At 40.7% G+C, this 57,671-nt stretch carries 50 protein-coding genes and 1 pseudogene (2 of these 51 cut by a window edge); 24 read left to right on the forward strand and 27 right to left on the reverse strand.

The window, feature by feature from the left end; translation table 11 throughout:
- The 8 genes from ampG to ABLA85_RS04665 form a co-directional block, all read left to right on the forward strand.
- Positions 1-838 carry the 3' portion of a muropeptide MFS transporter AmpG gene (ampG, locus tag ABLA85_RS04630; protein ID WP_367961779.1) on the forward strand. 689 nt of this gene lie to the left of the window's left edge, so the window shows 838 of its 1,527 coding nt (coding positions 690-1,527); its start codon lies off the left edge, out of view; its stop codon occupies positions 836-838.
- A gap of 223 nt (positions 839-1,061) precedes the next feature.
- Positions 1,062-1,829 (forward strand): outer membrane protein OmpK, encoded by a 768-nt coding sequence (locus tag ABLA85_RS04635; protein ID WP_367961781.1) that lies wholly within the window; start codon positions 1,062-1,064, stop codon positions 1,827-1,829.
- 349 nt (positions 1,830-2,178) lie between these two features.
- Positions 2,179-3,144, forward strand: a complete 966-nt coding sequence (gene cyoA, locus ABLA85_RS04640; RefSeq protein ID WP_367961782.1) for a cytochrome o ubiquinol oxidase subunit II — start codon at positions 2,179-2,181, stop codon at positions 3,142-3,144.
- A 4-nt stretch (positions 3,145-3,148) separates the two neighbouring features.
- Complete coding sequence (gene cyoB / locus ABLA85_RS04645; protein WP_367961784.1) at positions 3,149-5,131, forward strand: cytochrome o ubiquinol oxidase subunit I; 1,983 nt, start codon at positions 3,149-3,151, stop codon at positions 5,129-5,131.
- Complete coding sequence (locus ABLA85_RS04650; protein ID WP_367961786.1) at positions 5,131-5,742, forward strand: cytochrome o ubiquinol oxidase subunit III; 612 nt, start codon at positions 5,131-5,133, stop codon at positions 5,740-5,742. The genes cyoB and ABLA85_RS04650 overlap by 1 nt, the downstream gene beginning before the upstream one ends.
- Positions 5,742-6,074, forward strand: coding sequence for a cytochrome o ubiquinol oxidase subunit IV (locus ABLA85_RS04655; RefSeq protein WP_038262173.1), 333 nt, complete (start codon positions 5,742-5,744; stop codon positions 6,072-6,074). Before ABLA85_RS04650 ends, ABLA85_RS04655 begins: the two co-directional genes overlap by 1 nt.
- A gap of 12 nt (positions 6,075-6,086) precedes the next feature.
- Positions 6,087-6,971: a heme o synthase gene (gene cyoE / locus ABLA85_RS04660; protein ID WP_340619718.1), complete on the forward strand. Its 885-nt coding sequence runs from the start codon at positions 6,087-6,089 to the stop codon at positions 6,969-6,971.
- A 208-nt stretch (positions 6,972-7,179) separates the two neighbouring features.
- Positions 7,180-8,550 (forward strand): MFS transporter, encoded by a 1,371-nt coding sequence (locus tag ABLA85_RS04665; protein ID WP_367961788.1) that lies wholly within the window; start codon positions 7,180-7,182, stop codon positions 8,548-8,550.
- Positions 8,551-8,696: 146 nt separating this feature from the next.
- Here the strand turns inward: ABLA85_RS04665 and ABLA85_RS04670 are convergent, their stop codons facing one another.
- On the reverse strand, positions 8,697-9,188 hold the full coding sequence (locus ABLA85_RS04670) for a YajQ family cyclic di-GMP-binding protein (RefSeq protein WP_047680544.1): 492 nt from the start codon (positions 9,186-9,188) through the stop codon (positions 8,697-8,699).
- A gap of 178 nt (positions 9,189-9,366) precedes the next feature.
- Between ABLA85_RS04670 and panE the strand changes: the two genes are divergently transcribed.
- Both panE and yajL read left to right on the forward strand, forming a co-directional pair.
- On the forward strand, positions 9,367-10,278 hold the full coding sequence (panE, locus tag ABLA85_RS04675) for a 2-dehydropantoate 2-reductase (RefSeq protein ID WP_367961790.1): 912 nt from the start codon (positions 9,367-9,369) through the stop codon (positions 10,276-10,278).
- Positions 10,241-10,834 carry a protein deglycase YajL gene (yajL, locus tag ABLA85_RS04680; RefSeq protein WP_367961792.1) on the forward strand — a complete coding sequence of 198 codons (594 nt, stop codon included), beginning with the start codon at positions 10,241-10,243 and terminating at the stop codon, positions 10,832-10,834. Before panE ends, yajL begins: the two co-directional genes overlap by 38 nt.
- An 85-nt stretch (positions 10,835-10,919) precedes the next feature.
- On the opposite strand, the gene thiI is transcribed toward yajL, so the two are convergent.
- Positions 10,920-12,368, reverse strand: coding sequence for a tRNA uracil 4-sulfurtransferase ThiI (thiI, locus tag ABLA85_RS04685; RefSeq protein WP_367961793.1), 1,449 nt, complete (start codon positions 12,366-12,368; stop codon positions 10,920-10,922).
- A 248-nt stretch (positions 12,369-12,616) separates the two neighbouring features.
- Here thiI and xseB point away from each other — a divergent pair, with 248 nt between their 5' ends.
- The 3 genes from xseB (at position 12,617) to dxs (ending at position 15,849) form a co-directional block, all read left to right on the forward strand.
- Positions 12,617-12,874, forward strand: coding sequence for an exodeoxyribonuclease VII small subunit (gene xseB, locus ABLA85_RS04690; protein WP_367961794.1), 258 nt, complete (start codon positions 12,617-12,619; stop codon positions 12,872-12,874).
- 4 nt (positions 12,875-12,878) lie between these two features.
- The gene (ispA, locus tag ABLA85_RS04695) at positions 12,879-13,796 is read left to right on the forward strand and encodes a (2E,6E)-farnesyl diphosphate synthase (protein ID WP_367961796.1); all 918 of its coding nucleotides are present in this window, start codon (positions 12,879-12,881) and stop codon (positions 13,794-13,796) included.
- 187 nt (positions 13,797-13,983) lie between these two features.
- Positions 13,984-15,849 (forward strand): 1-deoxy-D-xylulose-5-phosphate synthase, encoded by a 1,866-nt coding sequence (gene dxs / locus ABLA85_RS04700; RefSeq protein WP_367961798.1) that lies wholly within the window; start codon positions 13,984-13,986, stop codon positions 15,847-15,849.
- Positions 15,850-15,948: 99 nt separating this feature from the next.
- On the opposite strand, the gene hemB is transcribed toward dxs, so the two are convergent.
- From hemB to ABLA85_RS04770, 14 genes and pseudogenes are all read right to left on the reverse strand, one after another.
- The gene (hemB, locus tag ABLA85_RS04705; RefSeq protein WP_367961799.1) at positions 15,949-16,965 is read right to left on the reverse strand and encodes a porphobilinogen synthase; all 1,017 of its coding nucleotides are present in this window, start codon (positions 16,963-16,965) and stop codon (positions 15,949-15,951) included.
- A gap of 171 nt (positions 16,966-17,136) precedes the next feature.
- Complete coding sequence (gene tatC / locus ABLA85_RS04710; RefSeq protein ID WP_367961801.1) at positions 17,137-17,892, reverse strand: Sec-independent protein translocase subunit TatC; 756 nt, start codon at positions 17,890-17,892, stop codon at positions 17,137-17,139.
- 3 nt (positions 17,893-17,895) lie between these two features.
- Positions 17,896-18,384 carry a Sec-independent protein translocase protein TatB gene (gene tatB / locus ABLA85_RS04715; RefSeq protein WP_367961802.1) on the reverse strand — a complete coding sequence of 163 codons (489 nt, stop codon included), beginning with the start codon at positions 18,382-18,384 and terminating at the stop codon, positions 17,896-17,898.
- Between the two features lie 9 nt (positions 18,385-18,393).
- On the reverse strand, positions 18,394-18,651 hold the full coding sequence (gene tatA, locus ABLA85_RS04720; protein ID WP_367961804.1) for a Sec-independent protein translocase subunit TatA: 258 nt from the start codon (positions 18,649-18,651) through the stop codon (positions 18,394-18,396).
- A 198-nt stretch (positions 18,652-18,849) separates the two neighbouring features.
- The gene (ubiB, locus tag ABLA85_RS04725) at positions 18,850-20,478 is read right to left on the reverse strand and encodes a ubiquinone biosynthesis regulatory protein kinase UbiB (protein WP_367961805.1); all 1,629 of its coding nucleotides are present in this window, start codon (positions 20,476-20,478) and stop codon (positions 18,850-18,852) included.
- Entirely contained in the window at positions 20,465-21,118 is a 654-nt protein-coding gene (locus ABLA85_RS04730; protein ID WP_367961807.1) for an SCP2 domain-containing protein, read from the reverse strand. Before ABLA85_RS04730 ends, ubiB begins: the two co-directional genes overlap by 14 nt.
- A gap of 1 nt (position 21,119) precedes the next feature.
- Positions 21,120-21,875, reverse strand: a complete 756-nt coding sequence (ubiE, locus tag ABLA85_RS04735; protein ID WP_367961808.1) for a bifunctional demethylmenaquinone methyltransferase/2-methoxy-6-polyprenyl-1,4-benzoquinol methylase UbiE — start codon at positions 21,873-21,875, stop codon at positions 21,120-21,122.
- A gap of 73 nt (positions 21,876-21,948) precedes the next feature.
- On the reverse strand, positions 21,949-23,304 hold the full coding sequence (rmuC, locus tag ABLA85_RS04740; RefSeq protein WP_367961809.1) for a DNA recombination protein RmuC: 1,356 nt from the start codon (positions 23,302-23,304) through the stop codon (positions 21,949-21,951).
- A 117-nt stretch (positions 23,305-23,421) separates the two neighbouring features.
- Positions 23,422-23,952, reverse strand: a complete 531-nt coding sequence (locus tag ABLA85_RS04745; protein ID WP_367961811.1) for a DedA family protein — start codon at positions 23,950-23,952, stop codon at positions 23,422-23,424.
- 107 nt (positions 23,953-24,059) lie between these two features.
- Complete coding sequence (locus tag ABLA85_RS04750; protein ID WP_367961813.1) at positions 24,060-24,842, reverse strand: tyrosine-protein phosphatase; 783 nt, start codon at positions 24,840-24,842, stop codon at positions 24,060-24,062.
- Between the two features lie 185 nt (positions 24,843-25,027).
- Positions 25,028-25,783 (reverse strand): uridine phosphorylase, encoded by a 756-nt coding sequence (udp, locus tag ABLA85_RS04755; protein ID WP_367961815.1) that lies wholly within the window; start codon positions 25,781-25,783, stop codon positions 25,028-25,030.
- 242 nt (positions 25,784-26,025) lie between these two features.
- Positions 26,026-27,405, reverse strand: coding sequence for a GntP family permease (locus ABLA85_RS04760; RefSeq protein ID WP_367961817.1), 1,380 nt, complete (start codon positions 27,403-27,405; stop codon positions 26,026-26,028).
- A gap of 170 nt (positions 27,406-27,575) precedes the next feature.
- Positions 27,576-27,830, reverse strand: a pseudogene (locus ABLA85_RS04765) (GntP family permease); the annotation flags it as partial.
- Positions 27,831-28,159: 329 nt separating this feature from the next.
- Positions 28,160-29,770 carry a cyclic peptide export ABC transporter gene (locus ABLA85_RS04770; protein ID WP_367961818.1) on the reverse strand — a complete coding sequence of 537 codons (1,611 nt, stop codon included), beginning with the start codon at positions 29,768-29,770 and terminating at the stop codon, positions 28,160-28,162.
- An 844-nt stretch (positions 29,771-30,614) separates the two neighbouring features.
- Here ABLA85_RS04770 and ABLA85_RS04775 point away from each other — a divergent pair.
- Together ABLA85_RS04775 and ABLA85_RS04780 are read left to right on the forward strand one after the other, a co-directional pair.
- A complete protein-coding gene (locus tag ABLA85_RS04775) occupies positions 30,615-30,746 on the forward strand; it encodes a hypothetical protein (RefSeq protein WP_367961820.1) in 132 nt (43 codons plus the stop codon).
- Entirely contained in the window at positions 30,715-30,906 is a 192-nt protein-coding gene (locus tag ABLA85_RS04780) for a YidB family protein (protein ID WP_367961822.1), read from the forward strand. Before ABLA85_RS04775 ends, ABLA85_RS04780 begins: the two co-directional genes overlap by 32 nt.
- 29 nt (positions 30,907-30,935) lie before the next feature.
- Here the strand turns inward: ABLA85_RS04780 and metE are convergent, their stop codons facing one another.
- Positions 30,936-33,224: a 5-methyltetrahydropteroyltriglutamate--homocysteine S-methyltransferase gene (gene metE / locus ABLA85_RS04785; RefSeq protein ID WP_367961823.1), complete on the reverse strand. Its 2,289-nt coding sequence runs from the start codon at positions 33,222-33,224 to the stop codon at positions 30,936-30,938.
- 107 nt (positions 33,225-33,331) lie between these two features.
- Here metE and metR point away from each other — a divergent pair, with 107 nt between their 5' ends.
- Positions 33,332-34,288 (forward strand): HTH-type transcriptional regulator MetR, encoded by a 957-nt coding sequence (gene metR / locus ABLA85_RS04790; protein WP_367961825.1) that lies wholly within the window; start codon positions 33,332-33,334, stop codon positions 34,286-34,288.
- Here the strand turns inward: metR and ABLA85_RS04795 are convergent.
- The 3 genes from ABLA85_RS04795 to ABLA85_RS04805 all read right to left on the reverse strand — a co-directional run bounded on the left by ABLA85_RS04795 (position 34,173) and on the right by ABLA85_RS04805 (position 38,345).
- Entirely contained in the window at positions 34,173-35,072 is a 900-nt protein-coding gene (locus ABLA85_RS04795; RefSeq protein ID WP_367961827.1) for a carboxylate/amino acid/amine transporter, read from the reverse strand. The two genes, metR and ABLA85_RS04795, sit on opposite strands and share 116 nt — an antisense overlap.
- 3 nt (positions 35,073-35,075) lie before the next feature.
- Positions 35,076-36,725, reverse strand: coding sequence for a Na+/H+ antiporter (locus tag ABLA85_RS04800; RefSeq protein WP_367961828.1), 1,650 nt, complete (start codon positions 36,723-36,725; stop codon positions 35,076-35,078).
- 273 nt (positions 36,726-36,998) lie between these two features.
- On the reverse strand, positions 36,999-38,345 hold the full coding sequence (locus ABLA85_RS04805) for an NCS2 family permease (RefSeq protein ID WP_367961830.1): 1,347 nt from the start codon (positions 38,343-38,345) through the stop codon (positions 36,999-37,001).
- 434 nt (positions 38,346-38,779) lie between these two features.
- Here ABLA85_RS04805 and ABLA85_RS04810 point away from each other — a divergent pair, with 434 nt between their 5' ends.
- Complete coding sequence (locus tag ABLA85_RS04810) at positions 38,780-40,120, forward strand: MATE family efflux transporter (RefSeq protein ID WP_367961832.1); 1,341 nt, start codon at positions 38,780-38,782, stop codon at positions 40,118-40,120.
- Positions 40,121-40,210: 90 nt separating this feature from the next.
- Here the strand turns inward: ABLA85_RS04810 and ABLA85_RS04815 are convergent, their stop codons facing one another.
- The 3 genes from ABLA85_RS04815 to ABLA85_RS04825 are packed head-to-tail and all read right to left on the reverse strand — an operon-like array spanning position 40,211 to position 41,945.
- Complete coding sequence (locus ABLA85_RS04815; protein ID WP_367961899.1) at positions 40,211-40,879, reverse strand: DUF799 domain-containing protein; 669 nt, start codon at positions 40,877-40,879, stop codon at positions 40,211-40,213.
- Positions 40,879-41,235 carry a DUF4810 domain-containing protein gene (locus tag ABLA85_RS04820; RefSeq protein ID WP_367961834.1) on the reverse strand — a complete coding sequence of 119 codons (357 nt, stop codon included), beginning with the start codon at positions 41,233-41,235 and terminating at the stop codon, positions 40,879-40,881. The genes ABLA85_RS04815 and ABLA85_RS04820 overlap by 1 nt, the downstream gene beginning before the upstream one ends.
- Positions 41,236-41,273: 38 nt before the next feature.
- On the reverse strand, positions 41,274-41,945 hold the full coding sequence (locus ABLA85_RS04825) for a CsgG/HfaB family protein (protein ID WP_367961836.1): 672 nt from the start codon (positions 41,943-41,945) through the stop codon (positions 41,274-41,276).
- A gap of 1,166 nt (positions 41,946-43,111) precedes the next feature.
- On the opposite strand from ABLA85_RS04825, the gene ABLA85_RS04830 reads away from it, so the two are divergent.
- Both ABLA85_RS04830 and ABLA85_RS04835 read left to right on the forward strand, forming a co-directional pair.
- Positions 43,112-44,437 carry a hypothetical protein gene (locus tag ABLA85_RS04830; RefSeq protein WP_367961838.1) on the forward strand — a complete coding sequence of 442 codons (1,326 nt, stop codon included), beginning with the start codon at positions 43,112-43,114 and terminating at the stop codon, positions 44,435-44,437.
- Positions 44,438-45,309: 872 nt separating this feature from the next.
- A complete protein-coding gene (locus ABLA85_RS04835) occupies positions 45,310-45,873 on the forward strand; it encodes a tyrosine-type DNA invertase (protein WP_367961840.1) in 564 nt (187 codons plus the stop codon).
- Between the two features lie 458 nt (positions 45,874-46,331).
- Here the strand turns inward: ABLA85_RS04835 and yjiA are convergent, their stop codons facing one another.
- The gene (yjiA, locus tag ABLA85_RS04840) at positions 46,332-47,285 is read right to left on the reverse strand and encodes a GTPase (RefSeq protein WP_367961842.1); all 954 of its coding nucleotides are present in this window, start codon (positions 47,283-47,285) and stop codon (positions 46,332-46,334) included.
- Between the two features lie 650 nt (positions 47,286-47,935).
- On the opposite strand from yjiA, the gene ABLA85_RS04845 reads away from it, so the two are divergent.
- Together ABLA85_RS04845 and ABLA85_RS04850 are read left to right on the forward strand one after the other, a co-directional pair.
- On the forward strand, positions 47,936-49,687 hold the full coding sequence (locus tag ABLA85_RS04845) for a flavin monoamine oxidase family protein (protein ID WP_367961844.1): 1,752 nt from the start codon (positions 47,936-47,938) through the stop codon (positions 49,685-49,687).
- A gap of 205 nt (positions 49,688-49,892) precedes the next feature.
- Positions 49,893-51,194 (forward strand): FAD-dependent oxidoreductase, encoded by a 1,302-nt coding sequence (locus ABLA85_RS04850; RefSeq protein WP_367961846.1) that lies wholly within the window; start codon positions 49,893-49,895, stop codon positions 51,192-51,194.
- 120 nt (positions 51,195-51,314) lie between these two features.
- On the opposite strand, the gene ABLA85_RS04855 is transcribed toward ABLA85_RS04850, so the two are convergent.
- The 3 genes from ABLA85_RS04855 to map all read right to left on the reverse strand — a co-directional run bounded on the left by ABLA85_RS04855 (position 51,315) and on the right by map (position 55,264).
- Positions 51,315-51,518 (reverse strand): YbdD/YjiX family protein, encoded by a 204-nt coding sequence (locus ABLA85_RS04855; protein ID WP_038269137.1) that lies wholly within the window; start codon positions 51,516-51,518, stop codon positions 51,315-51,317.
- 158 nt (positions 51,519-51,676) lie between these two features.
- Positions 51,677-53,830: a carbon starvation CstA family protein gene (locus ABLA85_RS04860; RefSeq protein WP_367961848.1), complete on the reverse strand. Its 2,154-nt coding sequence runs from the start codon at positions 53,828-53,830 to the stop codon at positions 51,677-51,679.
- Between the two features lie 606 nt (positions 53,831-54,436).
- Entirely contained in the window at positions 54,437-55,264 is an 828-nt protein-coding gene (gene map / locus ABLA85_RS04865; RefSeq protein ID WP_367961850.1) for a type I methionyl aminopeptidase, read from the reverse strand.
- Between the two features lie 194 nt (positions 55,265-55,458).
- On the opposite strand from map, the gene ABLA85_RS04870 reads away from it, so the two are divergent.
- The 3 genes from ABLA85_RS04870 to mutS all read left to right on the forward strand — a co-directional run.
- Entirely contained in the window at positions 55,459-56,064 is a 606-nt protein-coding gene (locus ABLA85_RS04870) for a plasmid pRiA4b ORF-3 family protein (RefSeq protein WP_367961852.1), read from the forward strand.
- A gap of 135 nt (positions 56,065-56,199) precedes the next feature.
- Positions 56,200-56,562, forward strand: coding sequence for a GFA family protein (locus ABLA85_RS04875; RefSeq protein ID WP_367961855.1), 363 nt, complete (start codon positions 56,200-56,202; stop codon positions 56,560-56,562).
- A 419-nt stretch (positions 56,563-56,981) separates the two neighbouring features.
- On the forward strand, positions 56,982-57,671 hold the 5' end (the start) of the coding sequence (gene mutS, locus ABLA85_RS04880; protein ID WP_367961901.1) for a DNA mismatch repair protein MutS. 1,872 nt of this gene lie beyond the right edge of the window; 690 of the gene's 2,562 nt are visible here — the first part of the coding sequence; it begins with the start codon at positions 56,982-56,984; its stop codon lies off the right edge, out of view.

The following is a 57,671-nucleotide window of genomic DNA, read 5'->3' on the forward strand; positions in this document are numbered from 1 at the left end:
TGTGCTGTATAAGCTGGCTGATGCTTTTGCCCTTTCACTCAGCACCCCTTTTCTTATTCGCGGAGTAGGGTTTAATCCGGCCGAAGTCGGTATGATTAATAAAACCCTTGGCCTGGCTGCCACTATTATAGGGGCTCTGTATGGTGGTTATTTGATGCAGAAGTGGAGCCTGTTCCGTGCATTGATGATCTTTGGTCTCCTTCAAACCGTTTCAAATTTCGGTTATTGGATACTTGCCGTCACTCCCAAGGATATTTATGTCATGGGTGGCGCTATTTTTCTGGAAAATATCTGTGGCGGTATGGGCACAGCAGCATTTGTTGCCTTACTCATGACACTTTGTAATAAATCATTTTCAGCAACCCAATTTGCTCTTCTTTCTGCATTATCCGCTGTGGGACGAGTTTACGTCGGCCCAATTGCAGGCTGGTTTGCCGAGGCTCATGGTTGGTCAATATTTTATCTGTTTTCTGTTGTGATTGGATTACCGGGTCTTGCTCTCTTGTTGGTATGTCGTAATACGCTGGCCTATACTCAAAAGACCGATAGTTTCATTCCGCGGACGTTATTTAGTAGCTATTATCGCTTGGCCTTTATGACCATGACATTGGCCGCATTGATTTTTATTACCTGGTTAATTTTAAGCAGCCTATTGTTTATAATCACTCATTTCGTCACTTTGATACTTTTTATTTCCCCGGAATATATCCAACTTTTTAATGAAATAAGTGACTTTATATACCCCATGCTGTCATGGAGCGTTGTCATTGGCGTCATAGGATTGCTGCTGGGAGGTATCCTGGATTATGTCGCATTGAAAAAAAGTAAACTTGTTTAAAATTTTACCTGTTACAACACAAGGCTGATAAAGTTCAGTTTTGTGTTGTTCCATTTAGTGATAATTATCACAATAAAAAATAAAAACTGAAATTATGTGACCCAAGAAACATCTTTTTTTACGGGGAAATATTTATACTAATAAACATCACGTTCGCATTCATTTTGTTTCGGACTATCCAAAATATTTTTTGTATATCTAAAAAACCACATAAAGGGAATTTATGAAAAGACATATTTTGACACTCACCGCAGTTGCTACTGCCTTGGTTTCTGCTTCAGCCAGCGCGGAATATCAGTGGGGGTTTGCCAATGTCAGCATGAACTACCTTGACTGGAGCAAACATACTACACACAAAACAGGGCAAACTTCTCACAAAGATGACTTTGCTTATCTGGAACTAGAAGGTGGAGCGGGTTTCAGTTGGGGAGAGCTATATAGCTTCTTTGATTTAGAAAACCCATTTAACAGCAAAACTGCACAACCTGGTGATAACCGACGTTACGCTTTCAAAACAACAGGACGTTTTTATCTGGGAGAAACAGGTTTCAACCTTTATGGGCACGTTTATGGAACCTACTCACAACCAGGAAAAGCTAACGGTGGCAACTTCCATGAAGTAAATACACTCTATGGATTGGGCTATAACACAACCTTTGCAGGTCTGTGGTTCAAACCTTTTGTTGCCCTGCACTATGTTGACCAAACTTTCTACTCAGGAAATAACGGTTATGTCGTAGGCTGGGTTGCAGGATACGATTTCAATCTTTGGGAGCAAAAATTCAGTGTCACAAACTGGAATGAAATCGAACTGAATCGTAATAAACGTTACGGCAACGGTGGCCGTGATGGCGTTAACGGGGCACTGGGATTATGGTGGACTCCACACTCTTCTTTTACGACCGGTATCCAATATCGCTATGCCAATAATAAACTAGGCGAAGATTTCCTTCAGGATGGTATTGTTTACAGTGTAAAATATAACTTCTAATAATTAGTTTAACTGATGAGCAGTATCAAACTGCTCATCAATACCAAAAATGATCATTTCATTACAACAAGAAGTCAGTTCAAAAATACTAACCTGTGATTTTCATCAAAAAAATCGTTTTGAAAAATAGAGAGTTAGTTTAAAAATATTGCCTATTTTGATTTCTTAGATACAATAACGACCCGAAGTTAACTTTTTGTTAAATTTCATATTGCGTGTGATCCCTCTAGCATAAAAAGCCTACAAGCCATCCTGCTTCTATTACAATTGTTTACACTCCGGTAACCTTACCGTAGAATGCCCGCACTGATGAAACGACAATAAAGCTTTTGTTATCTGGGGTCGCTCAATGAGACTTATGAAATACAAAAAAACTATTGGGTTATCGTCATTACTCGCAGCCATTTTAATGCTAAGTGGTTGTGATATGGTATTGATGAATCCCAAAGGGGCGATCGGCGTTGAGCAAAAAACGCTGATACTGACAGCGTTTGGCCTGATGCTGATCGTTGTTATCCCGGCTATCGTAATGGCAATCGTTTTTGCTTTACGTTACCGGGAAGCCAATAAATCTGCTACCTATCGTCCAAACTGGGCACACTCAAATAAAATTGAGCTTGTCGTCTGGACTGTGCCTATCTTGATTATCATCACTTTGGCAACGATTACATGGAAAACGACTCATCAACTCGATCCATATAAGCCACTAGACAGTGATGTGAAACCGGTAACGATTGAAGTTATTTCCCTCGACTGGAAATGGCTATTCATCTACCCAGAACAGGGTATTGCAACTGTAAATGAAATTGTATTCCCTAAAGATGTGCCAATTAACTTCAAAATCACCTCAGACTCTGTGATGAATTCTTTCTTCATCCCTCAGTTAGGTGGTCAGATTTATGCAATGGCAGGTATGCAGACAAAACTGCATTTAATTGCTAACTCAGCAGGTAAATACGACGGATTCTCGGCCAGTTATAGTGGACATGGCTTCTCCGGCATGAAATTCACTGCAACAGCAACTGAGGATCGTGCAGGTTTTGAAGAGTGGGTGCAGAAAGTTAAAGCATCATCTAAAACCCTGGATACCGTACAAGCATTCAATGCGTTAGCTAAACCTAGCCAAAACAACCCAGTTGAATACTTCTCAAGCGTGAAACCAAATCTGTTCCAAGAAACGATCGCCAAATTTATGGGTGATATGGGCCATAGCGGTATGTTTGGTGTATCCGGTCACGAAAAAACAGAACATGGTAAAGCTGCAGGTCATAATATGAATATGAGTCAGCCGGCTCATGCAGGTGTTGAGGAATAAAGACATGTGGGGAAAATTAACACTTGATGCGATCCCATTACATGAACCCATTATTGTGGTGACATTGATTGGGATACTACTTGGGGGACTGGCAGTTGTTGGTGCCCTAACCTATTTCCGTAAATGGAAATGGCTCTGGACTGAATGGCTGACAAGCGTCGACCACAAAAAAATCGGGGTCATGTACATTGTTGTTGCTATGGTAATGATGTTGCGCGGTTTCGCTGATGCCATCATGATGCGTGGACAGCAAGCCCTGGCTTCCGCTGGTGAAGCAGGTTTCCTGCCCCCGCACCATTATGATCAGATTTTTACCGCTCACGGCGTTATCATGATCTTCTTCATGGCGATGCCTTTCGTTGTTGGTCTGATGAACATTGTGGTTCCTCTGCAAATCGGAGCACGTGACGTTGCATTCCCATTCCTGAACTCTCTGAGTTTCTGGTTATTTGTTGTAGGTGTCGCTCTAATCAACCTCTCTCTGGGTGTAGGTGAATTCGCTCAAACGGGTTGGCTGGCCTACCCGCCTCTGTCCGGCCTGGAATATAACCCTGGAGTTGGCGTTGATTACTGGATATGGAGCCTTCAGCTCTCCGGTGTAGGTACATTGCTGACTGGTGTAAACTTCTTCGTGACCATCCTGCGCATGCGTGCACCAGGCATGTCCATGATGAAATTGCCAGTTTTCACTTGGGCTTCACTGTGCACCAACGTACTTATCATTGCTGCGTTCCCTATTCTGACAGTCACTATTGCACTGTTAACCCTAGATCGTTATCTGGGCACCCATTTCTTCACCAACGATATGGGTGGTAACATGATGATGTACATCAACCTGATCTGGGCTTGGGGCCACCCTGAAGTTTACATTCTGGTTCTGCCTGTCTTTGGTATCTTCTCTGAAGTCACTGCAACCTTCTCGAAAAAACGCCTGTTCGGTTATACCTCGTTGGTGTGGGCGACAATCGTTATTACCATTCTGTCGTTCATTGTATGGCTGCACCACTTCTTTACCATGGGCTCCGGCGCGAATGTTAACGCCTTCTTTGGTATCGCCACAATGATTATCTCTATCCCAACCGGGGTTAAGATCTTCAACTGGCTGTTCACCATGTACCGTGGCCGTATCGAGTTCAAAACACCTATGCTGTGGACTGTCGGCTTTTTGGTCACTTTCTCCATTGGTGGTATGACCGGTGTTCTGCTGGCTGTACCTGGTGCGAACTTCGTACTGCATAATAGTTTGTTCCTGATTGCTCACTTCCATAACGTTATCATTGGTGGTGTTGTATTCGGCTGCTTCGCGGGTACAACTTACTGGTTCCCGAAAGCATTTGGTTTCACACTGAATGAAAAATGGGGTGTCCGCGCCTTCTGGTTCTGGATCACAGGTTTCTTTGTTGCCTTTATGCCTCTGTATGCTCTGGGCTTTATGGGAATGACTCGTCGTCTGAGCCAGGATATCAACCCAGAATTCCATTCTCTGCTGGTTGTTGCAGCAGGTGGTGTTGTCCTTATCGCAATTGGTATTCTGTGCCAGGTTATCCAGTTCTACGTGAGTATTCGTGACCGTGAACAAAACCGCGATCTGACTGGTGACCCATGGGGCGCTCGTACTCTGGAATGGTCAACTTCATCTCCACCGCCGTTCTATAACTTCGCAGAAGTTCCACACATCCAGACTCGTGATGCATGGTGGGACATGAAAGAAAAGGGCACTGGATATAAGCGCTCTGCTAAATATGAAGAAATTCATATGCCTAAAAACACAGGTGCTGGCGTGATCATTAGTGCATTCTGTCTGGTCTTAGGCTTTGCGTTGATATGGCATATCTGGTGGATGGCTATTGCAAGTTTCGCAGGCATTATCATCAGTTGCATCGTGAAAAGCTTTGACGAAGACGTTGATTACTACGTTCCAGTGGCTGAAGTCGAGAAAATTGAAAATCAGCGTTACGAAGAACTGAGAAAGGCAGGTGTAAAATAATGTCGACTCAAACCCTTAACAATACAGCCGCCCATGACGCTCATGGGCACCACGACACAGGAGCCAACAAAATCTTTGGTTTCTGGATCTACCTGATGAGCGACTTGATTCTGTTTGCAAGTCTGTTCGCTACCTATGCAGTATTAGTTAATGGCACTGCGGGTGGCCCAACAGGTAAACAGATTTTTGAACTGCCATTTGTCTTGGTAGAAACCTTCCTGCTGTTGTTCAGTAGTATCACTTATGGTTTCGCCATGCTGAGCATGAACAAAGGCAAAGTCGGCCAGGTTAATTTGTGGCTATTCGTTACGTTCCTGTTCGGCCTAGGTTTCGTCTCAATGGAAGTTTATGAATTCCATAAACTGATCATGGAAGGTTATGGCCCTGACCGCAGTGCATTCTTGTCGGCTTTCTTCGCACTGGTTGCGACTCACGGTCTGCACGTAACCTTTGGTCTGATTTGGATCGTCATTCTGATGATTCAGGTTTCACGCCGCGGTTTGACTGACGTGAACCATATGCGTCTGAACTGCCTGAGCCTGTTCTGGCACTTCCTTGACGTAGTATGGATCTGTGTATTTACTGTCGTTTATCTGATGGGAGCTATGTAATGAGTCATCCAAATACTTCTCATTCCGGCGCCAGCCACGGTAGTTTCAAAACCTATATGATTGGTTTTGTTCTGTCAGTTATCTTGACCGTGATCCCATTCTGGATGGTGATGGATGGCACTGCTTCGCACAGCACAATCCTGACAACAGTAGTTGTTATGGCTGTTATTCAGATCTTTGTTCATTTCATTTGCTTCCTGCACATGAATACATCGTCTGAAGAGCGTTGGAATCTCGTTGCCTTAATATTCACAATACTGGTCATCGCTATTGTTGTTGTTGGCTCTCTGTGGATTATGTACAACCTGAATATCAATATGATGGTTGATTAAGGGTTGATTTAAATGATTAAGCAATACCTGCAAGTGACCAAACCAGGAATTATTTTCGGAAATCTAATTTCTGCGATTGGTGGTTTTCTACTCGCTTCCAAGGGCGTAATAGATTACCCCTTGTTCTTTGCAACAATGGTCGGGGTATCGCTGGTGGTAGCATCAGGTTGTGTATTCAACAACTATATCGACCGCGATATCGACAGAATCATGGAAAGAACAAAAGAAAGGGTCCTTGTGAAAGGGCTTATCGATCCGAAAATCAGCCTGATTTACGCCTCAGTGTTAGGTATTGCTGGCATTGTGCTGCTCTATGTGGCAGCTAATGCCTTAGCAATGCAGTTAGCTCTCATCGGGTTTGTCGTTTATGTAGGGGTCTATAGCCTCTATATGAAAAGAAAGTCTATTTACGGCACGCTGGTTGGCAGCTTGTCAGGCGCTGCGCCCCCTGTCATTGGTTATTGTGCAGTAACCGGTCAATTTGACACAGGGGCACTTATTCTGTTGTTGATTTTCAGTTTATGGCAGATGCCTCACTCTTACGCCATTGCTATTTTTCGGTTCAAAGATTATCAGGCTGCCAATATTCCAGTATTGCCTGTAATTAAGGGTATCTCTGTGGCCAAAAACCATATTACCCTCTATATTCTGGCATTTATGGTTGCCACGCTGATGTTGGCAATCAGTGGCTATGCAGGTTACAAGTACCTGATTGTCGCTGCTGCAGTAAGTATTTGGTGGCTAGGTATGGCGTTATCCGGTTATAAAACCACTAATGACCATATCTGGGCTCGTAAGTTATTTGTATTTTCTATTGTTGCTATCATGTCATTAAGCGTCATGATGTCTGTAGATTCTTCAGCATCTCCAGAAATAATGCTGACTTACGTCCGATAATATCAAAATGGCAAGGGTTTGTTTCCCTTGTCATTTTTCCTTTCTTTATCTCTTACAAACATTAATAAATTACTTCGCTTAGGTCACTCTTGATAAACATGATTTAGTAACCAATTCGTTAGTAATCTGTATGAAATGAGCATCTTGTATCAATTCATTCCTTTCTAAGCTAAATGCTATATCGAATTTTTTGAGGTATCAGGTATCCATGAACGATAATCAAATGACTCCCCTTGAACTCCGGGCAACATGGGGCTTAGGTTCCGTTTTTTCTCTACGCATGTTAGGCATGTTCATGGTTTTACCTGTCCTGACGACCTACGGTTTAGCGTTACAGGATGCCACCGAAGCCCTGATAGGAATTGCGATCGGTATCTACGGCTTAACACAGGCAATATTTCAAATTCCATTCGGGTTACTTTCAGATAAATTTGGTCGAAAGCCTTTGATAATAGGTGGACTACTCATTTTTGTATTAGGTAGTATCATTGCCACCTTTAGCGACTCTATTTGGGGAATTATCGCCGGAAGAGCTTTGCAAGGTGCAGGGGCAATCTCTGCTGCAATCATGGCATTATTATCAGATCTTACCCGCGAACAAAATCGTACAAAAGCAATGGCATTTATTGGTATCAGTTTTGGCATCACATTTGCTTTTGCTATTGTTATCGGCCCTGTGATCACCCATCACATCGGATTAAATGGTTTATTTGGTACGATCACCATTCTTGCCAGTTGCGGTATCTTAATAACGCTATTTGCTGTCCCATCAACACATCATCATTTATTAAATCGTGAATCTGGCATTGTCCGGGGCAGTTTCCGGCGTGTACTTTCTGATCCTCAATTACTCAAACTCAATTTTGGTATTCTCTGTCTGCATACCTTATTGATGTCCAGCTTCGTTGTTCTGCCTCTGATCATGGAAAAAGCAGGTTTTCCTCCTCAACAACACTGGAAAGTGTATTTAATTACTACGCTTATTTCTTTTATTGCCGTCTTACCATTCATTATTTATGCGGAGAAAAAGCGCCGCATGAAGCAAGTTTTCTTGCTTTGTATCGGCATGTTGTTTATTGCTGAATTTGTTTTGTGGTCTTTAGGATCACATCTTTGGGGAATATTTGCAGGTATTCAGATTTTCTTTCTTGCTTTTAATATTATGGAAGCGATTTTGCCTTCATTGATCAGCAAAGAAGCCCCGGCAGGTTACAAAGGTACAGCAATGGGCGTTTACTCCACCAGCCAGTTCCTGGGTGTCGCTCTGGGAGGCAGTATCGGTGGAATGCTATATGAGCTGCAAGGCGCATCATTAGTATTTATGGGCAGTATTATTCTCACCATATTCTGGTTTCTTCTCAGCCTCACATTACGTCAACCACCTTATGTCAGCAGCATCAGGCTCATCTTGCCAGCTCAATTAAATGCGCCTGAAATTCTGGAAAAGAAAATATTGTCTCAAGCGGGTGTGAAAGATGTCATTATTGTACCGGACGAGCTGAGTGCCTATATCAAAGTCGATACTAAACAAACTAATCGTGAGCAACTAGAACAGCTTGTGTTTTCTCATACTCAATAAATTCTGAGATAATAGGGTCCTATAGATAATGAATTTATTAGGGAAGCACTTGTAATAATTAATTAAAATTACTCAGCTTCCCTTAAATATTTTGATCAGAGAAAAAAGTAAATCTGCTGATATCAGCAGTCAGTCACGGAAAATAGTTAGTCACGGAAGTTGGTGAATTGGAAAGGCTGTCCCAACTCTGCGCCACGAACTAATGCAATAACACCTTGCAGATCATCACGAGCTTTACCGGTAACTCGTACTTGCTCACCCTGAATTTGTGCCTGAACTTTCAGCTTGCTGTCTTTAATCAGCTTGACAATTTTCTTCGCTAATGGTGTATCAATACCTTGCAACAGGGTTGCCTCTACACTGTAGGTTTTACCGCTATGCACCATATTCTCAGGAATATTCAATACAGAGCCGTCAATTCCTCGCTTAGCAAATTTTTCACGCAGAATATCGACCAGTTGGTTAACCTGAAAATCAGACTCACTCGCAATCTTGACCGATTCGTTCTTTTCGTTTAGTTCAAAACTCGCATTGACATTGCGAAAATCCCAACGATTGGTTAATTCCCTCTGTGCATTCTCTACCGCATTACGCACTTCCTGCATATCAACTTCTGAAACAATATCAAATGATGGCATTATCAGTCACCTCCAGCTAATCAATAATCTGGCATGATAACCGCTTTCCATTATTGGCAAAAGATCTATACTCCCCGCACTAAGTGATCTTTTGGAATTTACATTATCTTAGCGCGCTTGGAATTCAGATCAGCATAATTTTGAGGTTCCCGATGAAAGCATTTCTCAAGGAAGAACAATGAAAATCACTGTTCTTGGCTGCGGTGCGATGGGTAAACTATGGCTTGCTGCCTTATCCCAACAGCATCACCAAATTCAGGCATGGTTAAAAGCACCCCAACCTTTTGTCAATGTTCATATTGATAACTTTCAAGGTAAGGTATTTGACCAGCAACTTCCAGCCAATGATGAAAAACATCTTTTCGAAAGCGAATTGTTACTTGTTTGCCTAAAAGCCTGGCAAGTTTCTGATGCTATCAATAACCTTGCCTCCAAACTTTCTCCTCATTGTCCGATCCTATTACTGCATAATGGAATGGGAACACAAGATGAACTTTTATCTCTGCCCAATCCCATCTTATCGGGAGTGACAACTCATGGAGCATATCAGGAAAATGGTATTGTTTATCACAAATCACAAGGTATAACCCATATTGGTTCTACGTTGTCTGATACTGATAAATTCAGTTTCTTAGCAAAAATTTTGCATGACGCCTTACCAGACGTAAAATGGCACAATGATATCTATACCATTAGCTGGCTAAAACTTGCCGTCAATTGCGTTATCAATCCACTTACCGTAATTTATGATTGTAAGAATGGCGAATTATCGCATCACATCACAAATATCCATTCATTATGTGATGAGATCTATCAGGTAATGCAAAAAGAGGGCCTTCAGATCACCAAATCTGCACTGATCAATTACGTGATGGATGTTATTGAGCGAACATCTGAAAACTCTTCATCTATGCGGCAAGATATTCGGGCACAACGGCCTACAGAAATAGACTATATTACCGGATTTTTACTATACCGGGCCCGTGTACATGGGCTGGTACTTACAGAAAACCTCCATATTTATCATCTTATCAAACGCAAGGAGGAGAAATATGAACGCTTCAGCTCTCATTTGCCTCGCACACGGTAGTGAAGAAATAGAAGCTGTCACAACTATTGATTTGTTGGTCAGAGCCGGGATCAATGTCACCATCGCCAGTGCAGCGACCGATGGAGCTTTGACATTAACCTGCTCACGTGGCGTTAAAATTGTTGCAGATGCACCCTTAGTCGATGTTGTTGATGAAGATTTTGATGCTGTTATTCTGCCGGGAGGGATAAAAGGGGCAGAATGTTTTCGCGATAGTCCATTGGTTGTAGAGAAAATCCGCACAGCTCAAAGTCAGGGTAAAATCATTGCGGCAATCTGCGCATCTCCAGCCGTTGTACTGGAATATCATCAGCTTTTCCCGATTGGAAATATGACAGGTTACCCAAGCATGAAAGATAAAATAGCCCCGGAAAAGTGGATCGATCGTCGGGTTTATTTTGATGAGAGGGTTAATTTGCTCACTAGCCAGGGACCTGCAACTGCTTTTGACTTCGCCCTGAAGCTGATTGAACTACTGAAAGGAAAAGACAAGGCAGCGGAAGTTGCAGCTCAATTAGTCTTACCACCCGGCATCAATAACTACCAAAACCTATAGTAGTGAAGCTGTTAATATAAGCTGCCAGCAGAATAGATTTTTTCCGTCAGCAGCTTATATTTTTTTTCAAATGTACTGGCTCAGATTAAGGGCGATAAACCTTCACATTCTGAAAACCTTGTTCACGTAAGTAAAGCGCTTGCAAACGGCTCATCACGCCACGTTCACAATAAAGCAGATAATTTTTCTCTTTTGATAGATCACCAAACTGGGTACTCAACTTATAGAAAGGTAATGACTGAATTTCGATACCTTCCATATTCAGTGGACAATCATCCTGTTCATCTGGTGAACGGATATCCAACAACACATCATTTGCAGAAAACTTAGTGACTGTTTCCACTTCCACAATCTGCTCACTGGCTTGTTCAGCAATCTGACGAATATCCAAATTCTGGGCTTCACTTATCACACGCTCCAGAATATCAAAATCGAACTTACCTTCTTCCTCTTCAATTTTGGCTTTAACAGCTTTGACGGTTGGACTCTTAGAGATCACACCACAAAATTCCGGCATAGTACGAGCAAAATCTTCCGTTCCAATTTCGCGTGCCAGCTTAATAATGTGCTCTTTATCGTGAGAAATTAGCGGACGAAGGATCAACGTATCCGAAGCGTTATCAATCAGCCTCAAGTTAGTCAATGTCTGACTGGAGACCTGCCCCAATGCTTCTCCTGTTACGATTGCTTGCACACCATAACGTTCTGCAATCCTGGAAGCAGCTCTGACCATCATTCTTTTCAGCACAACGCCCATTTGACCGTCATCCACTTTTTCCAGAATTTCAGCAACAACTGGTTCAAAATCGACGGCGACAAAGCGAACCTTATGGGAGCTGCCAAATCGGTTCCACAAATAGTGAGCTACCTGTTTCACCCCAATTTCGTGGGCAGAGCCACCGAGATTAAAGAAACAGTAATGTACACGACAGCCACGGCGCATCAGCATATAGCTGGAGACTCCAGAGTCAAACCCACCAGAGATAAGAGACAGAACATCTTCCTGCGTTCCAATAGGAAATCCACCGATCCCCGGATGACGTGCTTTAACCAGAATCAGTTTATCCTGATCAATTTCCAGATTGACTGTCACATCCGGGTGAGTCAGTTTCACTTTAGCAGATTCAATATGCTGATTCAGACCGCCACCGATATAACGTTCAGCCTCATTGGAGGTGAAACTGTGTTTACCACGACGCTTCACACGGACACAAAATGTTTTTCCATGCAGTAAATGCCCATATGCTTCGTAGGTTTGTTCAAAGATATGATGCAAGTCACGAAAATCTCTCTCTTCAACTTGCAGGATATGGTGAATACCCGGAATACGTGTCAGTGCATCACAAATTTCTGCACCAAGATTATCATTTTTAGTTCGAACTTCGATATTATCCCAATGGCGAACAACAGCAATCTCTTCTCCTAATGTTTTCAGCACATTACGGATATTGCTGGCAAGGATTTTAATAAAGCGTAAACGAACAGTTTGACTTTTGATCGTAATCTCTGGGAATAATTTAATGATAAACTTCATAGTAAGATATAGTAGTCATTCAATATTGAACTATCACAAATAGTATCAATGATTGTTCTTAAGTGGTCAGTTGGATAGGGCGTAGAGTATAACACTATCTCACTATATCTCCTGTAAAAAACAGAGCATCTGTAAAAAAAACAGGGGTAACGAATGATTTATTTCTTTCAGTGTAGTAGGGTATTCTGCAAGTCTGTAACGAAATTACCTCACTGTAACTCGTTAAATAATCATACTTTAAAATTATTATGTCTAAGGCAAATCGAACATCAGAAACCAAGCAAGTACCAGCATTTGAAACTTCCCTGAAAGAGCTGGAGGAAATTGTCATTCGCTTGGAATCAGGGGAACTCCCTTTAGAAGATGCATTAAATGAATTTGAACGTGGCATTCAACTTGCAAGACAAGGGCAAAAAACCCTCCAACAAGCGGAACAACGAGTGCAAATTTTATTGAATCATGATGCACATTCTCCACTTGATGAATTTTCGCCTGATGCTGAGTAACTTTATGTCTGAACAATATAAGGCTCCTTTTGAAGAGCAATTAAGCAATTGCCAGCAACATATCAATGACAAGTTGATGGCAACATTTTCTTCATTACCCTTTTTGGACAGCCCGTTAGCAACCGCTATGCAACACGGTGCTGTACTGGGTGGAAAACGGCTGCGCCCATTTTTAGTTTATTCTGTGGGTGAAATGTTTGGCCTTTCCAAAGAGAGCCTTGATGCGCCAGCCATCGCTGTAGAGTGTATCCATGCCTATTCGCTGATCCACGATGATTTGCCTGCAATGGACAACGATGATTTGCGCCGCGGCCAACCTACCTGCCATATTAAATTTGGCGAGGATCACGCAATCTTGGCTGGAGATGCGTTGCAATCATTGGCTTTTGAAATTCTGGCAAAGCAAGAGATGCCGAATGTGGCATTATCTGACCGTCTTGAAATGATTGCTGAATTAGCAACATCCAGTGGTATTGCAGGCATGTGTGGCGGGCAATCATTAGATTTAAAGGCCGAAGGGAAACAGATTGATCTCGCTGCACTGGAACAAATCCACCAACACAAGACCGGTGCATTAATTCGTTGTGCGGTCAGATTGGGTGCTTACAGTGCAGGTATACGTGGTCGTGAAGCATTACCTTGGCTGGATCAATATGCACAGGCAATCGGTCTCGCATTTCAGGTGCATGATGATATTTTGGATGTCATTGGTGATACAAAAATTATCGGCAAGCGTCAGGGGAATGATCAGCAACTTGGGAAAAGCACCTACCCTGCATTATTGGGCCTGGAACAAGCTCAGAAAAAAGCCAAAGATCTTTATGAAGATGCGATTGCTGCACTCACAGAACTGGAAAATCAATCTTATAATACTGTGATTCTAAAACAACTGGCGGGTTTCATCATTGAAAGAAACAGCTAAAAAACTGGTCATGACCATGACAATCACCGTTTTGTAAGTTATCGGTTACATACATCCAAAAACAATACAATGGAACATGGCCTTATAGGGAGAGCCCAGTAATTACATACTGATAATTCCAGGGTTCTTAATCTTCAATTTAAACGTGCATAGCGTTTTAACCGGCATAAATTTCAACAGGCATAGCATGAGCATTGATATAGCGAAATATCCAACATTGGCACTGGCGGAAACCCCTGAAGAACTACGCCTGCTACCTAAAGACACCTTGCCAAAGTTATGCGATGAACTGCGCCAATTTTTGCTAAACAGTGTCAGTCGCTCCAGTGGGCACTTTGCTTCCGGTCTCGGAACTGTCGAATTAACGGTCGCACTTCATTACGTTTATAAAACACCTTTTGACAATTTAGTCTGGGATGTCGGTCATCAGGCCTATCCACATAAGATTCTGACCGGACGCCGTGACCGTATTGACACTATTCGCCAAAAAAATGGTCTCCACCCTTTCCCGTGGCGAGATGAAAGCAAATATGACACGCTATGTGTCGGTCATTCATCGACCTCAATCAGTGCCGGATTGGGTATGGCAATTGCAGCAGAACATGAGGGTAAGGGTCGTAAGACAGTCTGTGTGATTGGTGATGGCGCCATTACCGCAGGTATGGCTTTTGAAGCTATGAACCATGCAGGTGATATTGATCCTGATATGCTTGTCATCCTCAATGACAACGAAATGTCTATTTCCGAGAACGTTGGAGCATTGAACAACCATTTGGCACAATTGCTTTCAGGAAAATTGTACACAACTCTGCGTGAGGGTGGTAAGAAAGTCTTCTCCGGCCTGCCACCTATCAAAGAATTATTGAAAAAGACCGAGGAACATCTCAAAGGTATGGTTGTTCCCGGAACACTGTTCGAAGAGCTTGGATTTAACTACATTGGTCCGGTTGATGGTCATGACGTATTAGCACTGACGCAAACATTGAAAAATATGCGTGAACTCAAAGGGCCTCAATTTTTGCATATCATGACCAAAAAAGGCCGTGGTTATGCTCCTGCGGAAAAAGATCCTATCAGTTGGCATGCTGTACCTAAATTTGATCCATCGACTGGCTCTCTGCCCAAAAGTACGGATACCCGCCCGACATTTTCCAAAATCTTCGGTGAATGGTTGTGTGAAGAAGCAGCCACAGATAAAAAACTCATGGCGATCACTCCAGCTATGAGAGAAGGCTCTGGCATGGTACGTTTCTCTCGTGAGTACCCTGAACAATACTTTGACGTTGCCATTGCCGAGCAACATGCTGTGACATTTGCAGCAGGGCTGGCAATCGGGGGATATAAACCGATTGTCGCGATTTATTCTACTTTCCTGCAACGTGCTTATGATCAGGTCATTCATGATGTTGCTATCCAGAACTTACCTGTTTTGTTTGCTATCGACCGTGGCGGTATCGTCGGCGCTGATGGACAAACTCATCAGGGGGCATTCGACCTTTCATTTCTGCGCTGTATTCCCAACATGGTGATCATGGCACCGAGTGATGAAAATGAGTGCCGCCAAATGCTACACACGGGTTATCACTATCAAGATGGCCCTGCTGCTGTTCGTTATCCACGAGGTACAGGCGTAGGAGCAGAACTCCAGCCACTGGAAAAATTGCCAATTGGCAAAGGTGTTGTTCGTCGTCAAGGAGAACGCATTGCTATCCTGAGCTTCGGTACATTACTGCCAAACGCACTACAGGCTGCAGAGTCCTTAAATGCAACTGTTGTTGATATGCGCTTTATCAAACCACTGGATAAAGAATTGGTACTAGAAATGGCTTCTCAACATGATTTACTGGTGACGTTAGAAGAGAATGCCATCATGGGAGGAGCCGGTAGTGGCGTCAATGAATTACTGATGCAGGCAAGTCAGCCAATTCCGGTATTAAATCTTGGTTTACCTGACTACTTTATACCGCAAGGCACACAATCAGAGATTCACGCTGACTTAGGGCTGGATACAATGGGTATTTTGGGCGCTATCGAAAGCTATCTGAATAAATAACCTGTCATAACGGATGAATATCCTTTTTATTTATTCATCCGTTATTGTTTTTTACCTAATATCTCAAGCTACGATATTTCTTAAGGTAAAAAAGATTCATTAATATTTCTGTTCATGCAGCCATTGCGCTACACGCTTGGCAAAGTAAGTCAGAACCCCATCTGCTCCTGCACGTTTGAAACAGAGTAAGGATTCCATAATCGCGGGTTGTTCTTTCAACCAACCATTCTGAATGGCTGCCATATGCATCGCATATTCACCAGACACCTGATAAGCAAATGTCGGCACACCGAAGGTATCTTTTACCCTATGGATCACATCCAGATAAGGCATACCAGGTTTTACCATCACGCTATCTGCGCCTTCCTGTAAATCCTGCGCGATCTCTTGTAATGCTTCATCACTGTTTGCCGGATCCATCTGATAAGTCATCTTGTTACCACTTTTCAGATTATTACTGGAGCCAATAGCATCTCTGAATGGCCCATAGTAACAAGAAGCATATTTGGCCGAATACGCCATGATCTGCGTGCTTACATGGCCATCATTCTCAAGCTGCTCACGAATAGCACCGATACGGCCGTCCATCATATCGCTAGGGGCTACAATTTCAGCTCCTGCTTCTGCATGAGATAGCGCCTGCTTCACCAAAATCTCTTTGGTGATATCGTTGATAACATAGCTATCCTGATCAATAACACCATCTTGCCCATGAGTAGTAAATGGGTCCAATGCAACATCAGTTAACAAGCCTAACTCTGGAACTGCATCTTTCAAGGCACGAATAGAGCGTTGGATCAAACCATCAGGGTTATAAGCTTCTTTAGCGTCCAGTGATTTCTTGTCTGCTTCAATCACCGGAAACAGAGACAAAACAGGAATACCCAGTCGGGCAATCTCTTCGGCTTCTTTCCGCAGAAGATCGATTGTCAGACGATACACTCCCGGCATGGAAGGCACTTCTTGACGTTGATTAGCCCCTTCCATCACGAACACCGGATAGATCAAATCATTAACGCTCAGTTGATTTTCAGCGAATAGGCGGCGGGAAAAATCATGGCGGCGCACACGGCGCATACGACGGCCAGGAAACGTACCTGGAAATACATAGCTCATACTGCTCTCCTAATGTAAAACCCAGCGGTAATACACTGGGTTAATTCTGCCATCACTTTTATTACTTGTAATACTGCTGATCTTAGCACTATCAGACAGTTGGCGATAATTATAACTAGCTGGTGACTGATTACTTTCCTTAATTGTCACCTGCCTGAGTTGTTATCCACATCAATATTCCGATTCATCATCCGTTTTAGATGGCTTATGTTTTCCCACATAAAATTGAGAAAACAGAACTCCCAGTTCAAATAGCAAGTACATGGGGACAGCCAACAAAGTTTGTGAAAAGACATCAGGGGGAGTAAGTAGCATCCCTACTACAAACGCCCCGACCAGAATATAAGGGCGTTTTCTTTTCAGTGATTCAGGTGTGACTACTCCACTCCAACACAGCAGAATAATGGCGATTGGCACTTCAAACGAGACACCAAATGCCATAAAAAGCGCCATAACAAAACTCAGATAATTACTGATATCTGTCGCAATCAACACGCCAGAGGGGACTGTTTTGGTAAAAAAACCGAATACGAAGGGAAATACGACGAAGTAAGCAAAAATCATTCCCAGGTAGAATAAGACACTACTGGACAACAGCAGCGGCACGATCAAACGCCGTTCATGTTTATACAGAGCCGGTGCAATAAATGCCCATACCTGATACAAGATCATGGGTGCCGAAACAAAAATTGATACCATAATGGTAAGTTTGATCGGTGTGAAGAAAGGTGATGCCACATCCGTTGCGATCATATTCGCACCTTTAGGCAATTGTTCCATTAAAGGCGCAGCAATAAGTCGATATATATCGTTAGAAAAATAAACCAATGCCAGAAAAACCACCAGCACAGTAATCAAACTATTCAAAATTCTCTTACGCAGTTCAATCAGGTGACTGATAAGAGGTTGAGTATCATCCACAGACATGCTTTAGTGTTCACTATTGGATTTTTCAGGGGATTGTTTTGTATTCTGTTTAGTACTTTCTTTTGAGATTTCTTCTGGCTTTTTTTCTGTTACTTGCTCTCTATATTGGTTTAGTTTCTGCTCTGGTACTGGATCAGACTCAAGGGAGTGAAAATGCGTTTCGTCTTCTTCCAACGCTTTAGCTTCTTCGGGAGTAAGCTGATATGACTTCTTCAACGATTCAGCCGTTTCCCTTAATTCATCCATTGAAGCTTTTAATTCTGGAGAGAGAGACTGTAAGTCTGCTTTTTCTTCCATTTTTTTCAAGCTATCCTGAAGCTCTTGCAACTTTAATTCTTTTGCAAGTTCATTCTGGACATTGACTGCCAGTGATCGTAATACCCTTATCCAGCCTGCTATAGTTTTGACAGCAACAGGCAGACGCTCAGGTCCCAGGACAATCAGGCCGATGACGAGCACCAACAGCAGTTCACTAAAACCAATGTCAAACACGGTTTATACCTATTCTTTTTTGTCTTTGATCTCTGATTTTTCAGACTGAGCAACGGTGGGCTTTTCAGTAAGATTTTTAGTCTCAAAGTCAGCATCATGGTTACTTTTCTCAGCCTGATCTGATTTTTCATCATCACTCATCGCTTTTTTGAAGCCTTTTATCGACTCTCCCAAATCAGAACCTAATGTACGCAGTTTATTAGTCCCGAACAACAAGACAACAATGACGGCAATAATGAGTAATTGCCAAATACTTATACCACCCATACTGATCTACCTCATGTTCGTGGGGAATATACCCTACATCTTTCAGATTGCAGTTTTGTCGGCTACATCTTGAAATCTATCTCAGGTACATATCATTAATAATTTCATTATAAACTACGAACTTTATGTTCGAAAATACCGCAACCATGCCAAAAGCTACAGCAACTTCTTTTGACTTATTTTCTTTCCTGCAAATGGCTACTTAAGTTTAAACCAGCCCAATATCCACGATATTATTCCCGCGCCCATCAATCCCCATGATAAATGAGTCAGGTTAGTAATAAAAAATAAACCACCACAGATAAACAATGTTGCACCAATCCCCAGTAAGTAAAGAGATTTTCGATGATTATTCTGTTGCTGTTTTAACTGTTGTGATATTTGGTCAATACTCGTTTGCAACCGCTTATGTTGTTGCAATGTGCCATAAATCAGTTCAGGAAGTTCTGGTAATTTTTCCGCCCAATAGGGTGCTTTTTCTTTAAACGCACGCATAATAGCCGGAAAACCAACTTGATCATGTAACCAATCTTCCAGAAACGGCTTTGCTGTTTTCCATAAATCAAGCTGAGGATAGAGCTGGCGCCCTAACCCTTCGACATACAACAGTGTTTTTTGTAGCAGGACTAACTGAGGTTGCACTGTCATATTAAAACGACGGGCTGTATTGAAGAGGTTCAACAACACATGACCAAATGAGATATCTGCAAGTGGTTTTTCAAAAATAGGCTCACATACCGTTCTGATAGCAAACTCAAAATCTTCCACATTGGTATCTGCCGGAACCCAGCCTGAATCCACATGGAGTTCTGCTACCTTTCGGTAATCTCGGTTAAAGAAAGCAATAAAATTTTCTGCCAGATAACGTTTATCGTCTTTGTTCAGAGAACCAACAATACCGTAATCAATACCTATATAAGTGGGATCCTCTGGTCGTTCATAGCTAACAAAGATGTTGCCCGGATGCATATCTGCATGAAAAAAACTGTCACGAAATACCTGAGTAAAAAATATCTGAACACCGCGCTCAGCAAGTAACTTCATATCGGTATTTTGCGCTTCCAAAGCCGCGACATCAGACACAGGAATACCATAAATACGCTCCATGACCAGGACATTCTCCCGACAATAATCAGGATAAACCTCCGGTACATAAAGCATAGGGCTATCTTCAAAATTACGCCGCAGTTGAATAGCATTTGCAGCTTCACGCAATAGATTCAACTCATCAAGCAGCGTTTTTTCATACTCACGAACCACTTCAAGTGGACGAAGACGACGACCATCAGGCAACAAAGGAACTAAATTTGCCAAACGATACATTAACCGTACATCCGCCTTTATCACGGGCAAAATATCAGGGCGTATCACTTTAATGACGATCTCTTTTCCATTCTCTTTAAGCCGTGCAGTATGCACCTGAGCAATGGAAGCAGAAGCCAGAGGATGCAGATCAAAATCTTCAAACCACGTTTCCAGGCTTCCCCCCAATGCCATCTCAATAGATTTGCGGGCAATGGTTCCATCAAAAGAAATGACACGATCTTGTAGTAAAGAAAGCTGATCGGCGATAGCGGAAGGAAACAGATCCCGTCGGGTAGAAAGCATTTGACCAAGCTTAATCCATACCGGGCCAAGCTCTTGCAGTGCTAAGCGTAAACGCTCACCGAGCAGTTTATCCTTATGTCGATTAGGCAGCCAAAACAGGAAATAACGCCCAAAACGCAACGGCCATGTCAACCGGATTTTCGGGATTAATTCATCCAATCCATAAGTAAGAAAAACTTTAATGATAAAATAGAGGCGTTTTATTTCACTGGGAGTCATATTTCTCCTCCATTGCTGCCAGACGCTTTTCCATGTCAGACAGTTTATTGGCAACAGCATTAACTTCTTCACTGAAATAAGCCAATTCTAAAGCACCGGGTGCCATTCTCCACTCTTCCGTCAATGATTCTGTCAGGTAAGTTTTTTGCTTTGTGATGGTATTGTGGACAAAACTGATGCTGTTTTTCATTACCCGATTGATACCTTCTGCCACAATATCACCGACATAAGGTGAAAGGTAATGGGCAAGATCCCATTCCAGCATATCCAGCAAAGCCGACCACTGTTGAATAACCTGCATATCCCCTTCAATGACAATTTCACCACTATTAATCAGAGATGAAAGATATTGACGATCCCGCAACTTAAGCAATGCCGGTAATGTCGTTTTCATCGAACAGTCCACAGTTCCTGACCATTGGCTTAAAACATCTAACTGTCTTTCATGAAAAACCAATACCAATGGCGTCTCAATTTCTTTCAGTTCGATAGAAAGAATTTTGCCCGCTAGTCGCATACGAGCTGATTTCAATATGGTTTCGCGGTACAACAGATGATTCAGCGTTGTTTCCAGAAAAGCAGTCAACACCGGAAACAACACCGTAGAATTCACACTGTGACTTAATGAGGGAGTTTCCATTTCAGAACTTAAACCCTTTATGCAATGCAACAATTCCCCCCGTCATATTGTTATAAGAAACTTGATCAAAGCCTGCCGCTTCCATCATCGCTTTTAATGTTTCCTGATCAGGATGCATACGAATGGATTCTGTCAGATAACGGTAACTATCCGCATCCTTAACAACCGCCTGACCAATACGTGGCAGAATGTGGAATGAATAGATATCATAAACTTTACTCAACGGTGCCAGCACGGGTTTGGAAAATTCCAGTACTAATAAACGTCCGCCAGGTTTCAGGACACGGTACATAGAACGCAGGGCTTTGTCTTTATCCGTGACATTACGCAGGCCAAATGAAATAGTAATGCAGTCAAAATAGTTATCCGCAAATGGTAACTCTTCAGCATTAGCCTGAACATAGTTGACATTACCAACTATGCCGTTATCGCGCAGTTTTTCCCGCCCGACTTTCAGCATAGAATCGTTGATGTCTGCCAGAACAACTTCTCCCTTCTCTCCTACAAGACGGGAAAATTTCGCGGTCAGATCCCCTGTTCCCCCTGCCAGATCAAGGACTCTATGACCCCGGCGTACACCACTTGCATCAATAGTGAAACGCTTCCAGATACGATGAATGCCAAATGACATCAAATCATTCATCAAATCGTATTTTGATGCGACGGAGTGAAATACTTCCGCCACCATATCTTTTTTCTCTTCTTTGGCTACGGTACGGAAACCAAAATGAGTGGTTTCTTTCGATTGATCTGCCATGTTATTTGTCCGCTTTTCATTCAAAAAATTATAGCAAGTGTACCAGCCTTTCCGGTAAAACCCTATTCAGACTTTACTCATTAACCAATAAAGATTGGAAAGATTTATCAATAACCTGTGAGTCGATGGGGCGTTTAATATCCACACCTAAATCACGAAATCCTTCAGCTTGTTTAATCAGGTTTCCCCTTCCTTCTGTCAGCTTTTTCATTGCCAAATGGTAACTCGCCTGTGCTTTGCTGAGGCTTTGTCCTAAGCCTTGCATATCATCCACAAACAATCGCATTTTGTCATACATTCTGGTCGCTTTTTCCGCAATCAAACGTGCGTTCTGGCTTTGATATTCATACCGCCAAAGGTTATTAATAGTGCGAACAGCCACCAGAAGTGTTGAGGGGCTAACCAACATAATATTATGCTTCAGTGCCTCGTCGAGTATTTCAGGAGACTGGTTAAGTGCCACCAGATAAGCGGGCTCTACAGGGATAAACATCAAAACATAATCCAGTGAACGCACTCCCGGTAACTGTTGATAATTTTTACGACTAAGTCCCCGGATATGACCTCTTATGGAGTTTATATGCTCCTGTAATGCCTGTATTTGCTCTGTTTCATCATTGCTATTGAAATAACGTTCATAAGCAATCAATGACATTTTGGCATCAATAATGACATCTTTTCCTTGTGGTAAGTGCACAATCACATCAGGCTGAAAACGATCACTACTTTCTGTTTTAATGTTAACCTGTGTATGAAACTCATGTCCTTCACGTAAACCGGATGCCTCCAAAACCCGTGCCAAAACCATTTCTCCCCAATTACCCTGCATTTTGTTATCCCCTTTCAGGGCCTTTGTCAGATTAATCGCCTCTTTTGCCATCTGGGCATTAAGCTGCTGAAGGTTACGGATTTCATGGGCTAGTGTATGGCGTTCGCGGGCTTCTTGTCCGAAACTGTCTTGCACTTGACGACGGAACCCTTCCAATTGTTCACGGAAAGGCATCAACAGGTCATTGAGACTTTGGCGGCTGTACTCATCAGTACGACGTCGATTTTGTTCAAAAATACGATTGGCGAGATTTTCAAACTGGGTATTCAGACGCTGTTCACTATTAATCAAGAGACGTTGTTTCTCTTCCGCAGCCAGTTTGCTTTCTTCAAGCCGAGTACTCAATTCACGCAACTCGGCTTCCTGTACGCTATTGATTTCACGCTGAGTAAGCAATGCCTGATTTAACTGTTCACATTCAGTACGCCAATAATGAGATTGCTCTAATTTTTCATGGCTAACAGCAAGCTGGCTATGTAATTCACGCAATTCATTTTCTTTGTATTGAATACGTTGGTGAACAGAAAACCAGACAAAACCTCCTCCGCCTAATAATCCACTTAAGCCACCAATTAACATGTATAACCAATGGATATCCACCTATACACCCCCGCTAACTTTACCCCAATCACTTTACTTTAATGTAAGTTAAATAGAGGCTGTATAGATGTCCAGATTATTCACCGGATTTCTTTCAGTTTGCAAAGCTGCTCGCAATTAACCCATCCACTCTGCTAACCAACGTATTCCAAAAGCTCCCGGCGCTAAAATACCAAATGCCCAAATCAGCGCAGAAGCGAAATTAGCAAGCTGGAAATGGCGTTTTGGCATCGCACAAATACCTGCCACCAATGGGATTGCCGCTCTTAAAGGGCCAAAAAAACGGCCAATGAAAACGCCCCACACACCCCAGCGTTCAAAAAATTGATGACCACGAACTAATGTTTGCGGATGGCGTGAAAGTGGCCACATTTTGCCGACATTTTCCTTGAAATGGTAACCAAACAGATAAGAAACCCAATCACCGAAAAAGGCTCCTGCGGCAGCCGCTATCCATATCGGCCAAAAATTTAATCCACTTTCACCAATCAGAGCTCCCAGCCCTAATAAGATGATTGTGGCTGGCAATAACAGAGAAATGAATGCCAGAGATTCCCCAAAAGCGAGCAAGAAAATAATGGGGATCGCCCAGGTTTCATGATCTCTTACAAAATTGGTGATGACTTCGATGACTTCGTGCAAGCTCACATTAATCTTTCCTGTGTTAATCTTTAGGATTTCAGGTTAGCAGTAAATGGATTAACCGATGCTAACCGACTATTCTTATTCAAAAAATATTTACGCCTAAAAGAGATTTATTCGAGGAAATAATGTTGCAATTTTTCACGCGCTGCAATATTGAGCCCAATGTCTTTTTCCAGCCAGATATCCACACTACCATAGTGTTCATTGATGCTGTTCAGTGCAGTCATCAAAAATTCTTCCCTGACTGAATACACATAAGCCAATTTTTCAACCACACTATCACTCATCACTTTCGCATGTTCATTCAACAGATATTCGCGATGCGGTGCCAGAGTGATATCTGTTACCAAATAGTCTTCTATCACTGTATTCAGATCTGCCCCCAGAGCAAACAATACCAGAGCAGAGCCGACACCTGTTCTGTCTTTACCCACAGCACAATGTTGTACAATTCCACCTTTCTCTGGTTGTAACAATAGATTAGCTAATGTCTTATAGGCAGGATTATTAATTGGTAACAATTGATATAGGCGCAGCATAAAATCTTTCGCATCAAACTGTTCCAGCGCTTCATGACTCAACCTCTCCAGATTAGCATCAACTTCTTTGGAAAGCGGGTTAGCCGGAGCATGATGGTAATTCGCTCCACGCCACACCTGATCTGGTCTGTCCTCAATTTCACTGCTATCACGATAATCAATAATCTGGAAAAGATTTTGCTCCATCAAAAAAGCCTGATCGCTATCAGTCAACATGTCCAGAGAGCCTGAACGAAATAACAGGCCTGACTTAATCTTAGAACCATTGTTCAGTGTCTTGTTGCCTAAATCACGGAAGTTGATCCCGCCATTCAAAGGAAGTAATGAGGGATGAGATAGTAATGTTGTGGTCATAATCACTCTTTCTTATTGAAATACACGTTATTGGAACAGACTGTTATCGCAACAAACTGTAATTGAAATAAGTTGTTATTAACGAAAAATGTTATGACATTATCAGATTTCAGAATGAAATAAAGTGGAGAAAACAGAAAGATTAGGTGATCGGGCCAGAATATTCCGACCCTTAAATAGAGTGATTACAACAGACGACGAGCCGCATCTACAACAATGCCTAAAACATTACTTTCTGTTTTTTTCAACAATTCAACATCTGGAATTTCCTGCTGAGTACGGTTAACAATCACACCCGCAACCATACCAGCACACAGCCCCTGACTTGCACACATTGTCAACAAAGTCGCTGATTCCATTTCAAAGTTCATCACCCCCATTTCCTGCCACTCTTTCATAGAGCCCTGAAAGCGGCGGACAACACGACCAGAATAGGTATCGTAACGTTCCTGTCCTGGATAAAAAGTATCAGAAGAAGCGGTCACACCGACGTGAGTTGTAGAACCTGATGCTTTTGCTGCTGCATACAGTGCGTTGGTACATTCAAAATCAGCCACAGCCGGGAACTCCATCGGAGCAAAATGTAGGCTGGCCCCATCCAGACGAACTGCGGCAGTGGTCACTAACACATCACCTATATTAATATTCTTTTGGATCGCTCCAGTTGTACCAATACGTAAGAAAGTGCGTACACCTAATTGTGCCAATTCTTCTACAACAATTGACGTTGATGGACCACCAATACCAGTAGAGCAGACAACAACTGGCTTACCATCAATTTCGGCGCGCCATGTTGTAAATTCACGATGAGAAGCCAGATGAACTGGATTATTCATCAATCTTGCAATTTTCTCAACACGGTTAGGATCGCCTGGAACAATAGCCAGAGTTGCGCCCTGTAAGTCGTTTTTGGTAATACCTAAATGGAATACATCAGACATATTGGCTCCTCAACAGGAATATTCAAAATCAAAATACAGATGCCTAAATTTAGTGAATACTCTGACATTTTTTTGTGATAAAAGTCACCTTTAGTTAATAGGCAAAAGAAACACATACATTAAATCATGATTAAAATCACATTTATGTACGATAAATAATACGGTGAGTATAGAGCCAAAATAGAAATAATGTTCGAAGAACTATCACAAAAAGCGCTCCTCGCAGAGCGCCGTTGGATCATTTACAAGATTAAGTTAAGGAGCAATATGCCACACAGTCCAATTCCCCATGCGATGGTTGTCGGAATCGACCAGAAGATCACTTGATGCTTCACATCCTTAATACCCATCATCCGGTTAACTACCCAGAAAAAACAGTCATTAAAATAGCTGAAGAACAGTGTTCCCATCATTGCAGCCTGAGCAGCCACTAACATATTAATATCCGGTATCTGTTTAATAACGGGCGCTGAAATAGATGCTGCTGTGATCATTGCCACAGTACCAGAACCTTGAATGATGCGTATTAACGTCGCAATGATAAATGGGATCAAGACAGGAGTTATTGGCAGGCTGGCTATATATTGTGCCAGTATTGTGCCGGTTGAACCTTCATTTAATACAGCTCCCAGCGCTCCTCCTGCACCTGACACTAATAAAATAATACCCACAGTTTGTAACCCGGTTTCCAAATGTTCAATCACCTCTTGTTTACTGACATTTGGCATGAGCTTATAAACCGCCAGCAACACACTGATTGCCAGAGCGATAATAGGTGATCCAAGAAAATTAAAAATCTGAAAATAAAAATGGTTTTCTTCACCGATAAACAGAGCCGTTTTCAACAATAATCCATTCACAACATTAATGAAAATCAACACTATAGGCACAACAATAGGCAGAAGAGAAATAAATAAGCCTGGTAATGGCGTGTTCGATTTCTCTTCCATGTAACTTTGATGAATTTGCCGCAGATTTTCTTCCGTTTCAACAAGCTGATATTCAGGATATTTAGTCTCTAGCCATTTGGCATAGCAAGTAATACCGATAACGCATGGGATAGCCAGTATCATACCCACTAGCATCACTTTACCTACGCTTACTCCGAATATTCCGGCCACACCAAGCGGCCCCGGTGTTGGTGGAACAATATGGTGAGTTACCACCAGCCCTCCGGCTAATGCTACTCCTAACGTCAGTACATTTCGTTTACCTTTCTTCGCCAATGCTTTCACCAGAGGATAGAGGATCACAAAAGCCGAATTAACAAATATAGGAATACTGACGATATAACCCGTGATTGCCAGCGCCCATTCTTCGCGCTTTTTACCTAACCATTTGATCAAGCTGTAGGCAATTTGTTCAGTTGCACCAGAGGCTTCCAATATCCTCCCCATCATGCTTCCTAATCCGATCACAATACCAATACTACCCAATGTCGAGCCAAACCCTTTCACGATAACTTCAACAACACTGCTCATGGTTAAACCGCCGGATATTCCTGCGATAACCGCAGCAATCAACATAGCAAGAAGTACATGAATACGAGTACGTAAGACCAGAAAAATCAGCGTAAATACAGCCACTCCCAATCCAATAATTGGAATGTAAAACTCCACCATAAAACCCCGTTTCAATATATGTATTATTGGCGATAAATGTGCATGGTATGTCAGTCAAAGTTCTTGTTACAAGCTGTAACAAAACCTATAGTCTCAATTAAAGTAATGAGGATTTATTTGGAGTATCCAGAATAAAGAAAAGCGCCCTTTACAGAGCGCATTATGATGATTTACATGACGAGATTAAGTAGCAATACACCACACAGCCCAATTCCCCATGCAATTGTTGTCGGAATTGACCAGACAATCATCTGTTGTTTTGCATCTTTAATACCCATCATCCGGTTAACCATCCAGAATAAACTATCGTTGAAGTAGCTGAAGAATAGTGACCCCATCGTTGCAGCCAAAGCTGCTGCCAACATATTAATATCCGGTATCTGATTGATTATAGGTGCTGAAATGGAAGCTGCTGTAACCATAGATTGTTTTTTGACTTCACGTATGACCACTGCTCAGCTATTTCACAGTAGTCTATCACTTCGGCACCAAGGAAAATAACTTTCGTTACGGATTTGAGTCTGAATTTTTTAAATGGAGAAAGAAGTATCCAAGTCAATTCCCATAATACGCGCTGTTACCTAACGCCCTATTATTCCATTCATGATCATATCCACAATTTATTTATGTATGCCGGGACAACATGCGGTGTAAGTGAATTCCCGTTGCCAATAATGACGGCAGAATTGGCAAAGGTAACGCTGACCAGAACGAGAACACCATTGCGGTACACTCCTTTAACGACACAACAAGCTTAGATATCTTTTATATGTCCATCTTCTAATTTCACTACTCTATCTGCCACTCCAAAATAAGAGTCATCATGAGTAATAACAATAACGGTTTTACCACGAGCCTTCAATTCAGGTAATAATTCTGTATAAAACACCTTCTTAAAAACCGGATCTTGATCTGCTGCCCATTCATCAAAGATATAAACAGGGCGATCCTCCAAATAAGCAGATACTAAAGCTAATCTTTTACGCTGACCAGTAGATATATTTATGGTAGAGAATTTTCCATCTACTACTTTTACTTTATGATCCATGCCTAATTTCTGAATGTAGTGAGTGGCTTTATCAGTAATATGTGAATCTACAGTGAGTAATTCTTCAAACAAGTGAAAATCAGAAAAAACAGCAGAGAAAAACTGTCGATAATACTCATTGTTAGAAGCATTCATTGCTACACCATTTAATACAATAGAGCCGGAATCACATTGAAACAAACCAACCAACAACATTGCCAAAGTGGTTTTACCGCTGCCATTACCTCCTATGATAAAAACAATCTCTTCATGGTGTATTTTAAGATTTAATGGCCCAAAAATGAATTGACTATCTTCATTATCACTCGAATAGTGATGAACAACATCTTGTAATTCAAGTAATACCTTGTTTCCCTTTACTTCTAAGAAAGGATTAGGCTTATCAGAATATACAAGTTGAGATTCCTGCAAATCCTTATCCAGTTGTCTCATCCTTTTCAAGGATACTTCCGCCATGCGTAATTCGGGTATAGCCCCCATAACTTCACCAATAGGGCCAACCAAAAAGAGCATAACCAAGACTACCGTGACAAGAACACTTGGTTCAGACGGCCACCAAATGGGTACCACAAAGACCATAAAACCAATTATTACGTAAAACATAGTATCTGCTGAATTTATTAACCATGCCCATCTGACATGACCCTTTATAAATATTTTTCTTAAATTCTCAGCGCCATGCATAATAACTTGATTAACAAATAATTTACCACGATTAGTATTTAACTGCAGCTCCTTACTTCCACTTATAAGATTTTGAAAATCAAGATAAATATTATCAACATGCTCTCTGACCTTGTCCAGCATCTGAGAGGGTTTTTTCTCTAAAATGTGAAACCCATACATCAATATTCCGAAACACACAGTCAGGACTAAAAATAGCCCCCAAGAGACCCAAGCCAAATAACTAAGACAAGCCACAATAAGAATGGTATTACCAAATACTATTGGTGCAAGCCTACATGAATCTGAAAACACATCAACATCTTTGGTTAAAACAGCCAACAGACCATGACGTCCAAGCTCTTGCTGCTTTTTAAATGGTGTTCGCAGTAGTTTATTACTAAGACTGATACGTAGTGACAATATTGCAGATTGAGTCAAATGTAACAACGCAATCTCTGCAGCAGCTTTACTTAAAAAATAGACTAAACATAATATAAAAAAAACATATGAAATAGAATAACCAGGAGATTCAATTGCTTTACTCACCAGACCAACCAGTGAAGCTGCAGCACCTCCAGCGACTAATGCGCTTACCATAGAAAAACACAGCAATTTCCAAGAGTGAGCACAAAGGTACCTAATTAAATTCATAATAATCCATTCTCATAATTAGCGCACTATTAATAGTAACATAAATATAAAGCCTCAAATCCCCCCTAATCATATTTAATTCCACAACTGGACACAACTTAAGGTGCAGAATACAAAAGCCATTTAATAAACAATGTACATTTCAACGAAGCAATCTCTACTTAGAATTGTATATGTTAATTATCATATGTAATAATGACATAATATAATTGTTTTAATCGTTATTCCGCCCCTCATTTCTGGTTAAAAAAACAGTGTGACATTTTGCCTATTTTATGCCGTGATTATGTAAATGAAATTGGCGAACCACTATTCAATCCGTTAATTGTAATTATTAATCCGGTAGCAGTTTAGGTTGTCATAGAATCCAGATTTCATACCGCTTTCAGCTATATAAACTCCGATCTAAATACCTCCGAAGATTAATAAACATAGTATTTATGTTCAATGAAAATGCCAATGACCACTTGGTGTTACTTGATACGCTGTTACCTTGTTAATCATCACATATGTATTTTCACAAAAAACGATGGATATCACATTCAAGGTTTATTATTTACAAGAAAAAAAACACACAACAAATTGAATTTAAATATTTTTTAAATAAAAAACATAAAAAAACATTTCACACATTCATGTGATTAACATAAAAAAAATTTCTCAATCACCTAATATTCCAACCACCCCAAATAAACTGAATTTGAAATGATGTGCTACTTTAATAATTAAATATTAAATTACCCTTTTTTATAACATTTATACTTATTAACTCCTGTAAAAGCATCCAATTTAGTGTTTTATTTTGCTTAATCCAGTAAAGCCTCAACAAAGGAGGGAAATTACGATGAGTTTCTTTGATCAAATTGTAAGTATGCTGAGTCGGGGAAAAAACCAACAAATTCAGCATATGGTGGACTGGGTTGAAGGTCAGGGAGGGTTAGAAATTGGCAGAAAAAATGGGTATCGATCCCGATGAAGCTTCATCATTAATTTCACAACATTTGCCCAACCTGATTGATAAGGTCACCCCAAATGGTGAAGTTCCAGAAAATTTGGATCTAAAGTCCGTAGGAATGGATTTATTAAAAAATAAATTATTAAGTAAGCAAATCAACTCGCCCACCACGCTTATTTAGTGTGGTGGGCAACTATTGTTCAAATTAATTTAGTTGATTACTGAATCACGCAGACGTTTTGCCGCTTCAACCATGTTCGCCAGTGACTGGCGGGTTTCTGTCCAACCCCTGGTTTTTAAACCACAATCTGGGTTAACCCATAAGCGTTCAACAGGAATGCGCTCGGCAGCTTTGCGCAATAAAGCTTCAATCCATTCAACACTCGGCACATTAGGTGAGTGAATATCATACACACCAGGCCCAATCTCATTCGGATATGAGAAATCTTCAAATGAATCCAGCAATTCCATATCTGAGCGGGAGGTTTCAATAGTAATAACATCCGCATCTAACGCCGCAATGGAAGGCATAATGTCATTAAACTCGCAATAACACATATGAGTGTGGATTTGTGTATCATCTTTCGCCACTGCAGCACTCAGTTTAAAGGCATCCACTGCCCAGTCCAGATATTCCTGCCACTCTTCTCTACGCAGCGGTAAGCCTTCACGTAATGCAGGTTCATCAATTTGAATAATGCCGATACCTGCTTTCTGCAAATCATCCACTTCATCACGCAAGGCCAGTGCAATTTGTTTAGCAATGGCTTCCCGGCTGATATCTTCCCTTGGGAATGACCAACAAAGAATAGTCACTGGCCCTGTTAACATCCCTTTTACTGGTTTGTCAGTCAGAGATTGTGCATACGTTGCCCAATCGACCGTAATCGCTTCTGGACGGCTGATATCTCCGATAATTACTGGTGGTTTTACACAACGGGAACCATAGCTTTGTACCCAACCATTTTGAGTAAAGACATAACCATCAAAATGTTCACCGAAATATTCCACCATGTCATTACGTTCAGCTTCACCATGCACCAGTACATCTAATCCCAATCGTTCCTGTTCATTGATCGCCTGCTTAATGTGCTCACTAATATTGATGCGATAATGATTACCATCAACACGGCCTTTCTTGAAATCTAAACGTAAGCCACGGATCTCTGTTGTTTGTGGGAAAGAACCGATGGTTGTTGTCGGCCACAAAGGTAATTTGTACCGCTGGCGCTGAAGCTTAGCACGCTCCGAATAAACCTGATTGCGCTCGCTGTCTTGTGGCTGGATCTTAGCAAGACGTTCAGCCACAGCCGGATTGTTCACTCTTGTGGAACTGCGACGGGCACGAATTGGAGCACTGTAACTATCCAATTTATTCAATTCAGCCTGTTTACTGACTTCAGGTGCATTCAGTGCCTGAGATAACAGAGATAACTCGGTACATTTCTGTAGTGCAAAAGCAAACCAGCTTTTAACTTCTTCATCCAATCCGGTTTCATCATTCAAATCAATCGGACTGTGCAACAATGAACATGAAGTACCAACCCAGATATCTCGTTTACCCACCAGCGGTGCAATAAGTTCATATTTCGCACTCAGATCTGCCCGCCAGACATTGCGTCCATTAATGACCCCTAACGAAAGCAGCCATGATCCCGGTAAAGATTTTTCCAATTCATTGAGAGGGTCTTGCCCTGCCACCAAATCAACGTGCAAGCCTTGTACCGGCAGTGCCTTAATGGTTTCCAGATTATGGCTGATGCTATCGAAATACGTTGTCAGCAATAACTTAACCTGCCCCTGAAGTGCTTGATACGCGGTCGGGAATGCTGCCAGCCAATCTTCGGGTAGTTCCAGCACCAACGCGGGTTCATCGATCTGTACCCATTCAATACCACGTTTTGCGAGTTCAGCCAGAATTTGCTGATATACCGGCAGAATATCCTCCAGCAGAGAGAGGCGATCAAAAGCTTTTCCTTTTACCTTTCCAAGCCATAAGTAAGTCACTGGCCCCAACAAAACAGGTTTCACTTTATGCCCCAACGCTAATGCTTCATCAACTTCATCCAGTAATTGAGGCCATCCGAGCCTGAACTCCTGCCCCTGCTGAAATTCAGGCACAATATAGTGATAATTGGTATTAAACCATTTGGTCATTTCTGATGCAGCAGCCGGAGTACCTGTTGGAGCCCGACCACGAGCAATACGGAATAGTGTATCTAAGTCAATGTTTCCATCTTTATTTTGATGGCGAGGAGGTACATTCCCTAACAGCAAACTGGTCGTCAACACTTGGTCATACCAGGCAAAATCACCAACAGGAACTAAATCCACCCCTGCCTCTTTTTGCTGTTGCCAGTGACGTGCACGTAATTCACTCCCTGTTTCCAGCAATTCTTGTTGAGAAATTTTACCTGCCCAATAGTTTTCTTGTGCTTTTTTTAGCTCTCTTTTCAAGCCGATACGTGGAAAACCTAATGTATGATTCAAAACTGTCATGTCGTCACCCGCAAATTTTAGCCGTCTAGATGTTTACACTTCTATAATCAACAGGTAATGTATAAACCACAAGCGCAAATTATTCATAATCAACTTGAAGGTTTTTCATGATAGAGATAAAACACTTAAAAACACTGCAAGCATTAAATCACTGTGGTTCGTTGGCAGCGGCAGCAAATCACCTACATCAAACACAATCGGCTCTTTCACACCAATTCAGTGAACTAGAGCACCGGCTAGGATATAAGCTTTTCATTCGTAAAAGTCAGCCCCTGAAATTGACTCATCAAGGTGAAGTACTACTAAGATTGGCAGAACAAATTTTGCCTATGATCACGGCCTCCCTGCACGAGTGCAATGAGCCGCAAGAAACTAACTTGCGCATTGCTATTGAATGTCATAGCTGTATTCAATGGCTCACTCCTGCACTTAAACGTTTTAGGGAAAGCTGGCCGCAGGTCAATGTGGATTTTAAATCCGGGGTAACCTTTGATCCACAGCCGGCGCTGCAACAGAGAGAGCTGGATATTGTGTTGACATCCGACATTATTCCAGACAGTAAACTGCACTATACGCCGTTGTTTGACTATGAAGTGAAACTGGTGGTTGCACCAGATCATCCATTGGCTAATCAGCAGGATATCCAGCCACAGGATCTCTCCCCCGAAACCTTGCTGATTTATCCGGTTCAACGGCAACGTTTTGATATCTGGAGACGTTTTCTTGAGCCCGCAGATGTCACCCCGACCTTGAAAACCGTCGATAACACGCTATTACTCATTCAAATGGTGGCCGCCCGCTTAGGTATTGCAGCATTGCCTCACTGGGCGGTGGAAACATTCGAAAGACAAGGATTAGTTGTCACTCAGACGTTGGGAGAAGGGCTATGGAGCCGATTGTACGCAGCCTGCCGTAAAGGGGAGCAACGCCAACCGGCTATTGATACATTTATTCGTTCTGCGCGTCAGCACGCGGTGGATAATTTGTCGTTTGTGAAGCGGGTCTCAGTATCCAACGGTGATGCACCCAAAGCGACGCAACAATCAGGCTGCCTCCAATGGTAAAGCCCAACCAATTTGGATGCTGCTGCCAAATAACAAAATTGACCAATAACCCCGCCGGAACCAGCATATTATTCATAATCGCCAGTGTTCCGGCATCCACTTGGGTTGCACCATAATTCCACATAAAGTAGCCAATACCGGAAGCCCCCGCTCCTAACCAGATCAGAACTCCCCATTGTAATTGGGTTGTCGGCAATTTCTGGGGATCACCAAACATTAACCAACCGATAATTGCAATGACACAAGCACCTAAATAGAACCACGAAAATGCGATTCTCTGTGGTATCGGATGTACTTCCATCAAACGCTTATAACCAACCTGACCAATGGCAAAGAAAATATTTGCCAATTGCACCAGCATTAAACCAATCCAGAAGGATTCACTTAACTGGTCATAACGGATAATCGCAGCTCCCGCCACAGCCAGTAACGAACTGAGCGCATAGCCCCAACGCAGCCGTTGACGCCCCATCAAATCATATATCAATGTGACATACAGTGGAGTCATGACTGTAAAGAGCAAAAATTCCGCTACCGTCAGATAGTGGTAAGCATGAAATACAAACAAATACATCACACCTAACTGACAAGCTCCCACTGCCATATACAGCGCAATGACTTTCAGTGATAACCCGCGCCAACGCAGAAAGGGTAAAAATACCAGAGCAGCTAACACGACCCTGATAAGAACAGAAAACCAGCTATCAACCTGACCGGCGAGATAAGCACCAATCAGGCTGAATGACGCAGCCCACAAAAGTGTTGTAATTGTTAATAGCCACATATTTTATTGAGATTTACCTACCAACAGCGCTTCAAGCAAATCAAGGTCATGCAGGAGCGACTGTAACGTTTCATTACTAATTTTACGAGTTGCGCGCAAGTGATATAGCTCCCCTCTCTCAGCCCGTAATGCCGTCAAGCGGAAACGCCGCTCCAAATCTTCAACCAACAAGCTGTGTTCACCCTCATCAGCCCCCGTAGTTCGGCGTCGCAAATAACCGGTGACTCGGGAAGCAACTTCACTAATCACTTCAGCATCCAGTTTTTCTTCAGTGCTGGCAGACAGACGTTCTTCCATTTTATTCATACTGACAATCGCAACTTCAGCCATCGCTGCTTTCGCCATTCTGATTTCATTGAGATCAGACTGTTTGTCTCCCACTTTCATGCCTCTTAGCAATAATGGAAGAGCAATAACGCCAACAAACAGAGAGAACAGAATCACACCTGCGGCAATAAAGATCAACTGATAACGAGCGGGGAATGGATCGCCATCCGGCAGGAAAAGAGGTACGGATAAAGCACCAGCCAGAGTAATCGCCCCACGGACACCAGCAAACGAAGCCAGCCATAATTCACGGGTAGTGTAGGTTGAAAATTCCAGCGGTTTTTTCTTCATCAATATATTGCTGGTATTTTTCATCAACCATAGCCAGCAGAATCGTAGCAGTAACAACGCAGCATAAATGATGCCTACCACAGCGAACAACATCCAGGTTTCAACGTGCGGATCAAGTTCCGCCTGAGCAACAGACGTCTCCCAAATCCCCGGCAACTGTAAGCCCAACATGATGAATACCAGACCGTTAAACACAAATGCCAACATTCCCCATACGTTATCAGCACGCAAACGCATATCCAAAGGCGCATTGCGGATCACACCCGCCGTACTGATAGTCATACCCGCAGCAACTGCGGCCAGAATACCGGAGAAACCAATATGCTCAGCAATCATGTAAGAGGCAAATGGCAACAACATCATAAACATGATTTGAGTGGCAGGATCATCACCACTCCAGCGACTCATTAAACGCAGTGATTTACTGTACAACCAGGTGACAGCAATACCTGATGCCAAGCCGCCAATAGCCACTTTAAAAAATTCGAATGTTGCGCCTGTGACGGTAAATGCCATTGTCCCCATAGCAATTGCCACAGCAAATTTCAGAGCAACCAGACCGGAAGCATCATTCATCAATGCTTCACCTTCCAGTACGCTCATCATATTTTTAGGAATTCTCCCTTTCCCAACAATTGAAGATAATGCAACTGCATCAGTTGGTGACAACACTGCTGCCAGAGCAAAAGCCGCAATAAGTGGAATACTCGGCAGTAACCAGTAAATCAAATAACCAATACCGACAACTGTCACCAGAACCAATACTAAAACCAGAATAACTATTTCACGCCCATGTTGAAAAAATTCTCTGGTTGGTGTTTTCCAACCATCAACAAATAATAGAGGAGGGATAAGTAAAACGAGGAATAATTCAGGATCGAAAGTAACGTGTAATCCAAAATGAGGCCAGGCTAGCAATGCCCCTATTGCTATTTGCACTATCGGCAAAGGGACACGGAATGGGATCACTTTAGTAAGAACACCAGAAACTGACACCACCAAAATCAAGATCAAGATAGTAAAGAATATTTCCATGTTACCCTTACAAATTGCCAAAAATCCGTCGGTGAAGAGATTGTGACTGTTTTTTTCTTGTAATAACAGCGTTAATAACCCCAAAAATTAAAGTTATTCTGGAAATTCAAAAAACAATCACATTGTGAATCAATGAACAACAAGTCATTTGTCCATTTTATACTTATTTACGGAATTTTGTCGAAAATTTGACAGGTTTTAAAAATTATCCAATCTGGAAATACACGCGCAAACTTTAATCGTTTGCGCATAATTTATTGAGCACTCTTTTAATTAAATAGCCCAGTTGCCGGCATAGAATGCCACCAATACAATAGCAATAATTACCGTACCGATATTCAGCTTACGCCATTCACCAGAGAAAACACGTCCAACAACCAAAGCACCAAACCCTAGCATAATACCTGTAACAATATTACAAGTCAGAACAATAAATTCAGCGCACAGTAATCCTGACATTGCATCGACAAAATCATCAAAATTCAGCTTACGTACATTACTCAACATCAGCAACCCGACATACATCAAAGCAGGCGCTGTCGCATATGAGGGAACCAGATATGATAATGGCGAAAGAAATAATATCAGCAGAAATAAGATCCCAACGACCGCGGCGGTTAACCCTGTTTTTCCTCCTGCTGCGGTTCCGGCGGCAGATTCAATATAAACGGCAGCAGGAGAAGAACCAATTGCTCCGGCGAAAATACTACTGACAGAATCAGCCGTTAACGCCTTACCACCATTAATAATCTGCCCCCTTTTATCCAGCAGATTGGCCTGCCCTGCTACAGCTCTGATAGTACCTGTAGCATCAAATATCGCTGTCATCACCAGCGCAAGAACACTGGGTAATACAACAGGCTGTAAAGCCCCCATAATATCCATGCTAAACATCAAAGAAAGCCCGTCTTCCCCCAACGTTGGTAATTTAAAAAATCCTTGATATTTCACTGCGGGATCAAAAATCAATCCAATAATTGAAATAGCGATAATAACCAGCAAAATGCCACCGGGGACTTTTTTCCTTTCCAGTCCAATAATCCCCGCTAACCCTAACAAAGTCATTATTACAGGGAAGGCTGTCAACGATCCAAAAGCAACCGGCAACCCCGGCAGGGGATTTTTAATCACCAGTCCAACGCCATTTGCTGCAATAAGTAGCAAAAATAATCCGATGCCGATACCTGTGCCATGCGCTATCCCCATTGGCATATTGCGTAATATCCAGGCACGAATGCCAGTAACGGAAATAACTGTGAACAGGCATCCCATGAGGAAAACAGCACCCAATGCGACAGGAATACTGACCTGCTGTCCTAATACCAGACTAAAAGCAGTAAAAGTCGTCAGTGAGATTGCACAGCCAATTGCCATCGGTAAATTAACCCATAATCCCATCAATAATGAGCCAATCCCTGTAACCAAACATACAGCAATAAATACTGCGGTATGAGGAAATCCGGCCTGCCCAAGCATACCTGGTACAACAATAACGGAATAAACCATCGCCAAAAATGTTGTTAACCCAGCGAGAGTTTCCTGACGTACCGAGCTTCCGCGTTCAGTTATCTTAAAATACTTATCAAGTTTGCATTGAGTTGGTGCCTGCGTGCCAGACATGTTTATCCCCTGCCAGTATGTTGAACATCTATCCGATTTTCCTCACCATTTCTTCTCCCTTCTTACCCGACGAAAACGATTACGTTATTTGATAATCTGAAAAACGCTGCACTTATTAGTTCAGCCATTCATACACGCAATCGTTTGGCTTTTGAGTTAAAAAAATGGTGAGATAATTTGAGGCAAAGGATTATCCGGTGAATCGGGGATGAGAATCAAGTCATAATCATGAATTTTGTTGCCAATCCCTCTATTGGCAGCCTTAAGGAAAAACAGGAAATCAGTGAATATTGATAATAAAAGTTTTTGCTTCGCTCTGGCGGTGAATAACGCATTTTGTCTACCAATCAACCAGTAAACCAAGTAAAATTATAAATACTCTCTGGGTATGTCACACCACAAAAGACCATTCAATTCAATTAATAGGTTTTATAATGCATCAATCTGATGTTGCAGATCGTTCGCTTTTTTCACTGAGCTGGCCGATTTTCATCGATATTTTTCTTCATATGGCGACATTGCTAATCAATACATATATGGTCAGCCATATTTCTTCGGCTTATTTAGCTGCTATGGGGGTGGGTAATCATGTTTTTGATCTATTCATTACGATCTTTAATTTTATTAGTGTTGGTTGCAGCGTTGTAATCGCACAATATCTAGGCTCAGGAAAAAGAGATAAAGCCAGTCAGGCGATCCATATTTCCATCGCTTTTAATTTTATGTTGGGTTTTAGTTGTGCATTGGTGACGATTTTCTTCGGCTATAAAATCCTGCACATCATGAATCTGCCAGAAAATCTGATGGAGGACGGGTTTGCTTATCTGCACGTTTTAGGTATCTGCCTGATACCGGAAGCAATTTCAATTATTCTGGCGGCTTGTCTGCGAGTTTATGGTAAATCAAAATCTGCCATGTATGTCACCCTGATTGCCAATCTGTTGACAATTATCGGTAATATGATTGTCCTGTACGGGTTCTTTGGCCTACCTAAATATGGGCTGGAAGGTGTGGCATGGTCTACAGTATTTGGTCGTACGGTTGCTGTTATTCTTCTCTGCGGATTGTTATTTTATGGTTTAAGAATCAAACTGATCCCGAAGTTGCTGATATGCTGGTCAAAGAATATGCTTGGCAAAATCCTGCATATCGGTTTACCGGCTGCCGGTGAAAACCTGGTGTGGATATTACAATATATGACCGCACAGGCTTTTATCGGCTTGATGGGTGAAACTTCTCTGGCTGCACAAACGCTGTATTTTCAATTATCTCTGTTCATCATGCTGTTTGGTATCGCCACCAGTATCGGTAATGAAATTATGGTCGGCCACCTTGTCGGGGCAAAACGTTTTGAAGATGCTTATATCCGTGGGATAAAGAGTCTGAAAATCGGCGTTGTTGTCACAATTGGCGTCGTATTATTTTTCTGGATTTTCCGGGAACCGCTCCTTGGCCTGATGACAGAAGATCAAAAGATCATTGAGCTTCTGCTGCCTTTATTCCTGCTGTCTGTCTTCCTGGAGCCGGGGCGTACTTTTAATATCGTCATGGTCAATGCTCTGCGTGCTTCCGGTGATGCCAGATTCCCGCTTTGTACTGCTCTGCTCTTCATGTGGGGGATTTCTATCCCTGTTGGCTATTTTCTGGGAATTACCATGGGGATGGGGATCCTGGGGATTTGGATTGGTTTTTTCTGCGATGAATGGATACGAGGACTGGTAAACGCCTGGCGCTGGAAATCTAAGAAATGGCAAACCAAACGATTAGATATTTAATCGTGTTTAACTGCAAAACATAATTGTAAAAATTAGTTATAAAAATGACAGTAAAAAATGCCGCAGTTATTGTCTGCGGCATTTTTAAAATTATTCTAGTTTTTCTTTCCGATAATGTTCTGAACGCGGCCCATATAACAGGTGCCCATAATGATATCCTCCCGCACTCAACAAACGATTACTGGTAATGCCTGCAATATCGTGGCCTTTATCCATGACGGTGTTTGCAATTTGCTCAATAGCCGCAGACACTAACATACCAATAATTCCACCACCGCCATTGTTACGATTTTCTGCGGTAGAAGCTGTCGCTATACCACTCCACACTTGTTTACCAGTCCGCAAGTCAACCAGACGCGCTTTTGCTGTCACGCGGGTATTACTGCTAATGATCTGATATTGTGTACCATATTCTGTGACATCCAGATAAAGCGCTGCATCCGCACCAAAAATATCATGTAGTTTTTTATAGCCGATATTATGAATATCCTGCGCATCTGCTGCACCATTCTGCCGGAATGTCTCTTCGACAACTGCGACAGGGAAAACATAATATCCTGATTCCGCTAACGGATAAGTGACCTGAGAAACCACACTGCCAGCCGCCTTGACATCCACGGACTTATTCACAGCAGGCAGAACCAGTATCGATTTAGGATCACTTTCCTTCAACGCACTATAATCGTAAGGTGCCTGCCTGGCACATCCTGTCAGTATCAGCAATAATAAAGCGCTGATTGCCCCCCAAAGACGGTTCATCATTTCACTCCCTTATTTTTATTCAGCAGAAAATCCATATACTGTGCAGATTCAGGAAATAATTTCTTTTCTATTTCAAACTGCTGAAAGGCTTCCTCAATATTACCTATTTTACTATAGAGCAACCCCATTTGAGCGTGCAGCCCAGGAGGAACGGGTTTATCTTTGGCTCTGGCTTGTTCAATGACTTTTTGCAATGCCTGGATCTGTTCTTGTGGCCCAGTCTTATCCTGTTGATAATATTGGTAAACTGTTGGCTGGTAATCACCCCATTCATAGATGGTTTTAGGTACATGCATACACCCGACCAATAATAATATGCCCGACAGCATCCCCATCTTTTTTATCAAAAACATTAAAAAGTCTTCCCTATGTATTATTAGTTATTAAAATATTAGTTCATTGGCTTCCATGCACCACTTTCAATACCAGACACAAGGTCATTGACAGCTTCACGAATAGCCAAATCCAGCACCTTGCCATTCAGAGTAGAGTCATAACCGGATGCACCACCGAAACCAATAATTTCGCGGCTGGATAATTTATATTCCCCGGCTCCTGCTGAAGAGAAAACAACTTCAGACGTTTCAACATTCACAACATTCAACATCACTTTTGCATAAGCAATCTGTGACTTGCCACGCCCCAAAATACCCCATAACTGATGGTCACCGACTTCCTTGCGACCGAATTCAGTGACTGCACCAGTGATCACATAATTAGCCCCCTTCAGCTTCTGCGTTTTGCCTTGTAACCCGGCCTCTGTTTTCAATTCAGCCATGTTAGTTCGCTCCAACACATTAAAACGACCAGTTTGCTGTAAGTGAGTCACCAGAATAGTTTTCGATTGGTTACCCAAACGATCGATACCATCAGAGAAAATGCCATTTTGGTAGCTTGAACGATTTTCAAATTTACCTACCGCGATAGGGCTACGAATTCCTTTGTAAGTGGTGTTATATGAAGAAACTTTTTGCACCTGAAGAGTCGATGACGACTCCGTCGCACATCCACTCAACATGAGTGAAGCGAAACAAAGTGAAGCTAAGGTGAGTTTATTTTTCATTATTATGTCTTCCTGAGAGTTTTTGGTTATCCCGTCGTCTTTCAAGTCACAACTTGATTGGATGTATCTTGAAATCCATAGGGTATAGAAGCCTGTCAGACAAATTATCCCTCTCACACTACCCGTTGGGTTCTGTTTAAAGTCGATTGCAATTGGGTATATACAGATACAGGCGGATACAACTAAGATAGAACAGTAAAATATAATAAGTTTTATTATAGGGAAAGTCTATGTAAATACAACACAACCCTATCAGCCGTGTTCTGTTACTATAGTTAAACACCCATTATCTATACTTCCAACAATCCATTTAATTGCAACTACATTCTGTCTGTTAAGGTATAAAAAGTAATTCAACCCCTTATTTAGGATTAGAATAATAGATATTTTAATATTATTAAATCATGCAAATTTCGATATTAAAATCTAATCAATAGAAAAGACAAGAATAATAACAATACCATCTTACTTTAAATATTTTATTAAGCTGTCAATCTGTAAATTAAAATAATAAGAGAGGTTATAATTTAAATGACAATATAGAAACATCATATCACTACTTCCGGCCTATATAAAATTTATCCTGTTCTGCCAAACCCTTCTCAAGAGCTTTATATATCAAAAGGAATTGAGACAGTAATAATACATCTTATTTTATAGTTATAAATTAATTAAGCTCAAAAAAATATACAGATGAATAAATACACTATATGACCATCCAGATGGCCATTAAGACGGATTGCTTTTTATCCATTCCTGACAATAATCACAAGAAAAAACTAGATTAATATTCTAAATTACATCATAATGTAGACAATAAAAAGGATTTAATACTGACAGGGTGTTTTGAGTAAGTATGAGTGTAGTGAATTACATCGCTTTTCTCTCCAATTGTTTCCATATTACAAACAATCACAACGCCTTGGCATAAAGAGAGAATAACAAATCTCAATTTTTACTTTATATAAAAATGATTCTCTAAAAAGTCATATTAAACGGAGTCTTTAGGAAAAATTTTTCTCATAAAATTCTTTAATATCAACACACGATAACTCATTTTTTGAACAAATTTTCTGAAAAAACGTTCTTTGGTATTTATGTGATACGTTTTTCTCTGTGCTTATTCAACACCTATTACAGCACCAAAGATGTAAGCGAGAGCTATTATGAAAACAGCAACAAAAAGTAATGATGTCATGTCCCACGTTTCTTTGGCTGCTCAACGAGCTAATATGACGGAAGCAGAATGGAAACAAGCCATAAAATTTGATGGCATAGACATGGGATGGGTCATCATAAGTATCGGTATGGCAATCGGTGCTGGTATTGTTTTCCTTCCGGTACAAGTCGGTTTAATGGGATTATGGGTCTTCCTGCTCTCTTCGGTTATTGGCTATCCTGCCATGTATCTTTTTCAACGCTTATTCATCAATACACTTGCTGAATCACCTGAATGTAAGGATTACCCTAGTGTAATCAGCGGCTATCTCGGTAAAAATTGGGGCGTTTTTTTAGGTGTGCTCTACTTTATTATGTTGGTGATCTGGATGTTTGTTTACTCCACTGCGATTACCAACGATAGCGCCTCATATCTGCAAACCTTTGGTATTACTGACGAATTGTTATCCGAAAACCCTTTTTATGGCTTAGCCTTAATCTGTATTTTAGTGATGATCTCATCCCGCAGTGAACGATTATTATTTAAACTGTCCAGTCTGATGGTGCTGATAAAACTATTTGTTGTTGCTGCATTAGGGTTTTCCATGATCGGCATGTGGCATCTGTACAATATCGGCGCATTACCTCCTTTCTCTATGCTGATAAAAAAAGCCATTATCACTCTCCCTTTCACACTCACATCCATCCTGTTTATCCAGACACTAAGCCCGATGGTCATTTCTTATCGCAATCATGAAAAAAATCGTGAAGTTGCCCGATATAAAGCACTGCGGGCTATGAATATCGCTTTTGGTATTCTGTTCTGTACAGTATTTTTCTATGCGGTTTCTTTCACGCTGGCAATGGGACATGACGAAGCGGCCAAAGCTTATGAACAGAATATTTCGGCGCTAGCAATTGCCGCACAATTTTTCCCCGGTGGTTGGGTCATTTTAGTCAGTGTTATGCTCAATGTCTTCGCTGTCATGACTGCTTTCTTTGGTGTCTACCTCGGTTTTCGGGAGGCCAGTCAAGGAATAGCCATGAATATTCTTGGCCGCTTAATACCAACAGCAAAAATCAATGAAAAGTGGGTACAAAAAGGCATCATTGTATTCGCTATTTTATTAGCATGGGGAGCAATTATTCTGAATGCACCGGTTTTAAGTTTCACATCTATCTGTAGTCCGATATTTGGTATTGTCGGCTGTCTTATTCCTGCTTATCTGGTTTACAAGGTTCCCAACCTTTATCATCACAAAGGAGTATCACTAATCTTGATCATCTTCACAGGGTTTTTGCTATGTATCTCTCCTTTTCTAGCCTTTTCCTGATGAGATAAAAAACAACCACAAGACGGCTTATCATTAAGATTTACTTACGCTACAGACCTTTCTATTGTGGAAGGTCTGTATGTTCTCAAAGCACCTCCAATAAGCACATAGTGCAACCAATAATTATCGGAATGATGAAATATTTTTTAATTAATCATAATTAATATTTATTTAATAAATCATTACAGCTCAAATAAAAATGGTAAAGTATTGTATTTAATTAGCAAGAAAATAGTATCATTTTAAATGATAACATAAATTTACAATTTACTTATTCATGTTAATTCGGTTATTTTAAATACTATCACATCTCCATTATTTACATCAAAGAAGTCTACTAATTTCAAATCACTTCAATATTCAAAATAAAATCCTGCATATACAAAAAATTCAAAATTTATATCTAAATAATAATGAACACAGCTCTTTAAGTAGATATTTTGCATACAAAAAAGTATACATTTCACTCTAATTAGATAAATCATTTACTTTTTCCAGTAAATGCAGTAAAAAGACGAAATCATTACACCATAAAAGGACAATATAAGAATAAAAAACTAAAAATAAAATTCAGCCAGAAGTTTAGTAGTAAAATTTAATCAATCAGTATTCCTTGTGGAATTCTTTCTATGATTAGCCCATTCTATTCACGAGGGTTACACAACAAATATTTACACTATTTAAATAAATATTTTCATTAAAACAATCATGAGCAGAAGCAGCAAATTTTTTCATTTCCTGTTTTCTAATTATATTAACCTGGTATTTATCCAATTATGTTCAAAAGCTCTGATAGCTTGTTGTATTCGATTAGTTTAAATAGCCCTGTTATTTACAGCTAATCTATCTGATGTAATAGGAATGATAATTTCATGAAGCAACGCAAATTTTTAACCCGATATGAAATAGATGCAATTTTGGCAGAAACAAGACAAGGACGTCATGCTGAACGAGATTATTGCATGCTATTGATGTGTTTTATTCATGGGTTTAGAGTCAGTGAGCTGTGTAATTTATGTTTATCTGATCTCGATTTAAATTCAGCAATTATTCATATAAGACGTTTAAAAGGTGGTCTATCAACAACACATCCTTTGATCCCAGAAGAAATTGAAGCGCTTAAAAGATGGCTGGATATACGTCAAAAATGGCGGGAAGCTGATTCACCCTGGGTATTTCTTTCCCAAAAATCGGGGGCTGTTTCACGACAACAAGTTTATGGGCTACTGAAACGTTATGGAAAAAAGGCCGCAGTCAGCGTTTCTCCACATCCCCATATGTTAAGGCACGCCTGCGGCTATGCACTTGCGGATCTCGGTCGCGATACTCGTTTAATTCAAGATTATCTGGGGCATCGCAACATTTCACACACTGTGATTTACACAGCCAGTAATGTAAAACGCTTTTCCAAAATTTGGGAGACACACTCTAAGTAAATTTTTATTTATTTTTCTTATTTTCACTAACATAACCTGTTATTGCAACAATCTCCACTGCTCCTTTTGTGGAGATTGCAAGTAAACAGAATAGATAACTTTGTTGTAACGTAAATATGATTTTTAACGTATGATAAATTCTATTTATATTTTTTGTTTTATGTTTGTTAAATTACTACTTTATTTCTTTTATAAAAACTTAAATTTCAGGATTTATATTTATAATATATATTTGTATTTAAATATGATCAGCAAATCTATGCCAACACCCAATGGAGTTCAAATCAAATTGAGATGGCACTTTCAGTGCACACCGCTGAGCATATCACTGGGGTGAGAGCGGTAAGCCAACAAAGAGGTAACTTAAAAAATGAAGGGAGATTCCCTTCATTTTTTAAGTTAAATGAAAAGCCCATATCTCAATTTGGCTATCCAGTTAAATTTAAGACAGGTATCAATTATAATTGTGCAAATTTTTCTCTGATTTTCTGTTCTGGTAGATCTATTCCAATAAAAACCAATACACTATGCCGCTGTTCATCGCCGTGCCATTCGCGATCCCAATCTGCACTATATAGACGTTGGACGCCCTGAAACAACAACCTACGCGACTCTCCTTGAATGGCAAGGATACCTTTATAACGCAGTAAACTGTCAGCAAAACTCAGTAACAACTCTTCCATCAGATTTGAAATTTCATTAAATTCAATAGGATGATTCAGATTGACAACGACAGATTGGATACTGTTTTGTTTCCCAGGCACAAAGCGAAAAATCGGTACTGAAACAGTCAATTTATCATTCAACATGAAACCTTCCAGCTCAAATAATAAACTCAAGTCAACCTCGCCATGTACCACTTTATGAATTGGCGCTCCGGCATTAATTCTCTGTAACCGTTCAGTCAGTGCATCATTTTCTGAAGCAACATCCGTTTTCGTTAATAAAATTTTATCGGCATATCCAACCTGTGCCTGAGCAAGAGAAAAACGATCCAGTTGTTGTTCAGCATGTACTGCATCCACTAATGTAATAATACCATCCAGTAAAAAACGCTGGCACAAAATTTCGTGGGAAAAAAATGTTTGAATAATTGGGCCAGGATCAGCCATCCCTGTACATTCGATAATCAGCCTATCAAAAATGAACTTATCTTTATCAAGACCGTCCAATAAATCCAGTAACGCATCTTCCAGTTCATTTGAGCGGCTGCAACAAATACAACCATTGCTTAATGTCTTAATCTGAGTTGCCCTATCTCCAATCAATTCATGATCAATAGGTACTTCACCAAACTCATTTTCAATCACAGCAATTTTATAGCCATGTCCAGCATTAAGAATATGTTGCAATAATGTTGTTTTACCTGATCCCAAAAAACCCGTTAGGATCGTGACGGATATAGGCTTCATTTTCGTTTCCTGCTTCATTATAATAATTTTTTCCTATTCATCTGAAATCATTAAAAAAACTAATTTTCTGAATTATTTTCAAAGTTTTTCAGAGAAAAAAACATTGGATCATCTTAGATGAGTATACTTTAAGAAGAATTTGGCAACAATGTCGATAGCTTTCACCGATAATATCTCTTTCATGATTATTTATTGGCTGATGTGCTACATAGTAAAAACTATTCCATGATATACCTCTCATCTTTAAACTTACAGCTTTGTTGTCTGTATCTTAAAATTTGTAGTATGTAACTTTATTATTCTGATTTACTTTTTATAAAAAAATCAAAATATTATTGTCTAAGCGAATAAACCTAACCACAATTAAATAAAGCAACAATCACATACAATTTAAATAATCGGATTAATCCAGTTACTTTAGCATTTATAAAAAGTATATTATGTCCACGGGCATAGAATAATTATATCCATCACCTTTAAATTTGCAGTTTTTTTATGTTCTCATTCATCGCAGGAGGTAATCTAAGATACATTATATAAATTATTCTCCATTAATAAAAACATCTAAAAAAGCTATTAAATCTCACAGATTGGTATTAAAAAATGATTCCGGGGGAATACTATTTATCTTAATTAAGAGAGAATATCCTATGAAAAAAGACAAAAGAATTGAAATGGATGAGATTCCTCATAGTGTTGATACTCAAGAAGGATTATCAATTGATATAGCAATTATTGGTGCTGGTGTATCTGGCTTATATGCTGGATATCGCCTGTTAAGCGGCCAATATTCAGCCAATACCCATACCCCATCCACTGCTCATATATTTGATTTAAATAATCTTGTGGGAGGAAGGTTACTCTCGGTTAACTTACCCGGTATGGATATCATCAGTGAATTAGGTGGTATGCGCTACCTCACTTCACAAAAAATTACAGCATCCCTAATTGAAGATGTTTTTAAATTAAATTATGAACCATTTCCAAAGAGTGATGCACCAAATAATTTTGTCTATTTACGAGGACAACGTTTCAGGGCTGATGCATGGTCTAAAATGCAAAATAAAGATAAGATTTTAAAAACTCGTTACTTCCTGGACGATAATAATAAAGGTTATAGTTCCTCTCAATTATTTAATAAAGTTATATATGATGTCTTAGTTGCAGATCCCTGGTTCAGAGAAAATTATGCTGATCTTATTGAAAAAACAAATAAATATGACTATAAATTTAAAATAAGCCTGCGCCAATGGGATATTATTAAAAAGAATATAACTTATCTCAAAAAAGGAAGTCCGTATCACGGAATGAAAGTCAAAGACATTGGATTTTGGAATTTAATTAAAGATCAGATCGGACAAGAAGGCTACAATTTTTTATCTGATGCCGGAGGATATTATTCAAATACGATTAATTGGAATGCTGCTGAATCCATGTCTTACATGGTTGGAGACTTCACACAAGCTGATACAAAATATCGAACCATTAAAAATGGATATGATCAATTAGCTTATGCTTTAGCAAAAGCTTATACAAATCAAAATGGCGCTAAACTTTGGCTAAAGAATACCTTAATCACTTTTGAACATAATAATAAAGGGAGTCGCCGTTATTCATTAAAATTTAGGAATGAAAATAGTCAAACTTATTGGACAGTAAACGCTGATACTATTATCCTGGCAATGCCAAAGCGCTCTCTTAATCTCTTAGATCAACAAAACTTCTTCTTTGATAAACAATTATCCAAAGAATTACATAAAAATATTGACTCGGTTATTTCCGAACCGTCACTAAAACTATTAATGGCATTCGAATATCCTTGGTGGACTAAAAAGTTTAAAACTAAATCAGGAGCATCAATCACTGATTTACCTATCCGACAATGTTACTATTTTGGTACGGATAAAAAAAATTCTCATTCATTATTTTTATCCAGCTATAACGATATGAGGACAGTCACATTCTGGAAAGCACTAATGCGAATAAAAGGTAATATCTATGAACCTCGTGAAACCGCTATAGTTTCAGAAGAGAAAATTAAAGCATTTCCCCTGCCCGGTGATCCCGTTTCTAAGTACCTAGTTGAAGAAGCAATTCTTCAGGTTAAGGAAATACATGGTATAGATATTCCACTACCTTATATCGCGAGGATCAAAGATTGGTCTCAAGATCCATACGGAGGCGGATATCATGCCTGGCAAGTCGGCGTATCAGTGGAAGAAGTCATGCCTTTTATGAGGCACCCAATAAAAAATGAATCTGTACATATTATAGGAGAAGCATACTCAGGGGATCAGGGTTGGACTGAAGGCGCATTTTGTGTAGCAGAGCGGTTACTACAAGAAAATTTTTATCTGGATTGGCCAGAATGGTTAGATAAAGAATATTATTTAGGAAGATAATTACTCTATTGACTCAATATATTTTCAAGTGGAATAGATATTCCTATCAATAAAAATAGTCCGTCATCATTTATAATTAATGATGTACTTATACATAGAAAATCGCATTATGGATAGTAGTGTTTGTTTTTAGCGTGCAGTCTGTGTCTGGTTTTATGATTGGTAAGCGTAAAAATTTAACAATGATTAAAATTGGAGAATATGGATGAATCGATATGATTTTACGAAATCAGCAGCACTATTAACAGCAGCAATAAATGTTTCTGCTTTAGGCAAAGATGAACAAGAAGCTACAGTAAATAAAAGCGGATACATTAATAATAAAAAATATGACATTTGTGTTGTAGGAGGAGGAATTATTGGGCTATGTACAGCTTATTATGCAGCTAAGGCCAAGAAAAATGTTTTACTCATAGAGAGAAATACGTTAGGTACACAAGATTCAAGCTCTGCCGGGCATGTCAGAATGTGGAGAACGGTTTATGATGATCTTGAACATGCCACATTATCCTTTAGTGCAGGGAAACTTTATCATGAGTTAGAAGAAGAGCTAAATTCTAAGTTCATATATATGAACGGATTACTCAACTTTGGTATAGCAACAGGTGATACACCACAGGGAACTCTGTTCGGGCCAATAAAGGTTTTAAAGAAACTCAATAAGCAGTATGAAATTTTAACAAAAAAAGAATTAGAAACAAAATATCCATTCAAAAATCTACCGGAAGATTACATGGGGTTGTATAGCCCAGATAATGCTACTATAGATGTCAAACATATTATAAGGAAACTGGGGCAGTATTTAAAAGAATCAGATAATGTTACCGTCCTTGAATATACTGAAGTGAATAAGATTTCCAGCCGTCATGATGGTGTCACTATTATGACAGCTAATGATAACTATAAAGCCGATAAAATAGTCATTACTTCTAATGCTTTTACTAATAAACTATTACCTCAATCATTGGGAATAAAAATAAATTATATGATTTGGGATATGTGTTTCTCATACTATAAATTAACAGGAGAAATTCCAGAAAGAAACTATCCAATGTTCTTCCAGTTTGAGAATCCTAAAAACGGTTACAGTAATCTTTTCTATGGTTTTCCCAGTTATGAATTTGCACGAAAAGGTTTTATCCGTCTTGCCGTAGATTGGGCTTCACATAAATTTTATGATGTGGATGACAGAATTTTTGCGCCGAAGGAGTTAGATATTAATATAACCAGAGATTTTGTCATCAATTATATGAGAGGGGTTGATACTACACCTATTGATATGGCAAGAGCATTACATGCAGATCTTCCTGATAATACAGCAGTATTAGATTTTATACCTAAGCAATATGATCAATACCAAAATATTGTCTTATCATTAGGTGGTTGGACATTTAAATTTGCGCCATTATTTGGAAAAGCATGTGCTGATCTGGCATTGACTGGAAAAGCGGGATTCGACAACCATACATTTAGAATAAACAGGAAAAATATTATCCAACCGATTTAAGAAACAGATTCATTTAACTTAAAATCGTAGGTCACAGTAATTCGAAGAACAGGATTTAAGCCAGCAAAACAATTTCGCTGGCTTTTTTCATTGTGTCAAATTGCACTTCCATTTAGCAGACTAGCAACAGCGCATACCACCTTTACCATCACCGCCATAACGTGCATTCTGGCGTTCACGGAAAAACTCTTCATAAGTCATATAAGGCTGATCAGGATGATTATCCTTCATATGCTGTACATAAATGTCATAGTCAGGAACTCCCACCAGCATACGAGCAGCTTGCCCTAAATATTTTCCGGCTCGCCCAAGATTACCAAACATAATGTTCTCCAATCGCTGTTCTCAAAAGCTATTTCTTTCAAAAGTTATTCCTTAACCTTATACCTTAAAGAAAGGCCCCACATAATACAAAGGCGATTATGTGGGGATAGCTATGACCAGGGCAGTTTTATGTATCTGCTATCGGTTTGAGTATTACATCAATGCGTAGAAGAAACTTTTACCCCACCTTCTGGAACAGGAACATAAGGTGTTTCTTTATCTGTACGTTCCGGATTTTTGTTCGCTTTTATTGCGGTCTTAATACCATAAATAATGATGCTATAGACCACGATAAGGAACAAAATACTTAAACCCGCGTTGGTATAGTTGTTCACAACAATGTGATTCATGTTACTGATCTGCTGCGCAGTCAATTCTGCTCCACCTTCCGCAATACGCTGTTTATACTCTTTTGCCAGGAAGAAGAAACCTTCCAGTTTGGGGTTGTCACTGAATAATTTCAGTCCCAACGCCCAGGTAGTACAAATCAGCAACCAGATCGCAGGCACAACAGTGACCCAAATGTACTTAGTACGTTTCATTTTGATCAGCACAACAGTACCCAGTACCAGTGCAACGGCTGCCAGCATCTGGTTCGAGATCCCAAACAGTGGCCACAGGCTCTTGACACCACCTAATGGATCAACAACGCCTTGATACAACAGATAGCCCCACATACCCACACAGCCCGCTGTACCGATTATCCCCGCAATTAGAGAATCTGTTTTTTTCAGGAATGGTACAAAATTCCCTAATAAATCCTGCAACATAAAGCGGCCAGAACGTGTTCCTGCATCCAACGCGGTCAGAATGAATAGCGCTTCAAACAGAATACCAAAATGATACCAGAAGCCCATATCTGCAACCGGAACGATCTGATGGAATACATGAGCAATACCCACAGCCAGAGTTGGCGCTCCTCCTGCACGATTCAGGACAGAAGGTTCACCAATGTCTTTTGCTGTTTGCAGAATTTGATCTGGTGAAATAACAAAACCCCAGGAACTGACTGCTGCTGCGGCTTGTGTGGTCACATCTTTCAACGCAGTCATAATCACTGGCGCTTCCGCCGTTCCCAGATTGTGCAAATCAGGCATAGTAATGCCCAACGCCGCCGGAGGCGTATTCATGGCAAAATAAAGCCCTGGTTCGATAATAGATGCCGCAACCAGTGCCATAATAGCAACAAACGATTCCATCAACATCGCGCCATAGCCAATAAAACGCGCATCTTTTTCGTTCGCCAGCAACTTAGGTGTTGTACCAGAAGAGATAAGAGCATGGAAACCAGAGACTGCACCACAAGCAATAGTGATAAACAAGAATGGGAATAATGTCCCTTTCCAGACAGGCCCTGTACCATCGATAAATGGTGTAACGGCTGGCATTTTCAGATCAGGATTGAGGATCACAATACCAATCGCCAAACCAACAATCACACCAATTTTCAGGAAAGTCGCCAGATAATCTCGTGGCGCCAGGATCAGCCAAACGGGTAATAATGCAGAAACAAACGCATACCCAATCAACGCATAAGTAATGGTAGTATCTTTAAAAGTTAAAGCAGGCCCCCAGTAAGGATCAGCCGCTACAACACCACCGAACCAGATTGCAGCGATCAGCATCAAGATCCCAATAACTGAAACTTCTCCCACGCGACCCGGACGGATATATCGCATGTAGATCCCCATGAAAAGTGCAATCGGTACGGTGGAACAAACGGTAAATACTCCCCACGGACTTTCTGCCAATGCTTTCACCACAATTAGTGCCAGAACTGCCAGAATAATAATCATAATCAAGAAGCAACCAAATAGAGCGATTGTGCCCGGAACCCGCCCCATTTCTTCTTTAACAATCTCTCCTAATGATGCTCCATTACGACGAGAAGAGATAAACAACACCATAAAATCCTGTACTGCACCAGCAAGCACAACTCCGGCCAGCAACCACAATGTTCCCGGCAGATAACCGACTTGCGCAGCCAACACCGGCCCGACTAATGGCCCCGCCCCTGCAATAGCTGCAAAATGGTGACCAAACAGAACATTTTTGTTGGTAGGAACATAATTCAGTCCATCATTATTAACAACAGCAGGTGTTGCCCGCGTTTCATCCAGCTTCATCACCTTTGTGGCGATATAAAGGCTGTAATACCGATAAGCAACCAGATAAACTGCTACAGAAGCAACGATTATCCATAAAGCACTAACATGTTCTCCCCGACGCAGTGCAACAACTCCGAGGCAACATGCCCCAATTATCCCCAATATTATCCAGGGAATATGTTTTAAAAATTTATTATTGTTCATAAAACACCCTTTTTAAGGTAAGACGAACAGCAAGTTACTCTTTTTTCTTCCACTTCAAGAAACCAGTTATCTGATCACAGAAGAAAGAAACACTACTCGCCACACTGCACTATGATATGAAACTTCCTTCTGCGATATTAAAAGGATCTGAGTCAACGGCGGAATAGCACATTAAGCGGTCATAATCCTTCTATAAGTGGTTTCAGAGTAATTAAAACCTGACTAATTTTGTGAGTAAGCTCACTGTTCATAAACCTTAATCAATGGCATCGTCTTTCAAGCGATTAAAATCTCTATACTCATCAGAGAATGAAATGACAGTATGTTGACAGCAGCATAGTTGATTAGAAAACCAATCACATTCAGATAGTCACCGTGGTTCTTCAGTGTCCTAAGCGCATGGACAACATCTTTTGCGACAATCCCTTAGAACTGTACTTAGCCCAAATGAGGCGTACAATATTCCAACGATGGAAAACAGAGAGAGCAATATGAAATATATACGTTTATTGATAGCAGCAAGAAATAAAATAAAAAGTATTTTTATTCTTATAAAATAAAGGCATAAAATCCCCATAATTTTACATAATTATAAGAAATCGATACTTATTGGTTAATTATGTTGAGATCCATAGGGTATTTACAACGCTCAAAAACTTCACGTTCTTCATCCCGTAGAGTCAAGACTTTGAAACCATTATGAGTAACCAAGACAGTATGTTCAAACTGGGCTGAAAATCGACGATCTTTTGTTGTCACTGTCCAGCCATCCTTATGCAATTTGATCTCTTTTTTCCCCTGATTAATCATCGGTTCAATTGTGAAAGTCATACCTTCTTCCAATACAACCCCTTCACCAGCTCTGCCATAGTGCAAAACCTGGGGCTCTTCATGCATATTACTGCCTATCCCATGACCACAATATTCGCGTACAACGCTATAATTATTCGCCTCAGCGTGCTGCTGTATTGCCTGCCCGATATCTCCCAGTGTGATCCCCGGCTTTACAATCTTAATTGCTTTATACAGACACTCCTGCGTCACATCTACCAAGCGCTTGACATGAGAAGCAACTTCTCCGACACAAAATGTGACACTACTATCGCCGTAGTACCCATCTTTTTTAACCGTCACATCCACATTGACAATATCACCATTTTTCAGTCTCTTATCAGATGGCCAGCCATGACAGACAACATGATTAACCGATGTATTGGCAGTATGCGGAAAACCATATTGCCCCAAGCTACCGGGAATTGCTCCGAGAGTATTAACAATATAGTCATGACAAAATGCATCTATTTCCAAAGTTGTTATTCCCGGAGTGATAATTGGCCGAACAGCTTCAAGCACTTGCCCGGTCAAACGCCCGGCGATCTCCATTCTTTTTATTTCTTCTGCATTTTTTATCAATATATTATTGCTATTTTCCATTTATTTTCTCTTATTTTTCAGTACGTAGGATTACACTCTTAATAATGCCCTTGCATAAGTGAATAACTCAAGCTATTTATTAAAATTTGTTCGCATTCTCATTATGTACACTTCATACTGTAATGTAGTTTTCCAATATTCAATATATATACTTCCCCATCAGTATCAATTATCCAAGCAATTAAGGGCGAAAAATGGAAAAGTTTTATCAGTTAAAGATTACACTTACGGAAACAAAACCTGCTATATGGCGTCGTTTCATTGTTCCATCCAATATTTCACTGGATAGATTACATGATGTAATTCAAATCGTTATGGGATGGGAAGATAGCCATTTACATGAGTTTATTTTTGATTCTAAACGCTTCACTGAAATGCCGGAAGGGCCAGGAGAAGGTCTGGAAGAAGGGAAATTCAAACTTGATTCACTTATCAAACGTAAAGGAAGTAAATTCATTTATCTTTATGACTTTGGTGATGCCTGGGAGCATGAAGTTTTATTAGAAAACAGTAACTATTCTCCCGAAGAATTACCTATGCCGATCTTCTGCCTCGAAGGTGAACAAGCCTGTCCTCCAGAGGATTGTGGCGGAGTCTACGGCTATGTAGATCTGATTAATATTCTTAAAGATCCTACTCACGATGAGTATCAGGAAATGTTTGAATGGGTTAATGGTGATACTGAAATTTCCCCAGATAATGTTTTTTCTCCTGAAAAATGTGTTCCCGAAGAAATAAACAATATGCTGGCTTTATATTACCGCTGGTCGCGGGATCGTTATGTGCCACTGTTTAAATAAATAAGTTAGTCATATAACTTAATTACTGGCTTTTGCTATTTTATCTCAGAAATAAATTACATCAGATGGAGAAGTTGTTATCAAAGAAGATGGAAGTATTACATATTGTGCTAAAACGTTATATAAGGGATAACTATGAGCATATCAGAATATCGTGGTGGCTGTTTATGCGGCAATATCAGATTTATTGCTACAGGGATTCCAGTCAATCCTCATACCTGTTCATGTACTATGTGCCAAAAACACTCTGGGGCATTGATGCTCTGTTGGGTAGAGTTTCCCAAAAATTCTATTCAATGGATTGGTAAAGGTGGTTTTCCATCCCTGTATCGATCTTCAGATTATTCCAGCCGTGCATTTTGCAGCCAATGTGGCAGTTCATTAGGTGCCATTGATGATGGCCCGACTGTTGGGTTAATTCTTGGTAATTTTGATGATCATGAACAAAAGGCATTAATTCGCTTATCACATTCTTATCAATCTTCACGTACAGAATAGAATATAGTCGCAACAGAAAACCCATTATGCCTATCTTGAACAAGAATAGGCATTACAATCAATCTCTCAAGACTAATTTCAATTAACATTTGCAAAAACAGTAGGAGCATAGCGGTATACATAGCAAAATGATTTAAATCGAGCGGCTTCGCAATCCTGTTTCATAGTCAGAAAATCTGATACATTCCCGATTACAATCCTGATATCCTACCCTGCAACTCTTGCTCTTTATGTAAGCAATCGAATCCACAGATGAATCACACAGATTATCAGTGATAAGATAGTGTTTTCGCCCAGCATGAGGTTCATTAACGTTCTATCCTTAGCTGATTATATTTAGGTTTTGTCATTTCGATGGGTTGACTGAGTGTCGATAGCCCAACCGAGTCAACAGGAATAAAAAATTGAATCAAATCAATATGAAAGAATCTCCAGCAAAGGATATAGATAGCCATACCCCAATGATGCAGCAGTATCTGCGACTGAAAGCGCAACACCCGGACATTCTGCTGCTATACCGCATGGGGGACTTTTATGAGTTGTTCTATGACGATGCCAAAAAGGCGGCAAAGTTACTGGATATTTCGCTGACTAAACGTGGGCAATCCGCAGGCCAGCCAATTCCAATGGCAGGAGTTCCTTATCATGCAATCGAAAACTATCTGGCAAAACTGGTTCAACTCGGTGAATCTGCGGCAATATGTGAGCAGGTTGGTGATCCTGCTAACAGTAAAGGTCCTGTAGAACGTAAAGTTGTACGTATCGTAACGCCGGGTACTGTCACTGACGAAGCATTGCTGCAAGAACGTCAGGATAATCTTCTGGCGGCTATCTGGCATGACAGCCAAGGATTCGGGTATGCTACTTTGGATATCACTTCTGGCCGCTTCCGTGTTTCTGAAATAGCTGATGAGGATACCATCTCAGCAGAGCTTCAACGTACTCGCCCGGCAGAATTACTTTACCCTGAAACTTTCAGTCATATGGCGCTGATTGAACGCTGCCACGGTCTGCGTCGCCGCCCAATGTGGGAATTTGAACTGGATACGGCAAGGCAGCAATTGAACTTGCAATTTGGTACTCGTGACCTGATAGGTTTTGGTGTGGAA

Source organism: Xenorhabdus sp. SGI246 (assembly GCF_040838225.1).
Lineage (GTDB): Bacteria > Pseudomonadota > Gammaproteobacteria > Enterobacterales > Enterobacteriaceae > Xenorhabdus > Xenorhabdus indica.

Bases quoted from the DNA above. Each gene is read 5' to 3' on its own strand.
- ABLA85_RS04635 (WP_367961781.1), top strand. From the start codon at position 1,062: ATGAAAAGACATATTTTGACACTCACCGCAGTTGCTACTGCCTTGGTT.
- cyoA (WP_367961782.1), top strand. From the start codon at position 2,179: ATGAGACTTATGAAATACAAAAAAACTATTGGGTTATCGTCATTACTC.
- cyoB (WP_367961784.1), top strand. From the start codon at position 3,149: ATGTGGGGAAAATTAACACTTGATGCGATCCCATTACATGAACCCATT.
- ABLA85_RS04650 (WP_367961786.1), top strand. From the start codon at position 5,131: ATGTCGACTCAAACCCTTAACAATACAGCCGCCCATGACGCTCATGGG.
- ABLA85_RS04655 (WP_038262173.1), top strand. From the start codon at position 5,742: ATGAGTCATCCAAATACTTCTCATTCCGGCGCCAGCCACGGTAGTTTC.
- cyoE (WP_340619718.1), top strand. From the start codon at position 6,087: ATGATTAAGCAATACCTGCAAGTGACCAAACCAGGAATTATTTTCGGA.
- ABLA85_RS04665 (WP_367961788.1), top strand. From the start codon at position 7,180: ATGAACGATAATCAAATGACTCCCCTTGAACTCCGGGCAACATGGGGC.
- ABLA85_RS04670 (WP_047680544.1), bottom strand. From the start codon at position 9,188: ATGCCATCATTTGATATTGTTTCAGAAGTTGATATGCAGGAAGTGCGT.
- panE (WP_367961790.1), top strand. From the start codon at position 9,367: ATGAAAATCACTGTTCTTGGCTGCGGTGCGATGGGTAAACTATGGCTT.
- yajL (WP_367961792.1), top strand. From the start codon at position 10,241: ATGAACGCTTCAGCTCTCATTTGCCTCGCACACGGTAGTGAAGAAATA.
- thiI (WP_367961793.1), bottom strand. From the start codon at position 12,368: ATGAAGTTTATCATTAAATTATTCCCAGAGATTACGATCAAAAGTCAA.
- xseB (WP_367961794.1), top strand. From the start codon at position 12,617: ATGTCTAAGGCAAATCGAACATCAGAAACCAAGCAAGTACCAGCATTT.
- ispA (WP_367961796.1), top strand. From the start codon at position 12,879: ATGTCTGAACAATATAAGGCTCCTTTTGAAGAGCAATTAAGCAATTGC.
- dxs (WP_367961798.1), top strand. From the start codon at position 13,984: ATGAGCATTGATATAGCGAAATATCCAACATTGGCACTGGCGGAAACC.
- hemB (WP_367961799.1), bottom strand. From the start codon at position 16,965: ATGAGCTATGTATTTCCAGGTACGTTTCCTGGCCGTCGTATGCGCCGT.
- tatC (WP_367961801.1), bottom strand. From the start codon at position 17,892: ATGTCTGTGGATGATACTCAACCTCTTATCAGTCACCTGATTGAACTG.
- tatA (WP_367961804.1), bottom strand. From the start codon at position 18,651: ATGGGTGGTATAAGTATTTGGCAATTACTCATTATTGCCGTCATTGTT.
- ubiB (WP_367961805.1), bottom strand. From the start codon at position 20,478: ATGACTCCCAGTGAAATAAAACGCCTCTATTTTATCATTAAAGTTTTT.
- ABLA85_RS04730 (WP_367961807.1), bottom strand. From the start codon at position 21,118: ATGGAAACTCCCTCATTAAGTCACAGTGTGAATTCTACGGTGTTGTTT.
- ubiE (WP_367961808.1), bottom strand. From the start codon at position 21,875: ATGGCAGATCAATCGAAAGAAACCACTCATTTTGGTTTCCGTACCGTA.
- ABLA85_RS04750 (WP_367961813.1), bottom strand. From the start codon at position 24,842: ATGACCACAACATTACTATCTCATCCCTCATTACTTCCTTTGAATGGC.
- udp (WP_367961815.1), bottom strand. From the start codon at position 25,783: ATGTCTGATGTATTCCATTTAGGTATTACCAAAAACGACTTACAGGGC.
- ABLA85_RS04760 (WP_367961817.1), bottom strand. From the start codon at position 27,405: ATGGTGGAGTTTTACATTCCAATTATTGGATTGGGAGTGGCTGTATTT.
- ABLA85_RS04770 (WP_367961818.1), bottom strand. From the start codon at position 29,770: ATGAATTTAATTAGGTACCTTTGTGCTCACTCTTGGAAATTGCTGTGT.
- ABLA85_RS04775 (WP_367961820.1), top strand. From the start codon at position 30,615: ATGAGTTTCTTTGATCAAATTGTAAGTATGCTGAGTCGGGGAAAAAAC.
- metE (WP_367961823.1), bottom strand. From the start codon at position 33,224: ATGACAGTTTTGAATCATACATTAGGTTTTCCACGTATCGGCTTGAAA.
- metR (WP_367961825.1), top strand. From the start codon at position 33,332: ATGATAGAGATAAAACACTTAAAAACACTGCAAGCATTAAATCACTGT.
- ABLA85_RS04795 (WP_367961827.1), bottom strand. From the start codon at position 35,072: ATGTGGCTATTAACAATTACAACACTTTTGTGGGCTGCGTCATTCAGC.
- ABLA85_RS04800 (WP_367961828.1), bottom strand. From the start codon at position 36,725: ATGGAAATATTCTTTACTATCTTGATCTTGATTTTGGTGGTGTCAGTT.
- ABLA85_RS04805 (WP_367961830.1), bottom strand. From the start codon at position 38,345: ATGTCTGGCACGCAGGCACCAACTCAATGCAAACTTGATAAGTATTTT.
- ABLA85_RS04810 (WP_367961832.1), top strand. From the start codon at position 38,780: ATGCATCAATCTGATGTTGCAGATCGTTCGCTTTTTTCACTGAGCTGG.
- ABLA85_RS04815 (WP_367961899.1), bottom strand. From the start codon at position 40,879: ATGAACCGTCTTTGGGGGGCAATCAGCGCTTTATTATTGCTGATACTG.
- ABLA85_RS04820 (WP_367961834.1), bottom strand. From the start codon at position 41,235: ATGTTTTTGATAAAAAAGATGGGGATGCTGTCGGGCATATTATTATTG.
- ABLA85_RS04825 (WP_367961836.1), bottom strand. From the start codon at position 41,945: ATGAAAAATAAACTCACCTTAGCTTCACTTTGTTTCGCTTCACTCATG.
- ABLA85_RS04830 (WP_367961838.1), top strand. From the start codon at position 43,112: ATGAAAACAGCAACAAAAAGTAATGATGTCATGTCCCACGTTTCTTTG.
- ABLA85_RS04835 (WP_367961840.1), top strand. From the start codon at position 45,310: ATGAAGCAACGCAAATTTTTAACCCGATATGAAATAGATGCAATTTTG.
- yjiA (WP_367961842.1), bottom strand. From the start codon at position 47,285: ATGAAGCCTATATCCGTCACGATCCTAACGGGTTTTTTGGGATCAGGT.
- ABLA85_RS04845 (WP_367961844.1), top strand. From the start codon at position 47,936: ATGAAAAAAGACAAAAGAATTGAAATGGATGAGATTCCTCATAGTGTT.
- ABLA85_RS04850 (WP_367961846.1), top strand. From the start codon at position 49,893: ATGAATCGATATGATTTTACGAAATCAGCAGCACTATTAACAGCAGCA.
- ABLA85_RS04855 (WP_038269137.1), bottom strand. From the start codon at position 51,518: ATGTTTGGTAATCTTGGGCGAGCCGGAAAATATTTAGGGCAAGCTGCT.
- ABLA85_RS04860 (WP_367961848.1), bottom strand. From the start codon at position 53,830: ATGAACAATAATAAATTTTTAAAACATATTCCCTGGATAATATTGGGG.
- map (WP_367961850.1), bottom strand. From the start codon at position 55,264: ATGGAAAATAGCAATAATATATTGATAAAAAATGCAGAAGAAATAAAA.
- ABLA85_RS04870 (WP_367961852.1), top strand. From the start codon at position 55,459: ATGGAAAAGTTTTATCAGTTAAAGATTACACTTACGGAAACAAAACCT.
- ABLA85_RS04875 (WP_367961855.1), top strand. From the start codon at position 56,200: ATGAGCATATCAGAATATCGTGGTGGCTGTTTATGCGGCAATATCAGA.